At 59.9% G+C, this 56,250-nt stretch carries 57 protein-coding genes (1 of these 57 only partly in view); 25 read left to right on the plus strand and 32 right to left on the minus strand.

Annotated elements, in window-relative coordinates; all coding sequences use genetic code 11:
- The first annotated feature begins 150 nt into the window (after positions 1–150).
- The gene (locus HY795_16550) at positions 151–336 is read left to right on the plus strand and encodes a hypothetical protein (protein MBI4806827.1); all 186 of its coding nucleotides are present in this window, start codon (positions 151–153) and stop codon (positions 334–336) included.
- A 24-nt stretch (positions 337–360) separates the two neighbouring features.
- Here the strand turns inward: HY795_16550 and HY795_16555 are convergent, their stop codons facing one another.
- The 8 genes from HY795_16555 to HY795_16590 form a co-directional block, all read right to left on the minus strand.
- Positions 361–1,089, minus strand: a complete 729-nt coding sequence (locus tag HY795_16555) for an adenosylcobinamide-GDP ribazoletransferase (protein MBI4806828.1) — start codon at positions 1,087–1,089, stop codon at positions 361–363.
- Positions 1,090–1,095: 6 nt separating this feature from the next.
- Entirely contained in the window at positions 1,096–1,893 is a 798-nt protein-coding gene (locus HY795_16560) for an SAM-dependent chlorinase/fluorinase (protein MBI4806829.1), read from the minus strand.
- 83 nt (positions 1,894–1,976) lie between these two features.
- Positions 1,977–2,615 carry a redox-sensing transcriptional repressor Rex gene (locus HY795_16565; GenBank protein ID MBI4806830.1) on the minus strand — a complete coding sequence of 213 codons (639 nt, stop codon included), beginning with the start codon at positions 2,613–2,615 and terminating at the stop codon, positions 1,977–1,979.
- A gap of 89 nt (positions 2,616–2,704) precedes the next feature.
- Positions 2,705–3,028 carry an ATP synthase F0 subunit C gene (gene atpE, locus HY795_16570; protein ID MBI4806831.1) on the minus strand — a complete coding sequence of 108 codons (324 nt, stop codon included), beginning with the start codon at positions 3,026–3,028 and terminating at the stop codon, positions 2,705–2,707.
- 55 nt (positions 3,029–3,083) lie between these two features.
- The gene (gene atpB, locus HY795_16575; GenBank protein MBI4806832.1) at positions 3,084–3,770 is read right to left on the minus strand and encodes a F0F1 ATP synthase subunit A; all 687 of its coding nucleotides are present in this window, start codon (positions 3,768–3,770) and stop codon (positions 3,084–3,086) included.
- Between the two features lie 3 nt (positions 3,771–3,773).
- Positions 3,774–4,193 carry an ATP synthase subunit I gene (locus tag HY795_16580; GenBank protein MBI4806833.1) on the minus strand — a complete coding sequence of 140 codons (420 nt, stop codon included), beginning with the start codon at positions 4,191–4,193 and terminating at the stop codon, positions 3,774–3,776.
- Positions 4,186–4,437: an AtpZ/AtpI family protein gene (locus HY795_16585; protein MBI4806834.1), complete on the minus strand. Its 252-nt coding sequence runs from the start codon at positions 4,435–4,437 to the stop codon at positions 4,186–4,188. Before HY795_16585 ends, HY795_16580 begins: the two co-directional genes overlap by 8 nt.
- A gap of 279 nt (positions 4,438–4,716) precedes the next feature.
- A complete protein-coding gene (locus HY795_16590) occupies positions 4,717–5,844 on the minus strand; it encodes an ABC transporter substrate-binding protein (GenBank protein MBI4806835.1) in 1,128 nt (375 codons plus the stop codon).
- A 220-nt stretch (positions 5,845–6,064) separates the two neighbouring features.
- Between HY795_16590 and HY795_16595 the strand changes: the two genes are divergently transcribed.
- Genes HY795_16595 through tsaB form a run of 6 tightly spaced genes read left to right on the plus strand, consistent with a single transcriptional unit; the run spans position 6,065 to position 11,430 of the window.
- The gene (locus HY795_16595; GenBank protein MBI4806836.1) at positions 6,065–7,177 is read left to right on the plus strand and encodes a hypothetical protein; all 1,113 of its coding nucleotides are present in this window, start codon (positions 6,065–6,067) and stop codon (positions 7,175–7,177) included.
- 33 nt (positions 7,178–7,210) lie between these two features.
- Entirely contained in the window at positions 7,211–7,597 is a 387-nt protein-coding gene (hisI, locus tag HY795_16600; GenBank protein MBI4806837.1) for a phosphoribosyl-AMP cyclohydrolase, read from the plus strand.
- Entirely contained in the window at positions 7,597–8,376 is a 780-nt protein-coding gene (locus tag HY795_16605) for a phosphatidate cytidylyltransferase (GenBank protein MBI4806838.1), read from the plus strand. The genes hisI and HY795_16605 overlap by 1 nt, the downstream gene beginning before the upstream one ends.
- A complete protein-coding gene (locus tag HY795_16610; protein ID MBI4806839.1) occupies positions 8,373–9,584 on the plus strand; it encodes a 1-deoxy-D-xylulose-5-phosphate reductoisomerase in 1,212 nt (403 codons plus the stop codon). The genes HY795_16605 and HY795_16610 overlap by 4 nt, the downstream gene beginning before the upstream one ends.
- Positions 9,581–10,675 (plus strand): RIP metalloprotease RseP, encoded by a 1,095-nt coding sequence (gene rseP / locus HY795_16615; protein MBI4806840.1) that lies wholly within the window; start codon positions 9,581–9,583, stop codon positions 10,673–10,675. Before HY795_16610 ends, rseP begins: the two co-directional genes overlap by 4 nt.
- Entirely contained in the window at positions 10,672–11,430 is a 759-nt protein-coding gene (tsaB, locus tag HY795_16620) for a tRNA (adenosine(37)-N6)-threonylcarbamoyltransferase complex dimerization subunit type 1 TsaB (GenBank protein MBI4806841.1), read from the plus strand. Before rseP ends, tsaB begins: the two co-directional genes overlap by 4 nt.
- A gap of 89 nt (positions 11,431–11,519) precedes the next feature.
- On the opposite strand, the gene HY795_16625 is transcribed toward tsaB, so the two are convergent.
- Positions 11,520–14,171, minus strand: coding sequence for a valine--tRNA ligase (locus HY795_16625; GenBank protein ID MBI4806842.1), 2,652 nt, complete (start codon positions 14,169–14,171; stop codon positions 11,520–11,522).
- Positions 14,172–14,312: 141 nt separating this feature from the next.
- On the opposite strand from HY795_16625, the gene HY795_16630 reads away from it, so the two are divergent.
- The 4 genes from HY795_16630 to HY795_16645 all read left to right on the plus strand — a co-directional run bounded on the left by HY795_16630 (position 14,313) and on the right by HY795_16645 (position 18,676).
- Entirely contained in the window at positions 14,313–15,569 is a 1,257-nt protein-coding gene (locus HY795_16630) for a biotin--protein ligase (GenBank protein ID MBI4806843.1), read from the plus strand.
- Positions 15,557–16,372 (plus strand): alpha/beta hydrolase, encoded by an 816-nt coding sequence (locus HY795_16635; protein ID MBI4806844.1) that lies wholly within the window; start codon positions 15,557–15,559, stop codon positions 16,370–16,372. Before HY795_16630 ends, HY795_16635 begins: the two co-directional genes overlap by 13 nt.
- Positions 16,373–16,464: 92 nt before the next feature.
- Positions 16,465–18,276: a carbon starvation protein A gene (locus tag HY795_16640; GenBank protein ID MBI4806845.1), complete on the plus strand. Its 1,812-nt coding sequence runs from the start codon at positions 16,465–16,467 to the stop codon at positions 18,274–18,276.
- A gap of 52 nt (positions 18,277–18,328) precedes the next feature.
- Complete coding sequence (locus HY795_16645; protein ID MBI4806846.1) at positions 18,329–18,676, plus strand: hypothetical protein; 348 nt, start codon at positions 18,329–18,331, stop codon at positions 18,674–18,676.
- 216 nt (positions 18,677–18,892) lie between these two features.
- Here HY795_16645 and nifB read toward each other — a convergent pair whose 3' ends face one another.
- From nifB to HY795_16665, 4 genes are all read right to left on the minus strand, one after another.
- Entirely contained in the window at positions 18,893–20,158 is a 1,266-nt protein-coding gene (nifB, locus tag HY795_16650; protein MBI4806847.1) for a nitrogenase cofactor biosynthesis protein NifB, read from the minus strand.
- 16 nt (positions 20,159–20,174) lie between these two features.
- Positions 20,175–21,557, minus strand: coding sequence for a nitrogenase (locus HY795_16655; GenBank protein MBI4806848.1), 1,383 nt, complete (start codon positions 21,555–21,557; stop codon positions 20,175–20,177).
- The gene (nifE, locus tag HY795_16660) at positions 21,554–22,951 is read right to left on the minus strand and encodes a nitrogenase iron-molybdenum cofactor biosynthesis protein NifE (protein MBI4806849.1); all 1,398 of its coding nucleotides are present in this window, start codon (positions 22,949–22,951) and stop codon (positions 21,554–21,556) included. Before nifE ends, HY795_16655 begins: the two co-directional genes overlap by 4 nt.
- Before the next feature lie 761 nt (positions 22,952–23,712).
- Positions 23,713–24,456: a diguanylate cyclase gene (locus HY795_16665; protein MBI4806850.1), complete on the minus strand. Its 744-nt coding sequence runs from the start codon at positions 24,454–24,456 to the stop codon at positions 23,713–23,715.
- 202 nt (positions 24,457–24,658) lie between these two features.
- On the opposite strand from HY795_16665, the gene HY795_16670 reads away from it, so the two are divergent.
- The 4 genes from HY795_16670 (at position 24,659) to HY795_16685 (ending at position 28,287) form a co-directional block, all read left to right on the plus strand.
- Positions 24,659–25,285, plus strand: coding sequence for a hypothetical protein (locus tag HY795_16670; GenBank protein ID MBI4806851.1), 627 nt, complete (start codon positions 24,659–24,661; stop codon positions 25,283–25,285).
- A gap of 107 nt (positions 25,286–25,392) precedes the next feature.
- The gene (locus tag HY795_16675) at positions 25,393–25,656 is read left to right on the plus strand and encodes a hypothetical protein (protein ID MBI4806852.1); all 264 of its coding nucleotides are present in this window, start codon (positions 25,393–25,395) and stop codon (positions 25,654–25,656) included.
- Positions 25,657–25,721: 65 nt separating this feature from the next.
- Positions 25,722–27,878: a heavy metal translocating P-type ATPase gene (locus HY795_16680; protein MBI4806853.1), complete on the plus strand. Its 2,157-nt coding sequence runs from the start codon at positions 25,722–25,724 to the stop codon at positions 27,876–27,878.
- Between the two features lies 1 nt (position 27,879).
- Complete coding sequence (locus HY795_16685) at positions 27,880–28,287, plus strand: hypothetical protein (GenBank protein ID MBI4806854.1); 408 nt, start codon at positions 27,880–27,882, stop codon at positions 28,285–28,287.
- Between the two features lie 68 nt (positions 28,288–28,355).
- Here the strand turns inward: HY795_16685 and HY795_16690 are convergent, their stop codons facing one another.
- From HY795_16690 to nifH, 6 genes are all read right to left on the minus strand, one after another.
- A complete protein-coding gene (locus tag HY795_16690; GenBank protein MBI4806855.1) occupies positions 28,356–28,658 on the minus strand; it encodes a (2Fe-2S) ferredoxin domain-containing protein in 303 nt (100 codons plus the stop codon).
- A 175-nt stretch (positions 28,659–28,833) separates the two neighbouring features.
- On the minus strand, positions 28,834–30,222 hold the full coding sequence (nifK, locus tag HY795_16695) for a nitrogenase molybdenum-iron protein subunit beta (protein MBI4806856.1): 1,389 nt from the start codon (positions 30,220–30,222) through the stop codon (positions 28,834–28,836).
- Positions 30,223–30,234: 12 nt separating this feature from the next.
- Positions 30,235–31,887 (minus strand): nitrogenase molybdenum-iron protein alpha chain, encoded by a 1,653-nt coding sequence (gene nifD / locus HY795_16700; protein MBI4806857.1) that lies wholly within the window; start codon positions 31,885–31,887, stop codon positions 30,235–30,237.
- Between the two features lie 33 nt (positions 31,888–31,920).
- Positions 31,921–32,295 carry a P-II family nitrogen regulator gene (locus HY795_16705; protein ID MBI4806858.1) on the minus strand — a complete coding sequence of 125 codons (375 nt, stop codon included), beginning with the start codon at positions 32,293–32,295 and terminating at the stop codon, positions 31,921–31,923.
- The gene (locus tag HY795_16710; protein MBI4806859.1) at positions 32,292–32,654 is read right to left on the minus strand and encodes a P-II family nitrogen regulator; all 363 of its coding nucleotides are present in this window, start codon (positions 32,652–32,654) and stop codon (positions 32,292–32,294) included. The genes HY795_16705 and HY795_16710 overlap by 4 nt, the downstream gene beginning before the upstream one ends.
- A gap of 35 nt (positions 32,655–32,689) precedes the next feature.
- Positions 32,690–33,514, minus strand: a complete 825-nt coding sequence (nifH, locus tag HY795_16715; GenBank protein ID MBI4806860.1) for a nitrogenase iron protein — start codon at positions 33,512–33,514, stop codon at positions 32,690–32,692.
- 405 nt (positions 33,515–33,919) lie between these two features.
- Between nifH and HY795_16720 the strand changes: the two genes are divergently transcribed.
- From HY795_16720 to HY795_16765, 10 genes are all read left to right on the plus strand, one after another.
- Complete coding sequence (locus tag HY795_16720; GenBank protein ID MBI4806861.1) at positions 33,920–34,717, plus strand: sulfite exporter TauE/SafE family protein; 798 nt, start codon at positions 33,920–33,922, stop codon at positions 34,715–34,717.
- Positions 34,718–34,841: 124 nt separating this feature from the next.
- Positions 34,842–35,936, plus strand: coding sequence for a pyruvate carboxyltransferase (locus HY795_16725; protein MBI4806862.1), 1,095 nt, complete (start codon positions 34,842–34,844; stop codon positions 35,934–35,936).
- A 590-nt stretch (positions 35,937–36,526) separates the two neighbouring features.
- Positions 36,527–38,623 carry a phosphate acetyltransferase gene (gene pta / locus HY795_16730; GenBank protein ID MBI4806863.1) on the plus strand — a complete coding sequence of 699 codons (2,097 nt, stop codon included), beginning with the start codon at positions 36,527–36,529 and terminating at the stop codon, positions 38,621–38,623.
- A 22-nt stretch (positions 38,624–38,645) separates the two neighbouring features.
- On the plus strand, positions 38,646–39,857 hold the full coding sequence (locus HY795_16735) for an acetate kinase (protein ID MBI4806864.1): 1,212 nt from the start codon (positions 38,646–38,648) through the stop codon (positions 39,855–39,857).
- 225 nt (positions 39,858–40,082) lie between these two features.
- Positions 40,083–40,511 carry a hypothetical protein gene (locus tag HY795_16740; protein ID MBI4806865.1) on the plus strand — a complete coding sequence of 143 codons (429 nt, stop codon included), beginning with the start codon at positions 40,083–40,085 and terminating at the stop codon, positions 40,509–40,511.
- A 114-nt stretch (positions 40,512–40,625) separates the two neighbouring features.
- Positions 40,626–40,949, plus strand: a complete 324-nt coding sequence (locus tag HY795_16745) for a cupin domain-containing protein (GenBank protein MBI4806866.1) — start codon at positions 40,626–40,628, stop codon at positions 40,947–40,949.
- 174 nt (positions 40,950–41,123) lie between these two features.
- Positions 41,124–41,759 carry a DUF2491 family protein gene (locus tag HY795_16750; protein MBI4806867.1) on the plus strand — a complete coding sequence of 212 codons (636 nt, stop codon included), beginning with the start codon at positions 41,124–41,126 and terminating at the stop codon, positions 41,757–41,759.
- A 13-nt stretch (positions 41,760–41,772) separates the two neighbouring features.
- The gene (locus HY795_16755; GenBank protein MBI4806868.1) at positions 41,773–42,768 is read left to right on the plus strand and encodes a hypothetical protein; all 996 of its coding nucleotides are present in this window, start codon (positions 41,773–41,775) and stop codon (positions 42,766–42,768) included.
- A 19-nt stretch (positions 42,769–42,787) separates the two neighbouring features.
- Positions 42,788–43,549, plus strand: a complete 762-nt coding sequence (locus HY795_16760) for a hypothetical protein (protein ID MBI4806869.1) — start codon at positions 42,788–42,790, stop codon at positions 43,547–43,549.
- A gap of 237 nt (positions 43,550–43,786) precedes the next feature.
- On the plus strand, positions 43,787–44,557 hold the full coding sequence (locus tag HY795_16765) for a sulfite exporter TauE/SafE family protein (protein MBI4806870.1): 771 nt from the start codon (positions 43,787–43,789) through the stop codon (positions 44,555–44,557).
- A gap of 13 nt (positions 44,558–44,570) precedes the next feature.
- Here the strand turns inward: HY795_16765 and HY795_16770 are convergent, their stop codons facing one another.
- From HY795_16770 to HY795_16830, 13 genes are all read right to left on the minus strand, one after another.
- On the minus strand, positions 44,571–45,272 hold the full coding sequence (locus tag HY795_16770; GenBank protein MBI4806871.1) for an ABC transporter ATP-binding protein: 702 nt from the start codon (positions 45,270–45,272) through the stop codon (positions 44,571–44,573).
- The gene (locus HY795_16775) at positions 45,265–46,005 is read right to left on the minus strand and encodes an ABC transporter ATP-binding protein (GenBank protein MBI4806872.1); all 741 of its coding nucleotides are present in this window, start codon (positions 46,003–46,005) and stop codon (positions 45,265–45,267) included. Before HY795_16775 ends, HY795_16770 begins: the two co-directional genes overlap by 8 nt.
- Before the next feature lie 47 nt (positions 46,006–46,052).
- Complete coding sequence (locus tag HY795_16780; protein ID MBI4806873.1) at positions 46,053–46,925, minus strand: branched-chain amino acid ABC transporter permease; 873 nt, start codon at positions 46,923–46,925, stop codon at positions 46,053–46,055.
- A 19-nt stretch (positions 46,926–46,944) separates the two neighbouring features.
- Positions 46,945–47,895 carry a branched-chain amino acid ABC transporter permease gene (locus HY795_16785; GenBank protein ID MBI4806874.1) on the minus strand — a complete coding sequence of 317 codons (951 nt, stop codon included), beginning with the start codon at positions 47,893–47,895 and terminating at the stop codon, positions 46,945–46,947.
- A 125-nt stretch (positions 47,896–48,020) separates the two neighbouring features.
- Entirely contained in the window at positions 48,021–49,187 is a 1,167-nt protein-coding gene (locus HY795_16790) for an ABC transporter substrate-binding protein (GenBank protein ID MBI4806875.1), read from the minus strand.
- Between the two features lie 173 nt (positions 49,188–49,360).
- Complete coding sequence (locus tag HY795_16795) at positions 49,361–49,501, minus strand: hypothetical protein (GenBank protein ID MBI4806876.1); 141 nt, start codon at positions 49,499–49,501, stop codon at positions 49,361–49,363.
- A 15-nt stretch (positions 49,502–49,516) separates the two neighbouring features.
- Positions 49,517–50,683, minus strand: coding sequence for a hypothetical protein (locus HY795_16800; GenBank protein ID MBI4806877.1), 1,167 nt, complete (start codon positions 50,681–50,683; stop codon positions 49,517–49,519).
- Between the two features lie 86 nt (positions 50,684–50,769).
- A complete protein-coding gene (locus HY795_16805; protein MBI4806878.1) occupies positions 50,770–51,741 on the minus strand; it encodes a 4Fe-4S dicluster domain-containing protein in 972 nt (323 codons plus the stop codon).
- 10 nt (positions 51,742–51,751) lie between these two features.
- Positions 51,752–52,600 carry a hypothetical protein gene (locus HY795_16810; protein MBI4806879.1) on the minus strand — a complete coding sequence of 283 codons (849 nt, stop codon included), beginning with the start codon at positions 52,598–52,600 and terminating at the stop codon, positions 51,752–51,754.
- A 547-nt stretch (positions 52,601–53,147) separates the two neighbouring features.
- Positions 53,148–53,558: a cytochrome c3 family protein gene (locus HY795_16815; protein ID MBI4806880.1), complete on the minus strand. Its 411-nt coding sequence runs from the start codon at positions 53,556–53,558 to the stop codon at positions 53,148–53,150.
- Positions 53,558–54,853 (minus strand): (Fe-S)-binding protein, encoded by a 1,296-nt coding sequence (locus HY795_16820; protein MBI4806881.1) that lies wholly within the window; start codon positions 54,851–54,853, stop codon positions 53,558–53,560. The genes HY795_16815 and HY795_16820 overlap by 1 nt, the downstream gene beginning before the upstream one ends.
- A 10-nt stretch (positions 54,854–54,863) precedes the next feature.
- Entirely contained in the window at positions 54,864–55,514 is a 651-nt protein-coding gene (locus tag HY795_16825; protein ID MBI4806882.1) for a hypothetical protein, read from the minus strand.
- Between the two features lie 705 nt (positions 55,515–56,219).
- Positions 56,220–56,250, minus strand: partial view of an Rrf2 family transcriptional regulator gene (locus HY795_16830; protein ID MBI4806883.1) — the 3' end only. The gene runs 416 nt beyond the window's last position; only the last 31 of its 447 coding nucleotides appear in the window; its start codon lies beyond the right edge, outside the window; its stop codon occupies positions 56,220–56,222.

The raw sequence follows: 56,250 nt of genomic DNA on the forward strand, positions 1-56,250 counted from the left end.
AGCATCTTCAAAAATACCTCGATGAATTCTGCTACCGATTCAACCGCCGTTTCTGGCCTGGGCAGGGCTTCGACCGCCTCTTGAGGGCCTGCTCCAGTGCCACCCCTGTCACCTATGCGGAGTTAAGGGGATAGCCACGAAAACTTAAGCGTGAACGAATACCTGATAGGTGTGAATGTCGACCACACTTTGACCCTGGACCATGGCCTCAAGCTGGTGGTGGAAACTGGATGGGCGCATGCCGGAGGGCTCCAGAAAAGTATCTGGACCCCCAGGTTCGTCAATGCTGCCAGGGATTCCTGGAAAGTTGCCGGAGGATTTCAGTATACGTTCTAGCAGTATCTTGAGCTCGAAAACGCTTCAAACAAGTGCGCCCAGAGCGCCCGCCAGTTCTCCAAGCACCATGGCCGCTCCCAGAAAATCGCCGTTCACGCCATGCTGCCGCCTGGCCAGGCGGACCAGGAAGAACGTCACCAGACAACCCGCTGCCAACCCCCAGAACACTGCTCCGGGAGAACTTAAGGCTAAACCCAGGATCAACGATTGGACCAGGGTGACCGCAAAAACCTTCGGTCCAGCCCCGGGTGCGAACAGTGACGACAATCCCGGCCGGGCCATATTTTTGCACAGGCACAGAACAACCACACTCACGAATCGCCCCAGGACAAAACACCAGCAGATCGCGCCCAGCCGTCCCTGACCCGACAAAATTCCAAAAGCCAGTATTTGCCCAACCAAGGCCATTACCAAGCCAAGCACTCCGAATGGCCCGCACCGGCTGTCCTTCAGGATTGTCCAGAACCTGTCCCCGCACGCCCTGCTTCCCCAGGCATCGGCGATGTCGGCCAGTCCGTCCGCATGCAGCCCCCGCGTGAGCCAAAGACTCATACCCGTCACCATCCATCCCTGGACCCACGCGTATTCCGAAAAAAGACCCGCCAATGCCGGGGTTAAGGAAACAACGCCCACCACAAGCCCGACCAAGGGGAACCAGTACAGAGTCGCGGGAAAATCCTCCTGATTCACAATTTTCGGAGGACCGAAACGGGTGAGAAACGACAGGGCATTGAAAAAATCACACAGGTGCATAGTGTATCAGCGCCTCTCGATGCGTATGGATACGGCGGTTCCACAAGCCAGATCCAGGGCCTGGGCAGCGGAATCCTGGTTCATGGCCAGCTCCAGGTACCCCTGGCTTCCTTTGATGATTCCGACCTGACCAGGCTCCAGCCGTTCGTACGTCAGTACCGGAAGCAATGGAACCTCATGCGGTGAAGCCAGGGCAGGTCGTTTCCCTTTGAAAACAACTGTTTCCCAATCTTCTGAATCGAGATTCAGCAGGCAGTTCCCGAACCGGTCAACATGGAGCACCACGGCATCCACTCCATCGACCGTACGTTCGGGCTCTGCTTCGGGAAGACGGACCAAGGAATGAGGGTTTATCTCCGCGCCCAATTCGCTCGTTGCCGTGCCGCACAAGATGCGAGCGGCCAATGGGGCGAAGAGGTCACGGCCGTGGAACGTGGCGCTGGCTCGCCCCCGCCAGGCGGGAGTGACGTCACGCACCAGGCTCGCCCCCGCCTTGTGCAGCAGGAACGTAAGCAACCCGTTGTCCGGGGCCAGGAAGTATTGGCGGTACTTCTCCAAGAGCACAATCCGCCGGTTGCCGCCCACCCCAGGGTCTACCACGGAAAGAAACACCGCTCCCTCAGGAAAGTGGTTCTGGCTGGCGGCCAGAAAAAATCCCGCTTGAAGAATATTGTAGGGTTCAACCTGATGGCACAAATCAACCAGGATTGTATCGGGACAATGGCGAAGAAGCGCGCCCTTCATCTGGCCGGCATACGGGTCTGAAAGGCCGAAATCGGTGAGCAGCACTGCGTGGCGGGGCATGTGGGCTCCTGGAAGGCGGCGCCCAGGCAACTGCGAGCGGGATGCTCCCTTGGCGGGGCTGGACGGTCGTCCTGGTGCGCGGTTCAGCGTTCCTGGTTGTCCAGGGTCAAGTTGAAAGCCACGGCATAGAGATGATGGAAGAAGTCCACATATTCCAGATACACGTTGTCTGGCACGTTGATGCGGGCTGGTGCGAAGTTGATGATGCCGCGCACGCCGGAGTCAACCAGATAGTTGGCAGCGCGCTGAGCACGCTCGGGCGGAGTTGTGATGAGCCCGATGGAGATGCCCAGTTCTTCCACTTTTTCCTTCAAGCGGCGTGAGCAGATGACCTCCAGGCCGGAGACCTCCTCGCCAATCTTGAAGGGATCGCAATCGAAGGCGCCTATGATGTGGAATCCCCGGCGCTGAAAATCCTGGTGCCGCAAAAGCGCCTTGCCCAGGTTGCCAACTCCCACCAATGCCGCCTTCCAGACTCGGTCCACGCCCAGGGCCTGCTTGATGGAATTGATCAGGTCCTGCACGAAATAACCGACCCCACGCACGCCGAACTCACCAAAATAAGCGAGATCCTTACGGATCTGGGATGGATTGACGTTGCAGGCCTTGGCCAGGACTTCAGAAGACAGAACCTCTGATCCTTCCCGGCTGAAACTCTCCAGCACTTGGACATAGAGGGCCAGCCGCTGGATTGTGGCGCGTGGGATGTGCTCGCTTTTCACGGTACCGAAGCTTTTTGTTCGATGCGTTGCCGTGCCCGGAAAAAAAACCGGGAGGCCCTGTGGGGGCCTCCCGGCGGCACTTAATGCAATTAGGCGCCCAGGGGCTTAACGAACATGAGGATCAGGCAGACGACCAGGGCGTAAATGGCCAGGGACTCGATGAAGGCCAGGCCCAGAATCAGGGTGGTGGTCAGCTTGCCGCCGATCTCGGGGTTGCGGGCCATGCCTTCGCAAGCGCCCTTCACGCCGATGCCCTGACCGATGCCGCAGCCCAGAGCGGCCAGGCCCATGCCGATGGCGGAACCGATGGCGGCCATGGGGCCGACGGAGCCGGCGCCGTCAGCGGCGAAGGCAAGGGAAGCGAGGCCAAGCATGGCGATGGTGTTCACGACGGTGAGCAGAGTCTTACGCATGGATATTCTCCTCATTAGAGTATGTTGTTTGGTCAGATGACCATTTCCCCCGATTTTAGTGGGCGTGTTCGAAAGCTCCCTTCAGGTAGACAAGGGTCAGCATGAAGAACACGAAGGCCTGAATGAAGTCGGCCAGCATGAACAGGAAGTACAGCGGGAACGTGGCGGCGATGGGCGCCAGCATGAAGAGCAGGATCAGCACCAGTTCTTCACCGCGGATGTTGCCGAACAGACGAAGCGTCAGCGACAGGGGCCTGGCCAGGTGGCTCATGAATTCGAGGATGAGCATCATCGGAGCCAGGGCGGGCATGGGGCCCATGAAGTGCTTGATGTAACCGGGGCCCCAGTTCCTAATGCCCCAGTAGTTGTAATAGATGAAGACGAACAGGGCCATGGCGGCGTTGTGGTTAACGCTGTTGGTGGGCGAGTCGAAGCCCGGAATCAGCCCCATGAAGTTGCCGGTCAAGATGTAGAGGAAGATGGCCACGAGAACCGCGGTGACCTTGCGCCCGTCTTCGCCCATTGTCTCGACAATGAAGTTCTCGAGTCCCCCAATGGTGAACTCGAAGAAATTTTGCAGACCGCCCGGCACCATCTTGAGACTCGCGGACGTCATGAGCCCCAAGGTGACCAGAACGGCAATGGCCAGCCACGAGAAAAGAACTTCGTTGGGGATTTGAAGCCCCGCACCCTTGGCCGCCAACTCCAAAAACAATACTGGATGATCCAACCCGCCAGCCATGTCCTAGGCCTCCTTCGCGCTATTAGACCCAGCCCGTCTCAGGGCCCCCCACACCAAAATCGTCACCATTACCGTGGACATGCCGGTGAGTATGGCCCACACCGGCCATCCGGCTTCCACGATCATCACATACAAACCCGCGCCCGTGATGCCCAGGCGCACGAAAAACCTGAAAAACGCCCCGCCCACGGCTCCCGCGGTGCTGGAGAGCAGCCCCTGGGCGAAACGAACCATCCACCAGAAGTTGACCGTGACCAGAAAGGCTCCGCAGGAGTAGGCCACCCCCCAGGTGCCCAGCCCGGACAGCACCAGGGCCGTCAAGCTGGTCACCAGAGCCATCACGATCTGGTCTCGCAACAGGGCGCGCCCTTCGAGGTGATGGAAGCCGGCCTTGGCCAAAAGCTGGTCCAGGAGCTTACGCATCGCCCGGACCTCTCTTTTGCTCGGCCTTTCCGTCCGGCGTATCCGCCGATGCAGCCTCTGGGGCGTTACCAAGGGACTGGGTCTTGCTCATCTTCATGGCGTCCAGGTACATGACGCGAAATCCCGCTATTATGCCCATGATCAGCCAGAAGAGAAGACCCCAGGGTGACGTGTCGAACCACTTGTCGCAGTAGTATCCGAACACCAGCCCAACAATTGTGTGGGCAACGAAGTTGGTGCCCATCACGGCGGCCTTTTCGATGCCCTCCCAGGTCCCTTTGTCCCGTTTCTTAAAGATCAACCGCAACCTCCCCGGCGCCTTCCCGGCGAGCGGTCGGACAACCACGGTACTCGTGCATTGCTTCACAAGTGCGGGAGGCCTACCACAGGCGTACGCTTTCCGTCAACGCGCCATCGCCTTTAAACTGGTTTTTTTCAGGATTATTTTTCCGCGAGAAACGGGGATATGCCTGCGTTCCACAAACTCAGCGGGCAGCTTGTGCAATTTCGCCACAAACTCCCGTCAGGGAAGCACCTCGGCCTCGAATTCCCGTTTGCCGTTCTCGTAGCGCACCATGATCACGGGTTTGAGCGGCGGACTTAAGGGTTCGGAGTAACTGATATCCCCCGTTACCCCGGAGTACTTCCTGGTGGCTGAAAGGGCCCTGCGTACCTGGACCGGTTCGGACGATTTGGCCCGGCGCACCGCATCAGCGATAAGCCCCACGGTATCGTAGCCCAGGGCCGCGAAACCGCTCTCGGGCTCCGCTCCGCAAGATGCCTTCCAGTCCGCCACGAACCGCCGCACTTCCTGGCGCGGGCTGTCGTACGACACATGGGTGGAAAAGAAAATCCCTGAAGCCGCCTTGTCGCCCAGTTGGGACAAGAGAGGGGTGTCAAACCCGTCCCCAGAGAAAATAGGGCCGGCGTACCCGGCTGTACGCAAGGCAGTGACCGAAGGAACGAGATCTTCCGGGACACCCGACACGAAAACCGCCTGGCATGTGCCCGACGTCAGGCAGGCTGGCAGCGCTCCGCCAAGGGGGTTGGGGCTGGCAGCAGAGAAGTGCTGGCGAGCCGGGATGTTTCCGCCGCGGGTGACGTATCCCTTTGTGAAATACCCGGACAGGGCCGTGGTGAAGGCGAAGTCCCTGTCCGTCAGGACGAACATGGACTGGATGTTCTTGCGGCGCAGCACGAACTTGGCCACGGCCTTGCCCTGGGCGTCGTCCCCGAAACAGGTCATGAAATAGTAGGGCCCCAGCATGCGGGGCAGGGTGGGGAGAGTGGCGCCGGCCGTGATGAACGGGATGCGCGCCTGAGTGGCAACCTCGCCAGCCACCAGGGCGGAGTCCGAATCGTTCAGTCCCGCAATTGCGCAAACCCCGGCCTGCGTGAGTTCCTTGGCGGCTTCACGGCAGCGCTCCGGGTCAGAGGCTCCATCGCGCACTTCAAGGGCCAGCGGCCGCCCGAGCACCCCGCCGGAGCGGTTAACGCGCTCCACAGCGAGCTTCATCCCCTCCAGCCCGGGTGCGTCTATCGAGGCCATGGTCCCTGTGAGATTGTACACCACGCCTATGACCACAGGCTTGGCCGCAGAGGACGGAACAGCGAATGCCGCCAACATGGCGAAAACGAGCAGTGCGCGCATGAAACCACTCCTTAAGATGGTGGGACGCCATATCGTCTGGGGCGCCGTCGAGGACCTGGAAGAAGACTCCTAGCCCGGCCGGGAGTTCGTTCGCAAGACAACGCTAGAGCACACGGGCATCCGTTCATGCCTAATTTCCAAGACTCGCGCAACGCCGTTCGGCTTGCCCACCCAAGACATCAAGGCTATGGACCTCAAAACATTCTTCCCCGGACATCCCATGAAACACCTCTTTGCGCTGCTGTTTGTTCTGACCCTCATCCCGGGCTGTTCCATCGGCCCGGCCAAGCTCCCCGCCACCCGCATGGACTACAACATTGCCGTGCAGCGCTCGAGCAACGAGGAGATGCTGCTCAACCTGGTGCGCATGAAGTATTTCGAACAGCCCCTCTTTATGCAGGTGGGATCCATAGCTTCCAGCTTCAACTACAACGTCTCGGGCTCCGCCACCGGCACATTCCCTGACCAGAGAGATTTTTTGCGCGGTGTTTACTATACCTACTTGCCTTCCATCACGGCGCAGTATTCCGATACCCCCACCGTCACCTACACGCCTTTCCAGGGACAAACCTATGCCCAGCAGTTCCTGGCCGAGCTGGACTTCGAGCGCTTCGTGGTGCTCTACCGCTCGGGCTGGGACATCGAGTACCTCATGAAGGTGCTGGTCACTCGAATAGGACGCCTTGACCATAGCTTCGACACCCGCTCTGGGTTCATAAACCAAGCAGAACATCAGAACTTTCTTGAACTCACCGAGATCATCGCCCGAATGGACGACCGCGGCGAATTGGACATCGTCACGGCGTCACCCGGGAAGGACAAGCCCAACATCACGTTGATGACCATGCGGGTACGGCATCCCTCCATCATCAAGCGCATTGAGCATCTCACCGGGGTGGAACTCAAAACGCACACCAACGAGCACGGATTCCTGGTGGCCAAGGTGCAGCTTGTGCACGTCAAGGAGCGTGAGCTGGCCCAAGGCTCCAAGGAAAACGGAGGGTTTGCCACCATGGCGTTCACCCTTCGCAACTGTCTGCGGGCCATGGACGTTTTAGCCCAGGGCATCGATACCCCCAAGGAACTCGTCTCGAAAAAGGCCGCCTTCGACCTGCGATCCCAGTTCTCCGACGTGATGGACATCCGTTCTTCCCGTACACGTCCTTCCGACACGTATGTTGCCGTGAACCACGGCGGCTGGTGGTATTATATCCGCAACGAGGATGCCCGCTCCAAGGAGATCTTCCAGCTCATGCTCAACATTTTCGCTCTGCAATCCGCGGATCCTCCCAAAAACGCCCCGGTCTTGACCCTTCCCGTGGGCGGCAATTAGGGTGCGAGAGATCAACTGAGCCAAGGACGAATTATGTTCAAACCTGATTTTGAAAAAGGCGGAGGTCTCATCCCCGCCATCGCGCAGGACGCCGCCACCGGCGAAGTGCTCATGCTGGCCTACATGAACGAGCTGGCCTGGGAAAAAACCTTGGAGACCGGCGAGGTCCACTACTACAGCCGCAGCAGGAACAAGCTCTGGCACAAGGGAGGCACCTCCGGGCACGTGCAGAAGGTGAAGTCCATCCGCCTGGACTGCGACCGCGACGCCGTGGTCGTGCTCATCGAGCAGGTCGGCGGGGCCGCCTGCCACGAAGGCTATCGCTCCTGCTTCTTCAGGGAAGTTGGTGAAAACGGCCAGGCAGTGGAATGCTCGCCCAAGGTTTTCGACCCCGAAAAGGTCTACGGCCCGGGCGCTTGATGGCCATCAGTTCCCACGCCCCCCGTCTGGCCACCGCCGCCGTGGGCCTACCGGTCCTGGCTGTCTGCATCTGGCTTGGCGGGGGCTACATTTTTGCGCTTACTCTGGCTGTTGCCTTGATCGGACTCTGGGAATTCCAGGGGTTCTTTCCGGGCAGCGGCCCCTGCATTCGCGCACTGGGCCTCGGTCTGGGCGCGGCCATGGTCTGGCTTGGCTACCGCCACGGAACCGCCGCCGCGCTGGCAGTGGTCCTGGCCGCCTTCTGGCTCGAAGAACTAGCCCGCCTTTTCCATAAACAGGATACTTCGCCCCGGTGGCTGCTGGCTGTTTCACTTCTCTACATTCCCGGAAGCCTTCAGTTTCTGACCCTTTTTGGTCCAGGCGAGACCGCGCTGGTTTTGGCCTCGGTCATGGCCACGGACACAGGGGCCTACTACGCGGGTCACCTCATCGGCGGCCCCAAGATATGGCCTTCGGTCTCTCCCAAGAAAACCTGGGCCGGAAGCGTTGGCGGACTGGCTGCTGCAGTAGCCGTCTGCCTTGTGGCCGCAACCTTCTGGGGCAAGGCGTCCCTTGTCGCCTTCATGGCGCTGGGGGTCTGCCTTTCCGTGGCATCCCAAATGGGGGATTTCATGGAGTCCTCTCTCAAGCGGGCCGCCGGCATCAAGGACTCCGGCAATCTGCTGCCCGGCCACGGCGGCATTCTGGACCGCATCGACGGAGTCATCCCGGCGGTCCTGGTCTATGCCCTGGCCAGAAGCCTGGTAAACTTTTTATGATCGATTACATTTCGACTCTGCCCAAGGCCAGCGACCTCCCCTCGTTTCCCAGGCGCATCTGCGTGCTGGGATCCACCGGTTCCATCGGCGATTCCGCTCTGGCAGTGGCGGCCGATCATCCCGGCCAGTTCGAGGTCACGGCCCTGGCCGGGGCGCGCAACGTGGACCGCCTGGCGGAACAGGCCGCGCGCTTCAGGCCCCGCTATTTGGCCGTGCTGGACGAGGCCGGGGCGGCCAGGCTCAAAGAGATCCTCCCTGCCGGATACCGCCCCGAGATACTCTGGGGCCCAGGCGCTTACGTCACCCTGGCCGCTCTGCCAGAGGTGCAGGTGGTGCTTTCGGCCATCGTGGGCGCGGCGGGCCTGCCCCCGACGCTGGCAGCGGCCCAATCCGGCAAGGTGCTGGCCCTGGCCAACAAGGAATCACTGGTATTGGCCGGCCACCTGATCCGGCGAGCCTGCCGCGAGTCCGGGGCCGTGGTCCTGCCCGTGGACTCCGAGCACAACGCCCTCTTTCAATCCTTGGCCGGGCATTCTGGCGACGATGTGGACCACCTCATCCTAACTGCTTCTGGCGGCCCCTTCCGCTCCTGGCCCAGCGTTGACCTGCCCCGCGCCACCGCCGCCCAGGCTCTGAAGCACCCCAACTGGTCCATGGGCGCCAAAATAAGCATCGATTCGGCTACGTTAATGAACAAAGGGCTCGAGGTCATCGAGGCCTGCTGGCTGTATGGATTGCCCCAGGAGAGGGTGAAAGTCCTGGTGCATCCCCAGTCCATAGTGCACTCTCTGGCCGCCTACCGGGACGGCTCTCTGCTGGCCCAGATGGGCCAGCCGGACATGCGCATAGCCATCGCCTACTGCCTGTGCTACCCGAGCAGGCTGCCGCTCAAGATCGCTCCCCTGGATCTTTCGGCCCTGGGTTCGCTCACTTTCCAGGAACCCCGCACGGACGATTTTCCCTGCCTGGAACTGGCACGCCGCGCCGTGGCCGAAAGCCCGGCCCACTGCGTGGCCTTAAACGCCGCCAACGAGGTGGCCGTGGAGTGGTTCCTCAAGGACCGCATCGGTTTTTGCGACATCCCCCGGGCAGTGGCCTGGGCCCTGGACAGACAACAGGGACTGGACGATCCGGATTTTATGACCATAATGGAGGTTGACTCCGCCACGCGCCGTGCCGTGGCGAAATACCTCATGGAAGGCACATGATAGACTTTCTGGGCAAAGCCCTCTCCTTCGTCGTTGTCATTGGCGTGCTCATCTTCATCCACGAACTGGGCCACTTCCTGGTGGCCAGATTTTTCGGCATGGGAGTGCGCACCTTTTCCTTGGGTTTCGGCCCCAAACTTTTCGGTTTCACCTCCGGCCAGACCGAGTACCGCGTTTCCGCCGTCCCCCTTGGCGGATACGTGCAGCTGGTAGCTCAGGACTCCGAGGACGACGAGACCACGTCCGGGTTCCCGCCGCATACATGGTTCATCCGCCGCCCGTCCTGGCAGCGCATGCTGGTGGTGGCGGCCGGGCCGCTTTTCAACCTTGCGCTTGCCTGGGTGCTTTACGCCTCCATGTTCTACACCCACGGGCGCTTCGAGACCCCCGCGGCCATCGGCCAAGTGAACGAGAACAGCGCTGCCGCTCGCGCCGGGCTTATGGCCGGTGACGCCGTCACCGCCATCGATGGCCAGCCCATCCAGTATTTCCGTGAGCTCCAGGCCCGGGTCGAAGCCAGCAAGGGCACTCCCTTGTCTCTTTCCCTTCGCCGAGGAGCCGAAACCCTTACCCTGACCATCACTCCCGACCTCGTCGGGCAGAAGAACATCTTTGGCGAGGACATCAAGAAGCCCATCTTGGGCATCCGCTCCACCCAGGAGTCCGTCAACATTCCGCTGGGCCCGCTCCAGGCCATCCGGGAAGGCCTGGCCCAGACCTGGGAGGTCACCTCGCTTACTGGCCAGGTTTTCTGGAAACTGGTGATGGGCGTGGTGCCCATGTCCTCCATCGGCGGGCCCATCATGATCGCCGAGCTGGTGGGCAAACAGTCCGAACAGGGACTGGCGCACCTGGCCACGCTCACGGCCATGATCAGCGTGAACCTGGCCATCTTGAACCTCCTGCCCATTCCCGTGCTCGACGGCGGGCATATTCTCTTCTTCGCCCTGGAAACGGTGTTTCGCCGCCCTGTGTCCGAGAAAATCCGCGCCGCAACCACCAAGGTGGGCTTCGCCATGCTCATGGCGCTTATGGTCATGGCCACGGCCAACGACATCATCCGGATAGTGACTGGCGGCGGACCGAAGTGATCCTTGTCGTCAACACCGCCGAGGAAGCCCTGCAGCTGGTGCTGGCGCACGATGGAAGGATTCTGGAGAGCTTCGAGGAACACTGCCCCGGACGAATGAACGAGGTGATGGCCCCGGCCGTGGCGGGCATGCTTGAGCGTCACGGCGGCGGGCTTGCAAGAGTGGCCTGCGTGCGCGGTCCAGGCAGCTTCACCGGGCTCAGGCTGGGATTGGCCTTTGCCACAGGCCTTTGCCTGGCCAAACAGCTGCCAATGGCCGGGCTCGACTATCTGCCGCTCCTGGCAGCCACAGCTTTCGCCTTTTCAGAGACCGGAGAATCCGGCAATTCCGACGAGGTCCACGTTGTCACCCATTCGCGCACAGCCAGGGTGTATCACCAGGGGTTCGTGCGCGGTGGCGGAGGACTTGAAACCACCTGTGCCCCGCTTGGCCCGCCTCGTGATTTTGCCGTCCAGGATGCATGCGACGTGATCTTATCCCGGGCTCGTTCGACTCGGGTGACCGTGCTCGGCACAGGGCTTCGCCGCAACTCCGAGGCATTTACCGAACTAGCCAACGTCACCTCGCTTCCTACCGAAAACCCCGCCCCTGAAATTCTGTTGAACGCAGCCCTCGCCACCTCGTACGACGGCCCGCCTGTGGACGCCTTGTACCTTCGCGGTTCCGACGCCGAGGAGAATCTGGCCGTCATCGCCGCCAAACGGGGCCTGAGCGAAGAAGAAGCGATGACCAGGATGGAGAAGGCGCTCCGCTAGGGCGCGGTTTTTTCGCCGATCCAAGAAAGAAAGCCCGGCCCCCTTGCGGGAAACCGGGCGCATTATCGCGATTCAGAGTTCGATGTGAGTTAACCCTTCAGGCTCTCTATCCTTCCCTTCAGCTCTTCCAGCTTGGCCACCTTCTCGCGCAGCATCTCGTCCTTCTCGCGCTCCTTGGCCACCACTTCCGCCGGGGCCTTGGCCGTGAAATCCTCGTTGGCCAGCTTTCTGCCCACGATCTCGGCCTCTTTCGAGGTCTTGGCCAGCTCCTTGGAGAGCCTGGCCAATTCCGCGTCGAAGTCCACCGCCCCGGCCAGGGGCACGAACACCGCGTTGCCTCCGGCCGCAGCGCTGGCAGAAGCCTTGGGCGCGGTGACGTCCGGGCCTGCCGTGAAGTTCGCAAGTCTTGCCATGAGCACAATGAGAGCCTCGTTGGCACGCAACATGGCCAGATCGGCCCCGTCCGCCGTGCGCACCAGGCAATCGAGCTTCATGCCCGGATTGATGGACAGCTCGGAGCGGATGTTGCGCACGCTGACCACAACCTCCTGCAGGAGTCCCATCTGGGCCACGGCCTCGGGCTTCGCGTGCTGGGCCCTGGCTGCGGGGTAGGGCACCTTGGAGATGTCCTTCTCACTATGACCGGGCAGGTGGTTCCAGATCTCCTGGGTCACGAAGGGCATGATGGGGTGCATGAGCACCAGATATTCCGAGAGCACCGTCCACAGACACTTCTGGGCCAGGGCTTTTGCTTCAGGGTCCGGACCGTTGAAGTCGGCCTTGGCCATCTCCAGGTACCAGTCGCAGAATTCCAGCCACAGGAAGGAATAGAGGCCCTGGGCTGCCTCGTTGAAGTGGTAGTGTTCGATGGCTTTGGTGGTGGACGCCTTCACCTCGTCCAGGCGGTGGAGAATCCAGGCGTGGTGCAGGGCCAGTTCGCCGTCCAGGCTCACGGCTGGAATCTCCTCGGGCAGGTTCATGAGGCTGAAGCGGGCCGCGTTCCAGAGCTTGTTCACGAAGTGGCGGTAACCCTCGATGCGGTCCTCGCTGAGCTTAATGTCTCGCCCCATTGCCGCGAAGGCGGTCAGGGTGAAGCGCAGGGCGTCGGTGCCGAACTTCTCGATCATGACCAACGGATCGATGACGTTGCCCGTGGACTTGGACATCTTCTTGCCCTCGGCGTCGCGCACCAGGGCGTGGATGTACACGTGCTTGAACGGCACCTCCTCCATGAAGTGCAGGCCCATCATCATCATGCGGGCCACCCAGAAGAAGAGGATGTCGAAGGCCGTGACCAGGACAGAGGTGGGATAGAAGGCTTTCAGTTCCGGGGTCTTCTCTGGCCAGCCCAGGGTGGAGAAGGGCCACAGGGCCGAGGAGAACCAGGTGTCCAGAACGTCCGGGTCCTGGGCAAGAGTACCTCCGCAGGGGCAGGCCGTGGGGTCCTCGCGGGAGACCACCAGCTTGCCGCAGGCTTCGCAGGTCCAGGCCGGAATGCGGTGCCCCCACCATATCTGGCGGGAGATGCACCAGTCGCGGATGTTGTCCAGCCAATGGTAGTAGGTGGTGGTCCACTGGTCCGGGATTATCTGGGTCCGGCCCGATTCCACGGCGGCCCGGGCCACGGCGGCCAAAGGCCCGGCCTTGACGAACCATTGAGGGGACACATGGGGCTCGATGACGGTCTTGCAACGGTAGCACTCGCCCACGGAATGGTCATGCTCCTCGACGGCAACCAGGAAGCCCTGTTCCTTGAGATCCTCCACCACCTTCTTGCGGCAGGCCTCGCGCGAGAGCCCCTGGTAGGCGGCGCCCGCTGCGGCGTTCATGTTGCCCTCGCCGTCCATGACCTGGAGCACCTCCAGGCTGTGGCGGCGGCCGAGCTCGAAGTCGTTCATGTCGTGGGCCGGGGTCACCTTGAGAGCGCCGGTGCCGAATTCACGGTCCACATAGGCATCGGCTATCACCGGGATTTGTCGATCAGTTAGCGGCAACTTAACCATTTTTCCGATGAACGCAGTATAGCGTTCGTCTTCGGGATGCACGGCCACTGCCGTGTCGCCAAGCATGGTCTCGGGGCGGGTGGTGGCCACCACCAGTTCGCCAGTGCCGTCAGCCAGGGGATAGCGGATCTGGTACAGGGCTCCCTTTTTCGGGCCGTGCTCCACTTCCAGGTCGGCCAGGGCGGTCTGGCAGCGGGGGCACCAGTTGATAATGTAATCGCCCTTGTAGATAAGGCCTTCTTCGTAGAGGCGTACGAACACCTCGCGCACCGCCTTGGAAAGGCCTTCGTCCATGGTGAAGCGTTCGCGGGTCCAGTCCACGCTGGCGCCCATGCGCCTGATCTGGTTCAGGATGCGCCCGCCGTAGTCCTTGCGCCATTCCCAGACGCGCTCGATGAACTTCTCCCGGCCCAGTTCGTGACGGGAACCGCCCTCCGCGGCCAGGGCGCGCTCCACCACGTTTTGGGTGGCGATACCGGCGTGGTCGGTGCCGGGCACCCACAGGACCTTGCGGCCCTTCTGGCGCATATGGCGGCAGAGGATGTCCTGAATGGTTATGTTCAACGCGTGGCCCATGTGCAGAGCCCCGGTGACGTTGGGCGGCGGGATGACTATGGAGAAGGGTTCACCGTCGGCGTTCGGGTCCGCAGTGCCGGCATCGGAATCCTTCCAGTATGAAAGCCAGCGGGCTTCGACCTCTTCAGGTTCGTAGCCCTTGGCCAGGGTGGTCTCGGACATGCGTTAAGCTCCTGTTGCGATGGCGGGCGCAATACTCCTTTTTGCCGCGCTTGTCATCTTGACTGAAAAAGTAGGAAATTAAAGCCGGCCGAGCCCAATCGTGTGTATTGTCACCCTTGCCTGGATGAGGCACAAGGGCTCATGGTCTACATTCTCTGGGACGAAGCCCACTTGTGGGGCGTGCTGATGCTACGGGCATTGGGCGCCTGGGGTTTCCCCTCCCGGCTGGTCCGGGCGCACGAGCTCGCGGCGGGGCTTCTCGGGCAGTCGCCACCCAAGGCGCTTATCGTGCCTGGCGGATTCGCCAGCCGCAAGGCGGCCTGTTTGGGCCCGGCCGGAATCGAAGCCATCCGGGGATACGTGGCCTCGGGCGGGGCGTACTTGGGCATCTGCGGCGGGGCCGGCCTTGGCCTGACCGTGCCCGTGGGACTGGGACTCTGCCCCTGGACCCGTGAACCTTTCGAACACCGCCTGCAGCACTTCGCCAGCGGCAACGTCCAACTCATACCCAAGAACACGGTCTTCACTCCCAAAGGGCTCGACCGCCCCCTGGCCCCGGTCTGGTGGCCGGCCGCATTCCGGGCGCACGATCCCGGGGTGGAAGTGGTGGCCGCCTATGGTCAGCCAGGCCCGGGTTTCATGATGGCCGACATCCCCTTGTCTTTGGTACCGGGCCAAGCCCTTGAGGATTGGGAGGCACTGTACGGCGTCCGGCTGGCCCCGGCTTTCGTCGAAGGTGACCCGTGCATCGTGGCCGGACATTTCGGGCAGGGGCGTTACGTCTTGTCCCACGCGCATCTGGAAACCCCCGGGTCCTCCGATGCCAATACCTGGCTCGGGCACATCCTGTCCGAAATGATGGGCGAGCCCGCCCCAGAAGGCGCGGCCCCTCACTGGGCCATCAACGAGACGGAGAAACGCTGGAACGACCCGGTTCTCTTGCGAGCCATGGAACTCATGCTCGGCGTGGTGGACCTAGGCATCGCCCACGGGCTCTTGAGCTGGCGTGAACCTTGGCTTCTGGGCTGGCGCCAGGGGCTCCCCGGGGCGCAGCTCTCGGGCATTCTGGCCATGCTGGACCAAGCCATTCACCTGATCCCTTCCCAGGATTCCCGCCAATTTTTCGAACGCCGCAGGGATGATTTTTCCCGTTCCATGGAACTCTTGGCCACGGGGCTCTCCGGCTATCTGCTCGCGGAACGCTTGGCTCTCACCCTGTGCCGCGTGGACCCTGACGCGGTGCCGGAGCGAGGATTGAAGGAAGCGAGAATTACGCTTTTCGGCCCTCCTCCCGGCGCAGGCGGGACAAGCGGTGGGCTTTGCGGAAAGATACTTTCGGTGCTTGAAGAATGCATCTACCTCACCGCCAACAAGGAACAGCACGCATGGCAGCCCTGAAATTGATCCTCGGCATCGTGGTACTCGGCTGGCTCGGATTCGCCGCGTTCCTGTACTTCTCCCAAGCCTCGCTTCTCTACCATCCCAAGACAGCCGACGCCATGGCCGAAACCCAGCTTATGAGCACTCTGCCGGACGCCCAGCCATTTCTGGTCGCCACCAAGGACGGCCAGTCCCTGGCCGGCTGGTACCTGCCCCGCAAGCGGGGGCGCGGTGTTGCCCCTGCCCTTGTCTACTTCGGGGGCAACGCCGAGGAAGTCACGGAGTTCATGAAGCAGGCCAAGGACCTGCCCGATGTCTCCATCGTGGCGGTCAATTACCGTGGGTACGGCCGCTCCACCGGCGTGCCCACCGAGGCGGCGCTCAAGGAGGACGCCTTGGCCGTGTTCGACCAGGCCGTCAATTTGACTGGCGGAAAAGGCTTCGTCATGGGTCGCAGCTTGGGCGCGGGCATGGCCGTGCATGTGGCCGCTTACCGCGAGGTTCAGGGAGCGGTATTGGTCACTCCTTACGACTCGATACTGGCCGTGGCCAAGGGGCACTACCCCTTATTCCCCGTGTCCTGGCTCCTCAAGGAACGTTACGACGCAATGCCCGACGCGGAAAAGGCTCTGGCCCCGGCCGTGTTTCTTGTCGGAACCCAGGACGACATCATACCGGAAGTACGGGCCCGGGCACTGTTCGACAAATGGAAGGGTCCCAAGGACTTTATCCGGGTAACTTCGGCAGGCCACAACGATATCTCCACCTACCCGCGGTATTCCGATGCCATCAAAATCTTCCTGCGGGACAATTCCCGCTGATTTGCTCGAGTTGACGCAGGGTTAACAAACCAGTAGCAGAGGATATTCATTCTATAAGACGTTTGGCCAACCAGCACATAAGGAGGTTTTTAGTGAACGCCTTGACCCTGGTCTTCGCCGCACTTTGCGTCTTCGCCATCGCCTACCGGTTTTACGGACTGTTCTTCGTCCGTAAGGTTCTGGGGGTCAATCCCAACAGAACAACCCCGGCAGTCAAGATGGCCGATGGTCACGACTACGTAAAAACCAACAAATTCGTCCTGTTCGGCCACCACTTCGCTGCCATCGCGGCCGCGGGGCCGCTTTTGGGACCAGTGCTGGCCGCCCAGTTCGGCTACCTGCCCGGAGCCCTGTGGATACTGGTCGGATGCGTACTGGCCGGAGCGGTTCACGATTCGGTGGTGCTCTTCGCCTCTGTCCGGCACAAAGGCCAAAGCCTCGCTTACATCGCCACCCAGGAGATCGGTAAACTGACCGGCTCCGTGGCCTCGGTGGCCGTGCTGTTCATTCTCGTCCTTACCTTGGCCGGTCTGTCCCTGGCCGTGGTCAACGCCATGTTCGAAAGTGCCTGGGGCACCTTCACCGTGTTCGCCACCATCCCCATAGCCCTTCTCATGGGTGTGTATCTCCATGTCTGGCGCGACGGGGACGTGAAGGGAGCCTCCATCATGGGCGTGGCCCTTTTGGTGCTGGCCATCTTCGCAGGCAAATGGATCGCCGACACGCCTGAGCTTGCCAAGCTGTTCCACCTGCCCAAGGGCACCATCGCCATAGCAATACCCATTTACGGGTTCTTCGCCTCGGTGTTGCCGGTGTGGCTGCTCCTGTGCCCGCGCGACTATCTGTCCACGTATTTGAAGATCGGCACCATCGCCATGCTGGCCATCGGCATCTTCTGGGTCCGCCCTGACCTCTTGATGCCCGCCACCACCAAGTTCATTAGCGGCGGCGGCCCCATCATACCGGGTCCGGTGTTCCCGTTCCTGTTCATCACCATCGCCTGCGGCGCCCTGTCGGGATTCCACGCCATCATAGGCTCTGGCACCACACCCAAGATGATCGGCACCGAGGACGACATCCTCTTCGTGGGATACGGCGCCATGCTTACCGAAGGGTTCGTGGCAATAATGGCCTTGATCGCCGCCTGCGTTATGGTTCCCGCCGACTACTTCGCCATCAACGCGGCCCCGGCCGTATTCGAAAAGCTCGGTCTGGCCGTGGTCAACCTGCCCGACCTCTCGACCGCCGTAGGCGAGAAGCTTCAGGGCCGCCCGGGCGGCGCGGTGTCCCTGGCCGTGGGCATGGCCTACATCTTCTCCTCCATCCCCTTCATGAAGGGGCTCATGGCCTATTGGTACCACTTCGCCATCATGTTCGAGGCCGTGTTCATTCTCACGGCCGTGGACACCGGCACCCGCGTGGGCCGTTTCTTCCTGCAGGAGATGATCGGACAAGTAGTTCCCAAATTCGCCGAAAAGCGCTGGTGGCCGGGCATCATCATCACCAGCGCCCTGTTCACCGCTTCCTGGGGCTACTTGGTCTATACCGGAGACATCTCCACCATCTGGCCCCTGTTCGGCATGTCCAACCAACTGCTGGCAGCCGTGGGCCTGCTTATTGGGACCACGCTCATCATCCGCATGAACAAGGCCCGATACGCCTGGATGACCGCCGTGCCGGGGCTGGCCATGGTTTGCGTGACCATGTACGCAGGGTATTTGAATATTTTCAACAACTTCTGGCCAAAGAAGCTCTATTTGCTCACATCGCTGGCCGCCATCGTCATGGTGCTCATGGCCATCGTCATTGTGAGTGCAGTCAGAAGATGGTCACAGCTTTTGTCCGTGAAACAACCCATGAACGACCCCTACGGCGACCAGGTTCTGGAAGTGGTCCCCGAGTAAACCTTGACTTCACCCAGGGCCTGGCCTACTCGCCAGGTCCTGGGAGACTTCAATGAAAACGACCTTCCTTCTCGCCCTGGCAGTGCTTTTGAGCAGCGCAACTCTGTTGGCCCAGACCACTACGACCACGTCCTCTGGATCGACCCAAGCCACCGTCAACAACCTGTCTCCCGCGTCCAATTGCTTTATCTGCGAGTGCAACAACCAGGATTTCAGCTGCCGTACGGCCTGCGCTTCCATCACCGACTTCACCGCCCGCCAGCAGTGCGAGGCAGCCTGCGGCCAACAGCAGTCCAATTGTCTCTACAATGCCCAGGTGCAACAGCGCGCCGTGGATACCCAGCGGCTGGCCACCCAGACCACCATCGGGACCATCACCACCTCGACTTCCACAAAATAGCCTTCGCGAAACAGATTCTCGAAGGCGGTCGATTGTTCCGCCCCGCCTTGCTCGCTCTCCTGCTGTTCGCATCCCTGGGATTTTGCCCTCCCCTTTTCAGCGGACAAAAACGTTGTGAGTGCCTTATGCCAATGAAATGGGGGCGTGGAACGCTTCGTGCGTTCACCGCCCCCTTTTGAGAACTTGGTCATGCGCAGAGTATCGCGCCGCCCAAGATCAGCAGCCTTCGCCGCTGCCCCCGGAACAGCCGCCCATCTTGCATCCGCCGCCGCCCTTGGCCCGTAGCGGCGCGAAGTTTCCTGTCTTGAACACCGCATCCAACCCCTGGGCGATAAAACCCGACATGGCCACCACCTTCACGCCTTCCTCTTCCAGAATGGCCTGCGGGGTGTCACCCACCCCGGACACCAGCACCGCCCTGCAGTCCGACAGTGCCTTGGCCAGGGAATACCAGCGCTTGGGACCGCTGCCAGCCGGAGGGGCCGGACGCTCCTCTACCATTTTGTAACTGCCCGTTCCGGTCTCGGCCCAGATCTGAAAACTGGCGGCCTCGCCCAGGTGCATGTTCACAAGCATTCCCTCCATGCTGGCCACGGCCACGTTCTTGCGGGACTCGTCCATGGTCGGAACCATGGTAGAGCATGCCTGCATGAGCCCGGAGAAATCGCGCGAACAATCCTTTTCCAAGAGCCCGACGGCGTCGGCCCGGCAGCGCTGGCAATGGCGCATCTGAGGCAAATAGGTCTCGGCCATAGCCCGTATGGCTTCCACGTCGGCCTTGCTGGGCTCGGGGACCAGCTCGAACTTGGTGTCCTTGTTGGGGATGAGCGCCATGCAGTTGAGCAGATTCACGCCCATGGATTTCATCTTCTTGGCGATATCCTCGACATGGTGGTCGTTAATGCCAGGCATGATGATGGTGTTCACCTTGACGATGATGTCCTTTTCCTTCAAGCGCCGGATGGACTCCTCCTGCTTCTCCAGCAGAATGCGGGCGGCGTCCGCGCCCCGGTAGAGCACCTTGCCGACACGCGCCCAGGAGTAGATCTTGGCCGCTATTTCCGGATCAACCGCATTGACCGTGACAGTCACGTGGGACACGCCAAGTTCCGCCAGTTCGTCTATGTGCTCAGGCAGCTCCAGGCCGTTGGAGGACAGGCACAGAATCATATCCGGCCATTTTGCCTTGATGCGCCGGATGGTTTCCAGCGTTTCCTTGGCGTTGGCCATGGGATCGCCGGGCCCTGCGATGCCAACCACGGTTATGCGCGGCTCGGCCTTGAGCACCTGTTCCATATAGGCGACGGCCTGGGGCGGGGTGAGCACCGAGCTGGTGACCCCCGGACGCGACTCGTTCACGCAGTCGTACTTGCGGTTGCAGTAGTTGCATTGGATGTTGCACTTGGGCGCCACCGGCAGATGGATGCGCGCGCAGGAGCCCTTGGCGTCCTTGTTGAAACAGGGGTGCTTGGAAAGGTCCATGGCCATGGGGAGCTCCTTAGATGTAGCCGTATCCGATGTCGGAGTCGGTCTGTTTCTTTTCGATCATTGCGTTCACCACCCGGTCCAAAAGCTCCTGGGCGCCCAGGTAGCAGAGGTGGCGGACACGCTGGCCGCCGAAACGGTCATGGATGGGAAAGCCCACCCGGATGAGCGGAATGGAAAGTTCCCGGGCAAGACGGTAGCCTTTGGAGTGGCCCAGGAAGAAATCCGGGGCCAGCTCGCGGGCCCGGTCCGCGATGTCGTAGAAGTCAACACCGTCGGCCACTTCGGGCATCTCGGGAACGAGCCCCTCGCACGCGGCGTGCACTGCCTTTTCAAGCCTGCCGGATTTTCCACCGCCGGCCACCAGCACCGGGACCACACCGATTTCGGCCATGAAGCTCGTCAGGCCCACGATGAGGTCCTCCTCGCCGTAGATGACGCAGCGCTTCTGGGACACGTACTTGTGCCCGTCCACGAATGCGTCCAGAAGTCTTCCCCGCTCCAATGCATGGCGGCGCGGGGTGGGCATGCAGGAGACCGCCTCCAATGACTTGAAGAATTCATCTGATTGGCGAAGCCCAATGGGCAAGCCCAGACGGTGGAGCGCCACGCCGAAGCGCGACTGCAGAAGTCCCCCGGCTGTGGCCGCTTCACCGGGGTCGGAAAGGGTGGCGCCGAACTCGAAGGAGGCCGGCGCTCCCCCCATGGCCTTTATGTCGGCCACGGGAGTGCCACCGGAGGTGATCTTCTCGTATTCATCCACTGCCGGGCCATCCAGGGTTTCGGAATAGTCCGGCAGGATGGTTGCCGAAAGCCCGAAGCCATCGAACACATCCTTCAAATGCCGGATGTCCTCGCAGGACACGAACCCTGGAAAGCAGTTCACGGCCTTCGTTGCGGCATGGCCTGTGGCCAACTGGTCCACCACGGCCCGGACTGCGGCGGTGAAGCCCTCCATGTGTGTACCCGAAAAGCTCGGGGTGGCCACGTTCACCACCGGGGCCATGTCCAGATCGGAGAATTCCTTGCGGAACTCCTTCAAAATGCCTGGCACGTCGTCGCCGATGGTTTCGGTGAGGCAGGTGGTGGCCACGCCGATCATGCCCGCTTCGTATTTGTCCATTACCGTGAGCAAGCCCTTTTTCAGGTTGGGGCCGCCGCCGTATATGGCCTGCTTCTCGCCTAATGAGCTGGAGGCGATGTCCATGGGCTCGCGAAAATGGCTGATGATGTAGCGGCGCATGTAGGTTGCGCAGCCCTGGGAGCCGTGCAGATAGGGCACGCCTCCCTCTATTCCCTTGAACACCAGGGTCGCACCCAATGGCTTGCACAGCTTGCAGGCATTGGTGGTGGACACGAAGGATTCTGTCTTGGGCTTTACTGCTGTGGCGCTCATATGCTGCACTCCTTGGGCAGGTCGGAAATACCCGCGGCCAGGGTCTTTCCCGCGCGGCGGGGAACAAAGCGCCAAACGGGGCTCATCACCGTGCGGTGGACCTCCAGGGCGAAGTTGTACATGCCGACGAACCCTTCCAGGGCTTCCTTACGCTCGTGGTTGTGGTCGCAGAATCCCACGCCAAGCTTGTAGGCGATGGGGCGCTCCTTCACGCCGCCCACAAAGATGTCCACATCCTTTTCCTTGAGGAAGGCCGAGAGCTCGAGGGGGTTGGCATCGTCCACTATGATGGTGCCCGGGTCGCAGATGGAGGCCAGCTCCTCATAGTCCTCGGGAGTGCCGGTCTGCGATCCCGCGATGACCACTGACATGCCCAGGTGGCGAAAGGCCTTGATGAGCGAGAAGGCCTTGAAGGCTCCGCCCACGTAAATGGCGGCCTTCTTGCCCTCCAGGTCTTGGCGGAAGCGGGCCAGCTTTGGGTACAGCACGGCCAGCTCTTCCTTCACCAGGGCCTGGGTCCTGGCGAGCATGTCCGGGTCGAGCCCCTTGAAAAATCTGGCCACGGTGTAAAGGGCCTCGGCCATGTCTTCGATGCCGAAGTAGGACACCTTCACGGAGGGCGTGCCGTATGTCTCGCGCATCATCTTGGCCAGATCCATGGTAGAACCGGAACACTGCACCACGTTGAGCGCCGCGCCGTGGGCTTTGGCTATGTCGCCCACCCGGCCGTCGCCCGTGATATTGGCCACCACCCTGATGCCCATGCGCTCGAAATACTCACGGATGATCCAGATTTCGCCAGCCAGGTTGAAATCTCCCAGGATGTTGAGCGAAATTGGCGGAATATCAGAAGTGTCACCAGTGCCCATGAGAGTGAACATGGCCTTGCACGCGGCCAGGTAGCCCTCGCGCTTGTTGCCTTTGAAGCCCTCGGACTGGACCGGAATCACCGGGATGCCCTTTTGCGCCGAGACCTTCTTGCACACCGCCGCCAGATCATCGCCGATGATTCCCACGATGCAGGTGGAATAGACGAAGGCGGCCTTGGGCTCATGCCGGTCGATAAGCTCGGTGAGAGCAGCCTCAAGCTTCTTCTCACCACCAAAGATCACGTCCTTTTCCTGAAGGTCGGTGGAAAAGGAGAGACGGTGGAGTTCAGGCCCGGAAGACAGCGCCCCCCGAATGTCCCAGGTGTAGGCGGCGCAGCCGATTGGACCGTGCACCAGATGCAGTGCGTCCGCGATGGGGTAGAGCACCACCCGCGAGCCGCAGAACACGCAAGCCCTCTGACTGACGGCCCCGGCCAGCGAGTCCCGGTTGCAGGCCAGCTTGAAAGGGCCTTCTCCGGTAACATGGATCTGGTCTTTGCGTTCCTCGAAGATTATGTCGGACACGGTGCGCCTCTCTTCTGCGGGTTACCGGCACAAGCCATCTTGAGGCGGTCTCAGGTCCGCCACATGAACCCTAGAATCAATTCCCGTGCCACAAGCTAACCAACTGTATTTAAATAACTAAACAAACATGTGGCTGTCTGTGTGCACTTCTTAAGGGCACAAAAACGCAAAGCCTTGAGACAAAAATGTAAGGTTTGACCATGCTGCATTTTCCAGGCTGCTTATTTCTGGGGAATCCAACCATTTCGAGGCGTCAGTGACGTGTGAATGCGACGAAATGGTCCTGCTTAAAGGAATCAAGGAGAGTCCGGCTCGGGAAGCTAAACAAAGATATGGCCCGGAACCGTCTAGTGCGGTTCCAGGCCATTATAAGAGGGAGGGGACGCAGCGTGTCAGCTGGCGAGGGTTTCCAGACAGTAGAGGTAGAAGCCTCCTTGAATAAGAAGACTTACGGCAAGAGCAAACACCGTATACAGACGCTCGGACGAATACATACTTCTCTCCTGCGAATTTTTACTACCAGCCGGGGCGGATACTAAGCCCCCCGACGTCTTGAAAGTCTCGTATCTCAGTTTTTTGCGGCGAACAGGTGAAGCTTTCGCAACAACTTTGGGAGCCAAGGCGATCCTGTCTCAATCGATTTTGAAACTCAGTATCAATATAATCTGCAAATGCAACATTGAAGCCACTAAAAGCGTACTTGCCGAGAACTGCGCGAAGCCTGCCCGAAAAATGGAAGAGAAAACGAGATACGAGACGCCCTAGGAAATCCGCGGGGTATCTCCCCCGGAGTTCTGAAAAACCGCGTTGCGCCCAGAGTCCTTGGCTTCCCCGAGAGCGGCCTGGGCCTGGCGGACCAAAAGCATGGGAGCGTCTTTTGGTGCGGGTATCACGGTGGCAACCCCCACGCTGACAGTCACCAACCCTCCATGGGGGGATTCCAGGTGCGGAATCTCCAGCGCTGCAACCTCTTTCACGATGCGCTCTGCGACCACTCGTGCGCCGTCTGGCTCAGTGGCGGGCAGAAGAACCACAAAGGTATTGCCTTCCATGCGGGCCACCACATCCACCTCCCGGAAGAGACAGCGCATCAGGGCATGGGCCACGGACTTGAGACAGTCGTCGCCGGCGAGCGAACCGTAGATGTCGTTGTAGGCCCGGAAGTTGTCGATATCCACCACCAGCATGGAAAGTGTCGCCTTCTCCCGCTGGGCTTGGGCCCAGTCGCGTGACAAAAGCTTTTCAAAGGCGCGTCTGTTCATGGCCCCGGTGAGTCCATCCACCTGGGAGAGCTGGGCCACCTGAGCCACAGCGGCTTCCAAATCCAGCTGAACGGAAAGGGCCAGTTCCGCGACGCGGCGGGATCTCTCCAGCAGGGCCTGGTATTCGTCCAGAAGTTCGAGATATGGTTTGGAGAGTGCGCCATCGACATGGCCAGTCAAAATCAGCCGGGCATTCTCGATGACCTGCTGCTCCTTGTCGAAAAGGGGGACCGGATGATCCATGCGGGCGGCTCCTGAAGGGTCTTGACTGCTTGCGACGTCATATCCCGCCGGGCAGTTCCAGTCCAGAACCAAAGCCGTGGCAGGCGTCTTCATTCAGGGAATATTCCAACCTCTTCTCATCTAGTGCCCCGCGGTGAATCATCATGTTTACTCCTGACGAGGCACTTGATAATGAGTATCAAAATCTACAAGGGGTCGTGTCATGTTTCTTCCTGCGTCTTTTTCATCCTCCCCGGTTACCCGCAAGAACCGCTACGCGTCCAACGCCAAGCTCGACGAAGGCCGCCTTCTTGAGCTGGCTGCATGCTTCACCTCTGGAGTTACGGCTGGCGTGGCCGCAAAATCCGCTGATTTGAACCGCAATACCGTGAACAGATACTACCAAATGTTTCGCGATTGCCTCACCAGGGAGATTCCAGGGGACAGGCGCATTGCCACCATCCGCCCCCCCCTGGTCGGCCTGTTCCTTTCGTCCAGGGGAGTCGACCCGAGGATCATACCAGAAGAACACCGGGACACCGCTCTGGGGTGCCTTCGCCGCCCAGACGGGGCCATGGAAGCCTGCATTTCGGCAGCCTGGTCAGGGTACGACGCCGTAGGGGACCCCGGAACGGACTGCTTTCTCATCATGCCAGGGTGTCTGATCGGGGCCTACGGGCAGAACCTTCTGCGAACCTACTGGGAGAAGCTCAGGGCCACTCTGTGCCGCAGCAGGGGAATCCCACGCGAGGTTTACTGGCAACACCTAGCCGTTTTCGAACTTGCCGAGAGAATGGGCGAGGAAAAAATTCAGCAGCATCTTTTGCATTGCCTGGAAACAATGGAGTGACCTCGTGGCTGACTGGAGAACGCAAGAAGAGGCGCTCGTTCTTTTTATTGACTTCAAAGTGACGCTTTCGTAGCAAAATAATGATAACCCCGAATAGGAGGTATTGAATGAATTCCAATTCAAAAGGCGCATTGCTTTTCGTCGGCGGCGCCGCTCTGGGCGCATTGGCCGTCTACGCCCTGACCAAGGGTTCCCCCAGCTTCAAACCCCTTCTGGCTGATGTGATGGCCGGAGGGCTCAACCTGAAGGACAAGCTCCTGGGGGTGGTGGATCAGGCCAAGGAAAACATCGAGGACATCATGGCCGAAGCCGAGCATGCCCGTAAATCCAAGGAAGGAGCTGCACCCGAGCCTGCCGGGGAGAAAAAATAGTCGTGACTCCTTTGGCTCATGTCAGTCCCGGCAAACTCCGCCCACTGAGGGGTCGCGGTAAGAACCTGTCGCCGAAACGGCAGAGGCCCTTTGAAGCTGCGACGTTCGAATCAGGCAGTCCGAACGTCGCGCACTCACTGCCCGGCAGGATCAGGTTCCGCTACAAACGGCCCAGCCATGACGCTCTTTTCAAAGCCGCGGATAGAATTCGCGGAATCGAAGGGGTTTACTCTGTTTCCACCAATCCCCGCTCCGGCTCGCTTCTGGTTGTATTCGATCCGGACACGGCCGTGCATGCAGCCGTGCTTTCTTGCGTAACAGGGACCGAGGTCCGGGAGATCCCTCCTGAAAGGGGCAGGCATGCCTCGGCAACGCAACATGATCCGGAGACCGCGCCGAGCCTTTTTGGCCTGCTCGCTCCGGTGATCATGCGCCCCATGCTTCCCAGGGGTTTCCAACTGGCCTTTGCGCTTAAGGGCGCATTGCCCAGGCTTTGGCGGGGTGTTGTGTCGCTTCTTTCAGGAAAACTCTCGGTAGACGTGCTGGATGCGACAGCCCTGGCCATATGCTTTCTGCGCCGAGACTTCAGGTCGCTGGGAACCATCACCCTTCTTCTTTCCGCCGGGGAATTCCTGGAGAACTGGACGCGCAAGCGTTCGGAGGAAAGCCTGGCCGCCACCCTCGCCTCGCAGACCGTCTGGGCCTGGGTGCGCAAGGGCAGCGACGAGCAACAGGTGGACGCCCGCACCGTGAAGCCCGGGGACTTGGTGGTCATCCGCCAGGGAGCGGTGGCGCCTGTGGATGGCGTGGTGGAGGAAGGCGAAGCCCTGGTGAATCAGAGTTCCATGACCGGGGAGGTTCGCGGAGTTCCCAAGCGTCCTGGTACCGCTGTCTTCGCGGGAACCGTGGTGGAAGAGGGCGAGGTAGTGGTCAAGGCCACAGGCTCAGCCGACTCCACCCGTTGGCGCCGGATGCTGGCCCTGGTGGAACAGGCGGAACGCAGCAAGGCTGGCGTTCAAAGCCAGGCCGAAAAGTTGGCCGGAAACCTGGTTCCCTTTTCTCTCGGGCTTTCCGGAGCGGTCTACGCTGCCACTCGCGATCCGCGCCGGGCCGCCTCTGTCCTTCTGGTGGACTACTCCTGCGCCATCAAGCTTGCCACACCGCTAGCCGTGCTGGCCGCAATGCGCCAGATGGCCACGGAAGGCGTTGTGGTCAAAGGCGGTCTTCCTTTGGAAAACCTGGCCAAAGCCGACGTGTTCGTCTTTGACAAGACCGGCACCTTGACCATGGCCGAACCGAAGGTTCACAGCGTCATCGGCTACTCGGGCCATTCCCGGGAGGACGTGCTCCGCCTTGCGGCCTGCCTTGAGGAACACTTCCCCCACCCTGTTGCCCGGGCCGTTGTGCGCCAAGCCGCGGCCGAAGGCATTACCCACCAGGAGGAGCACGCACGAGTGGAGTATGTGGCCGCTCATGGCGTGGCCAGCTGGCTCAAGGGCAAGCGCATCATGCTGGGCAGCAGGCATTTCATCCACGATGATGAAAAAATACCGTTGGGCGAGGCTGGCGAAACCGCCAGGAATCTTGCCGAGCAAGGGCATTCACTGCTGTATCTGGCCATCGGAGACGAATTGGCCGGTCTCATCAGCTTGGATGACCCGCTTCGCCCCGAGGCGGCCGAAGCCATCCAGGCGCTTCGGGACTCCGGAATCAAGCGCATCATCATGCTCACCGGCGATCTGGACGGCATGGCCGCCAGGACCGCGAAGGAGCTCGGCATAACCGAGTGGGTGTCCCAGGTGCTGCCCGATGAAAAGCATCAAGTTATTGAGAAGCTTATCGCCGAAGGCAGAACTGTGGCCATGGTCGGCGATGGGTTAAACGACGCCCCGGCCCTTGCCCGGGCATCGGTTGGCATCTCCATGCACCAGGGTGCGGACGTCACCCGCGAGGTGGCCGACGTGGTGCTCACCACGGGCGACCTGCTGGCCCTGGCCCGGGCCAGAGCCTTGGCCCAGGCGGCTTTCAAGCGTGTGAAAAACAACTATTGGCTTATCGTGGGCGTGAACACCCTGCTCCTGGCCGGCGGTCTGTTCGGGCGCTTGACTCCACAGCTCTCTGCTCTCATGCACAACGGGGCCACCATCGCCGCTGCTGTGAACGCCCTGCGGCCCCTGCGGCCAGGACGATCAGGAATGGTTCCAGTGTTCAAGGAGGCCTGATATGTTGCGAAGCGTTCTTCCTGGTAGAATTCGGGCGCATCTGGGCGCAGGCATGCCCATGGAAGAGATCGATTCCCTGCAAGCGTCCCTGGAGAAGGCCGCGCCCGGGGCCCAGATTCACTACAATCCGCGAAGCGGCGGGCTCCTGGTAACCTGGAAGCCCGGAGTGAAACGGGATGCGGCCGTGCTCAAGGCTGTCGAGGCTCACTTCAAATCCGCCCCCTCCTGTTCCCCGAAACTCACCTGGCCAACCATGAAGACCGTGAAGCAAGGCATGGCCTTAAGTTTAGGCGTGGCTCTCACCTCTCTGGCTTTCAGGAGCGAACGAGTCCACATGTGGGCCGGTGGCGCCTTCGCGGCCCTGCTTTCCCGCCATCTCTACGTCTACCGCAAGCGCATCTTCAAATAACCCAGAACGGCCGCCCGGGAATGCACCCGGGCGGCCGCCCTCAAGTCGCGTCTCTGGCAGGAGACAACCTATATCAAAAGATCCTCGCAAGCCTCGCCGTTTTCCAGCGCGTCGAGGATCTCGTCCACCTTCTCCTCGGAATCCACGTGCCCGTACCACCAGGCTTCGGGATAAACCACCATCACCGGGCCGTCCTCGCACTGCTTGAGGCATCCTGAACCGGTGATCAGGATGTCCAGGCCGCGGTCCAATATTTCTGTTTCCATGTACTGCAGGAGGCTTCCGCCCTGTTTGAAGCAGACGCCCTTGGGCTCGCCCTTGGCTCGGAAGCTGTTGCAGACCAGTATATGATGCTTGGGTTTGTTGACCATGTCTCGAACTCCCTTCGGATTAGTGAGATGGGGCACTGCCTTAAACCCCGGCTGGGGGGAATGATTCCCCCCAGACCCCCTCAATTATTTCCGCCTACAGTCTGCAATAATGCCGGGTCCAGGGAGAGGCTTCTCTCCCTGGCGCGGGGTCCGGGGGCGCGCAGCCCCCGGCTTCCTAATATACCAACTCAAACTTGGTTTCGGTCGAATCCCGGTCACGGCGGGTCAGCAATGCGTCGAGTATCTTCTCGATCATCCTGAGCGCGCCCTTGTATCCCACCGTGGGGAAGTAGGTGTGGCCCATGCGGTCAACAATTGGGAACCCGTGGCGGATCAAGGGGATGTCCTCGTCGCGGGCCACGTACTTCAGGTACGTGTTGCCAATGAGCAGATCCACGGGCTCCTGCTTGATCCACTGGTGCATGAGGAACATGTCGCCCGGGCACTTCACCTTGGTGACGTTCTCGGCCGGGGTTCCCTTGATGATCTCCCGGATGGCGGGCTCGAACTTGTTGCCGGGCGTACCCGTGACAACATAGGCCGGGATCATGTCCAGCTCGATCAAGAGCTTGGTCAAGCCGATCAGCTGATCAGGGTCGCCGGCAAGGGCCACGCGCTTGCCGTAGAGGTACTGGTTGTAGTCGCTGATGACGTCCACCACCTGCCCGCGTTCGAAGTCGATGGAGGCGGGCACGGCCTTTCCGGCCATCTTGGACAGGGCGTAGATGTAGGCGTCCGTTGCTTCCAGGCCAAAGGGCAAGCCCATGATCTGGCAGGGAACCTTGTGCTCCGAGTCCAGATACTTGGCGGCCTGGGCCGTGGCCCACTGGCCAAGGCCGATGGTGCCCACCGCGTCGCCCGAGGACGTGATGTCCGCGACCTTGGCTCCGCCAGCGGGGTACATCTCGTACTTTCCGGTCAACGGGGCATTGAGCACCCCGGAGGTATCCGGGAACATGTTGGCGTCCACATCCATGGCCAGGGCCAGGCGCTTGATTTCCGCCATGTCCGCAGGCTCGCAGAATCCGGGGATGATGTTCACCTTGCCGTTTTTGGCTCCCGTGGACTTGGCCAGGTTCTTCACCATGCCGCTTACCATGTTGGAGTAGCCCGTGACGTGCGACCCGACGTAAGACGGGGTGTTACAGTAGATCACGTGCTTGCCCTCGGGGACCTTGCCCTCGGCGCGGGCCTTCTCCACGATCTGGGTCATGTCGTCGCCGATGGTCTCGGAGAGACAGGTGGTGTGCACCGCAATGATCTCAGGCTCGTAAACCGAGAAGATGTTCTGGATCGCGGTGAGCAGGTTGGCCTGGCCGCCGAACACGGAGGATCCTTCGGTAAAGGAGCTGGTGGCCGCGCTGATGGGCTCCTTGGTGTGCCTGGTCAGAGCGGAGCGATGGTAGGCGCAGCAGCCCTGGGAACCGTGGGAGTGCGGCAGGCAGCCGTGAATGCCTAGCGCCGCGTACATCGCGCCCACGGGCTGACAGGTCTTGGCCGGGTTGATGGACAGGGCCGTCCTGTCGACTGTTATTTCAGCGGGTGTGTGCCGTAAGAGTGCCATGTGCGTATCCTCCTAGCCAGCCACGAAGCAGGCGGTGAGTTCGGGTCCGTCGGCGTGCCAGGGGGCCTTCACCTTCGACCAGACCTTGGAGTTCACCATCCTGTCGATATCCTTGTAATAGTTTACCGCGCCCACAAACCCGGCGTAGGGGCCGCCATAATCGTAGGAATGCAGCTGCTTGAGCGGCACACCCATCTTCTGCACGGAATACTTTTCCTTGATGCCGGCGCAGAAGATGTCGGGCTTGTACATCTCGATGAGCTTCTCGGACTCGAACTGGTTCAAGTCGTCGATGATCATGGTCTTTTTGGGCATGTCGGTGATCAGCCCGTCGTATTCCTTGAACTTCAAGCCTGCATCCTCGCGGGCCTTGATTTCAGCCTCGGTCAAACGCGGGGAATACTTTTCTGGGTCGGCCTCCACATGGAGCTCCTCGATGTTGCGCGAGTCGGCGTCCACCTTGATGGAGGGTATGACCTGGCGGCCTTCGTAGTCGTCGCGGTGGCCGAACTCGTAGCCAGCGGCCAGAGTGGTCATGCCAAGCTCGTGGAAGAGCTCCTGGTAGTGGTGGGCCCGGGAGCCCCCCACGAACAGCATGGCTGTCTTGCCGGTGGTGCGGGGTTTGATTTCCGCCAGAGCGGCCTCCACTATGGGCATTTCCTCAGCGATGACCTCTTCCACGCGCTTGATGAGCGCCTCGTCGCCGAAGTGCTGGGCAATGCGCCGAAGGGACTTGGCTGTGGCGTGCGCACCGATGAAGTTCACCTTGATCCAGGGGATGCCGTATTTGGTCTCAAGCATGTCGGCCACGTAGTTGATGGACCGGTGGCACATGACGCAGCTTAGGTCGGCCATCTGAGCCGAAGCGAAGTCGTTATAGGTGGAGTTGCCCGAGAAGGTGGCGTTCACGGTGATGCCGCACTTCTCCAGGATGCGGTCGATCTCGAAGGCATCGCCGCCGATGTTGTATTCACCCAGCATGTTGATGGTGAACTTGCCGGTGCGCTCAGGCGTCTCGGAAGTGCCCACAACTTCGGTGAAGATCTTGTTGTTGGCTATGTGGTGGCCAGCGGACTGGGACACGCCCTTGTAGCCTTCACAAGAGAAGCCAAAGATGTTGATGCCGAGCAAAGCCTTCATCTCCCTGGCCACGGCATGCACGTCGTCGCCGATGAGCCCCACCGGACAGGTGGAGAAGATGGCGATGGCCTTGGGCTTGAACAGGTCGTAGGCTTCCTGGATGGCCTGCTTGAGCTTCTTTTCCCCACCGAAGATAATGTCCTGATCCTGCATGTCCGTGGAAAAGGCATAGGGAATGAAGTTCTCTGCGCCGGGCGCTGAGGCGTCGGTCTGGTTGCGCCTGGTCAGCCAGGAGTAGAAGCCGCAGCCGATGGGACCGTGAGTAATGTTCACGATGTCGCGGGTGGGACCCAGGATAACGCCCTTGCAGCCCGCGTAGGTGCAGCCGCGCTGGGTGATGATGCCGGGAACCGTGCGAACGTTGGCCAGGATTTCCCGTTCCTCCGGGCCCTCGGTTTCCTTAATGAATATCTGCTGGGAGCGCTTGCGGCCGACCTTCGGGGGGTACTTGGCCAAAAGCTCCTTCTTGGCCTCTTCCGGATCGATATCCGGGACTGCCAGGTGGTCTACTATTGGGGCGTCCATGATGCTTCCCTCTTTGAATTCGCTAAAAGCCGGTTAAACGATGGCGCAGGAGCCGGATTCGCCGGTGCGCACCCGCACGGAGTCGGACATGGGCAGCACGAAGATCTTGCCGTCGCCGGCATTGCCGGTCTGGTTGGCTTCCATGATGGTTTTCACGACTGTATCGACCTCTTCGTCTGGAACCACCACAGTGATCATGCGCTTGGCGAAAAGCTTGCCCTTGTTTCCCAGGACCTCGGCGGCCTCCTGGTAGCCCTGGGCGGCTCCTGCCGCCACGGCCATGTTCACCAGACCCTTGCCACGGCCCCAAGCCTCGTGGGCGAAGAAGGCGGCTACACCGGCGTCAGTCAAAGCCTTCTTGGTCTGGTTCATCTTGTTCATGCGAACTACGGCGATTACTTCCTTCATGGCCTGGCCTCCCCAACGGACGACAGATCGGTTTCCTTTACGCCGGAGCTGATGGTGTACATTTCTTCCACCGGGGAAACGAAGATCTTGCCGTCGCCGAAGTTTCCCTTGCCGCCTGTGCGGGCGGCGTCCACGATGGTCTTGACCACGAAATCCTTGTCCTTCTCGGACACCACGGTCATGATCTGGATCTTGGGAATTTCGTCATAGGTCACTTCGCCGATTTTAATGCCGCGCTGTTTGCCGCGACCAGCCACGGCCAGTTTGGTGGCGGCCGGGAAGCCAGATTCCATGAGAGCGGCCATGACGTCGTCGGCCTTCTCGGGGCGGACGATGGAACGGATCATAATGAGGGACATTTTCTTATCTCCTGCCTTTTTTGTTTGCCGTCCGCCTAGTTGGCGATGCCGTACTTCACGAGCAGGGATTCCAGCTCGTCGATGGGCAGCGGGGTCGGAATGACGAACTTCTGGTTGTCCTGAATCTTCGAGGCCAGGTTCAGGTACTCGTTGGCCTGGGGGTGTTCAGGGGAGAAGTCGATAACCGTCTTGCGGTTGAGTTCGGCGCGCTGCACCTGGTTTTCGCGAGGCACGAAGTGGATCATCTGGGTGCCGAGACGTTCAGCCAGGGCATTGATCAGGTCCTCCTCGCGATCCACCTTGCGGGAGTTGCAGATAAGCCCGCCAAGGCGCACGCCGCCGCCTTCCGCGAATTTCACAATGCCCTTGCAGATGTTGTTGGCCGCGTACATGGCCATCATCTCGCCTGAGACCACGATGTAGATCTCCTGGGCCTTGCCCTCGCGGATAGGCATGGCGAAGCCGCCGCAGACAACGTCGCCCAGAACGTCGTAGAACACGTAGTCGAGCTTCTTGTCGTCAGTGTAGGCACCCAGCTGTTCGAGCAGGTTGATGGACGTGATGATGCCGCGTCCTGCGCAACCCACGCCGGGCTCGGGGCCGCCGGACTCGGTGCACATGGTGCCCTTGAAACCGGGCTTCAGGATGTCTTCGAGTTCGACGTCCTCGCCTTCCTCGCGCAGGGTGTCCAGAACGGTCTTCTGCTGCAGTCCTCCGAGAAGCAAACGGGTGGAGTCGGCCTTGGGGTCGCACCCGACGACCATGACCTTCTTGCCCAGAGTGGCCAGACCAGCCACGGTGTTTTGGGTCGTGGTGGATTTGCCGATGCCGCCTTTGCCGTAGATAGCGATCTTTCTCATAATATTCCTCCGAAGGGGGATGGGGTTCGCCTGATACGGAGGCACTCAGGCAAAGGGCATGCCAAAACTGTTATTTTTTGCCAAATTTGATAATTTCCTAGGATTGGCGCAGATGACAGAATCCCTTATGACCCACTAAATTACTGGATGAAAATAATGAGACAGATGAAACTTACATTTTTGTTGTCATTTTTGTAAGGTTCATGAAGGTGCGGATGTAACCCTCCGCCTGTCGACAACAGTTTGGAAAGATTATAAGGCGCGGCCTTTGGCAGTCCCGGACAACAGGCATGCCGGTTCAGCGCGGTACAGACCGCCCCGAACGCCCTCCCACGGTCAGTACCGCACGCCCGGGCCGAATCTCACTCGTCTCACGATGAGAACGACAAGGAGTATCCCCTCATGATGGTCATGTATCTTCTTCTGTATGCCTTAGCCGGCGCAGTTGCCGGAGTGCTGGCGGGGCTTTTGGGAGTGGGCGGAGGAATCGTCATCGTGCCAGTTCTGTCCATCCTGTTCGCCATGCAGGGACTACCTGCCGAGTACATGATGCAGATGGCGCTCGGCACATCGCTGGCCTCCATCATGTTCACCAGCATTTCCAGCATGCGCGCCCACCACAAGCACGGAGCGGTGCGGTGGCACGTGGTCAAGCTCATCACTCCCGGCATTGTCCTGGGGACCCTTGCCGGCTCCAAGCTCGCGGCATGGCTGTCGTCGGGCTTTCTCAAGGGTTTTTTCGTCTGCTTCCTCTATTATGTCTCCGTACAGATGTTCTTGAACCTCAAGCCCAAACCCAGTCGCGAAATCCCCGGATGGGGCCCCATGACTGGCGTGGGCGGGTTCATAGGCGTCATCTCTGCCCTGGTTGGAATCGGCGGCGGCACACTGACAGTGCCCTTCATGACCTGGTGCAACATTCCCATGCACCAGGCGGTTGGCACTGGAGCGGCCATTGGTTTCCCCATCGCGGTGGCCGGTACAATAGGTTTCATCCTCGGGGGATTGGGCAAGGCAGGGATGCCAGAGTATTCCCTGGGCTTTATCTACCTTCCAGCCATGCTCGGGTTGGTGGTGTGCAGCATGCTCACAGCCCCCACCGGGGCCAAGATCGCCCACAAGCTGCCTGTGGCCAAGCTTAAGAAGGTGTTCGCGGCCTTTTTGCTCATTATGGCCACCAGGATGCTTTTCCAAATTCTGTAATTTTGTTACCGGGGGGACAGAGGTATTATCCCCGAATGAACTCCCTGTCCCCCCGTCTCTCCTCTCATGATTTCGCCAAGCCGCTCTCTCTAAGCGGCATGATCCCGCCCATGGCGGTAAAGCCATGAAGATCATCGACTCCACGTTGCGCGAAGGCGAACAGTGCTTCGGAGTGTATCTCTCCACCCAGGCCAAGAAAGACATCCTGAGCCGTTTGGCCAGGCTCGGTGTGGACGAGGTTGAACTTGGCATCGCCGGCAGGGATGAGTCCGTGTCCGAACTCTCCGCCATGGCCCAAGCAATAGACAATGGACCGGAAACATCCGTCTGGGCGGCCTGCCGGGAGGACACAATCCGAACTGGCGCGGCCCTGAACACCGACTGGCTGCACCTTGGGCTGCCTGTTTCCGCCGCTCATATGGAGAAACGCCTGGGGCTTACCCCTGAAGGTCTCATAGAGCACCTTGAACGCCATGTGGAGCTGGCCCGCGCAGCTGGGAAAGCTCGTATTTCCGTAGGCCTGGAAGATGCCTCCCGCGCGGACCCGGAATTTTTGACCCGCGCCACCAAAGCGGCCAGGGACTCAGGCGCGGCCAGGGTTCGGCTTTCCGACACCGTGGGCTTGTGGCATCCCTTTGAAGTGGGCGAAGTGGTCCGTGAGTTGAAGGCTCTTGGGGGAGTGGCCATCGGCGTGCACTGCCACAACGATTTCGGCCTGGGTACGGCCAACGCTTTGGCTGGGCTTCTGGCCGGCGCCGACTATGCGGACGCCTCTGTCCTCGGGCTGGGTGAGCGGGCCGGCCTGGCCGCGCTGGAGGAGCTGGTCGCATACCTGCATTTGCGGTTGGCCGCTCCCTATCGGGTGGAGGAACTGCCCGGCCTCTGCCGTGCGGTTGCTCAGGCCGCAGGGATAGAGATCCCCCCTAGGAAGCCTGTGGCCGGGGCAGGCCAGTTCGCATGCGAAACAGGACTCCACGTGCATGGCCTTGCCCGGGATCCTGCCCTGTTCGAACCCTACGACCCCGCCCTGCTCGGGCTTTCGCGCTCAACCGCCCTGGGTAAGAAAAGCGGCCGCGCAGCAGTGGCAGCAAAACTCGCCGAGCTGAAAATTGAAGCGTCAACTCGCGACCTTGAAGCTCTGGTGCGCTCAGTAAGAACGGAATCAGAGCGCCTGGGAAGACCTCTAACGGACCAGGAGGCCATGCGCCTCCTCTCTTGACACGCGCCAATTCTCTCATATCTCACCCTCTCCAAGCGTCCCGCAATTCAGACTCGTCCGATTTTCCGGACAAGTTGCCGCCTTGCTTCCTTGACCACGGACCGACTGGGCTGATAATTTGCAAGCACGTTGACGTACCGCGAGTCCTGCCTGATTCTTTACATCCTCCCAATACCATGTTTTTTGGTATTGTTTGGTCTCACAGCTGGTTTTGTCTGGAAAACCGGGCTATGCTCCCAAACAATACCCTGTTCAACATATTGAAATAACAGGACATTGACAACATGGACCATCTGGCACGTTCCTTGTTATTAAGGATACTCTGTCTGTACAGGGTCTTAAGCCCTGGCAGAAGCGAATACGTGTGCGGACGAACATGACCAACCCCGCTCGACTGGGAGGCCCCTGGCCCTCCGGTCATCCTTCCCCATCTGTCTCCCCGCAAGTCCGGGACGCTTTTCCGCGCCTGGACCGCTCCACTGTTTCCTCCGGCCGATTCGCGGCCGGCGTGCTGGCTCCCATGCTTATCCGGCGGCATCCTTCCCTTCCCGCCGGCACCTTCCACCTCATACCCGACCGAGGAGACTCGCATGGCTAAAAACCTCTACATCATCGCCACCGAGGCCCGCAGCGGCAAATCCGCCATCTGCCTGGGCGTGATGCAGCAGTTGCTCAAGGACTTCCAGCGCGTGGCCTTTTTCCGTCCCATCATCTCCGGTTCAGCCGAAGGCAAGAAGGACCACGACATCAACCTGATCCTCTCCCAGTTCTACCTGAACATGCGCTACGAGGACACGTACGCCTACACGCTGGACCAGGCCCGGGACATGATCAACCAGGGCAAGCACACCGTGATGCTTGAAAATATCCTCATCAAATTCAAAGATCTGGAATCACATTACGATTTCGTGCTCTGCGAAGGCACGGACTTCGTGGGTGGCGACTCGGCCTTCGAGTTCGACATAAACGCCGAGATCGCGTCCAACCTTGGCTGCCCGGTCATTCTGGTGGCCAACGGCCACGACAAACCAGCGGACAAACTCGTGGCCGCCACCCAGATCGCCATCGACACTTTCGCGGAAAAAAATCTGGATATTTTCGCCACTATAGTGAACCGCGTGGACCCCGGTTTCGAGCAAAAGATACTCGACGGCCTGACCTGCAAATACATCGGCGGGCAGGACTGCCTGACCTACGCCATCCCGGAGGAGCCAACCCTGGGAAAGCCCACCGTGGGCGATGTGACCAAGTGGCTTGGAGCCCAGGTCCTCTATGGCCAGGATCAGCTGGACACCCCCATTGACGACTACATCGTGGCCGCCATGCAGGTGGGCAACTTCCTGGACTACATCAAGAAAGGCGCACTGGTCATAACTCCGGGCGACAGGGCCGATGTGGTGCTCGGCTGCTACGCCTCGCGTCTTTCCACTGCCTACCAGGACGTGGCCGGCATCGTGCTTACCGGCGGGCTCGACCCCCACATAAACATCAAGAAGCTCATCGAGGGATGGACCGGCGTTCCTCTTCCCGTTCTCCTGGCCGAAGGGCACACCTACAAGGTCGCCCGCATCCTCATGGACCTCTATGGGCGCATCGAATCAGACGATCAGAAAAAGATCGCCACGGCCCTGGGCACCTTTGAGAAGTACGTCAAGGGGGACGACTTCAGAGCCCGTCTTGAGGCCAAACGCTCCTCCAAGATCACCCCCAAGATGTTCGAGTACAGCCTCATCGACAAAGCCAAGCACCAGAAGCAGCACATCGTGCTGCCCGAGGGCACGTCCGGACGCATCTTAAAGGCCGCGGACATTCTGCTGCGCCGCGGCGTGGCGGACCTGACCATCCTGGGCAAGGAAAAAGACGTGCAGCCGCTCATCTCCCAGCTGGGCCTGGATCTTTCGGCTGCCCAGCTCATCGACCCGGCCGCCTCCCCCCACTTCGAGGAATACTGGAAGACCTACTACGAGATGCGCAAGGCCAAGGGCGTCACCGAGGAGATGGCCCGCGACCAGATGCTCTCCCCCACCTACTTCGGCACCATGATGGTACAGATGGGCCATGCCAACGGCATGGTCTCAGGTTCCATCACCACAACCCAGGAGACCATCCGCCCGGCGCTCCAGATCATCAAGACCAAGCCCGGAATGTCCATCGTGAGCTCCGTGTTCCTCATGTGCCTGGCCGACAGGGTGCTGGTGTTCGGCGACTGCGCCGTGAACCCGAACCCCAACGCCCAGCAGCTGGCGGAAATAGCCATCCAGTCCGCACACACGGCCACCGCCTTCCACGTTGAACCCCGCATTGCCATGCTTTCGTATTCAACCGGTACGTCGGGCGGAGGCGCGGAAGTGGACAAGGTGCGCGAAGCAACAAAGATCGCGCACGAAATGGCGCCGGAACTCATGCTCGAGGGTCCGCTCCAGTACGACGCGGCCATCGATCCGGAAGTGGCGGCACTCAAAATGCCTGGCTCTCAAGTCGCTGGGAAGGCCACCGTCTTTATTTTCCCGGATTTGAACACCGGAAACAACACCTACAAGGCCGTCCAGAGGGCCGCCCAGGCCGTGGCCATAGGCCCGGTGCTTCAGGGCCTCAACAAGCCGGTCAACGATCTCTCCCGCGGCTGCAGCGTGGAGGATATCGTCAACACCGTGGCTATCACCGCCATTCAGGCGCAACACGAATAGAGTTCTAAGGAGACGGTTTCATATGAAAATCCTGGTTCTCAACTGCGGCAGCTCGTCGCTCAAATACCAGCTTATCGACATGACCACCCAGGCCGTCATGTGTTCTGGCTTGGCCGAACGCATCGGCGATAACATGGGGCAGATCACCCACAAGGCCTACCCCGGCATGGACAACCAGAAGGTGATCTCTGTTGAAAAGCCTTTCAAGGACCACACCGCCGCTCTGGGCAGCTGCGCCGAGTTGATCACCGGCGGCGAAGCCCCTGTGGCCAAGCCCTCCGAAATCGGTGCTATCGGGCATCGCGTGGTGCACGGCGGCGAGGCATTCCGCCAGCCAACCATCATAACACCTGAAGTAGTGGAGACCATCAAGCAGTTCTGCGCCTTGGCTCCCCTGCACAACCCCGCAGGACTCATGGGTATCGAGGCCGCCACGGCGCTCTATCCCGGCGTAAGCCAGGTTGCGATATTCGACACGGCCTTCCACGGCACTATTCCCGACTACGCCTTTCTTTTCGCCATTCCCTACGAGCTTTACGAAGAATTGGGGATACGACGCTACGGCTTCCACGGCACATCTCACGGCTATGTGGCCAAGAAGTTGGCCCAGGTTGTGGGCAAGCCTTTCGAAAAGACCAGCTGCATAACGGTGCACCTGGGCAACGGCTGCTCCATGGCAGCGGTCAAGAACGGGCAGTGCGTGGACACCTCCATGGGCTTGACCCCGCTCATGGGCCTGATGATGGGCACCCGTTCCGGCGACGTCGACCCTTCCCTGCATGCTTTCCTGTCCACCAACAAAGGGCTCTCCATCGACCAGGTGGACACTCTTCTCAACAAAAAAAGCGGTCTCAAGGGCATCTGCGGCCTCAACGACATGCGTGACATCCACGCCGCACGCGAGAAAGGCGACAAGAAGGCCGAGTTGGCCCTCAAGATGTTCTGCTACCGGGTGAAGCACTACATCGGCGCTTACCTGGCCGCTCTGGATGGCTGCGACGCCGTGGTATTCACTGCGGGCATCGGCGAGAACGACGCCGACGTGCGCCAGGGTTGCTGCGATACCCTGGGAGCGGTTGGGGTGAAGATCGACCGCGACCGCAACTATGGCTTCAAGCGCGGGCAAATCACCAAGATATCCACCGATGATTCGCCGGTGGCCATATACATCATCCCCACCAACGAGGAACTGGAGATCGCAACGCAGACCAACTCGCTGGTGAACGGGAAATAAGAGGCTTTACAGCCGGATTGCTTCGTGATGATTGACGGGGGGCGGCGTGTCCGGCCCCCCGTTGTTTTTTCGCCACAAACAGTTAAAGGGCAAATACGTTAGGCACATACAATGGCTCCCATTCCGTTAATCACAGGGGCCGCCATGGCGGTTACGGGTTACGATGCCCAAGACGCTCCCGTCTGGGATGAGCAACTGCGACTTGCATACCTGAGGAGGATCAACATGTCGGAGTCCGAACAGCTGCGTACCCATCTGCAAAACTCTTTCAAAAAACTCTCCACTGCGGATGTGGAAGACCTGGGCGCCAAGATCGAGGTTGTCCGGGAAAACTACAAGTTCCGCTACGGCAAGCTCCTGGACTATGCCGAGTTCTTTGCCGGCGTATCCATCAGCGTGGAGTTGGAAAACCACAGCTCCTTTCCACGGGCTGTGGAAATCGAGGACCTCGGTGGCGGCAAATCCCTGGGCCGAATCTTCTTCAATCCCTGGCAACGAAAGACCATCAACATAATCACTTTGAGCGGCGGATTCGGCCGCATCCGCTACAAGACTCCAAAAATGGACTCTTTTGTGGAAACCCCCTTCCTGCAGGAAGGCGATGTCTACCGTTTTACCCATGCCCGGGCGCCCATCGCCGGACCAGCCGCGTAACAAACAGAAGCTTACCGCCGGGGAATCCTCCCACCCCGGCGGTTGTCCGCCGCGCCACGGCTTTGTCCCGGCAAGCCGGGCGCAGCCGCTTCCAATTCGTCAAGGAGGCTTCACATGGCTGAATCAAGGCCCGCCTACACCATTGCAAACAAGCAAAGCATCGCGCAATCCGCTGATGTCCGGGTCACCCTCATGACCTTCGACCCCGGGCAGGAAATCCCCTGGCACACCCACTCCAACGTCACGGACACCTCCTTCTGCCTCAAAGGGGACGTGGAACTCACCATGAGCGGTCCAGACGAAACCGTGCGGCTTACACCCGGGCAATGGAAACAGGTGCCTGTCGGCAGGGCGCACCGGGTGCGTTGCACCGGGCCAGGGCAATGTGAAGTTCTTCTGGTGCAGGGCGTGGGCGAATACGATTTCATGCCCGCCTGAACGCGGACCCAGCACTTGTTCCACACTTCATTTCCGGACGAATTCTGGTCTGGTCTTAAGTATCGCCCTGAAAACATGGACATGATTTCATAAAAATCTTGCCGTGTTGCCCCTTGCAAAACCCACCTCCCGTCCCTACATGCTATGAGCACTTCGCTTCCAAAAGGAGCCACCATGTTTTGGAATTCGAGCAAGGAGCCAAAGACCTACCCGGGTTTTCCCCAACTGCCCGAGCCGCTGCGCATCGGAGCCATCCTGGCCATCGAACCGGGAGAGGCGTTGCGCTATGAAGGTCTGGACCTTACCCTGCCGCTTCCAGCCGGAGAAATCGTGGTCGAAGCCGTTTCCGGAATGGAACTCTTCGGCCTCAAGGTCAGCCGCGCGTACGTCAAGACGGGTGAACGGCAGGCCATGTTCCAGTTCCAGCAGCAGAAGGACGGAACGCTCGTCGACGTGAATTGCTTCCAGGTCTACCAGGAGATTTATCCCGGCACACCCGACGATTGGGACACATGGCTTGGAGAGGGCGGTCTTATCGGAGGCCAGGACCTCAATTCTCCCTCCGGGGCCACTTTCGTTCGTGAATGGGGTGACGGTCAGTACGCCCAACCGGTGGAGGTGGCGGAGAATATTTTCACCGCCGCGGACCAGGCACCCATCGTGGTGAACCACAAGATGATGTTGTATGCTCGCGATATTGGCGGCGCCCAGGAGTACATGCTCGTCTCCGCCGACGAGGAACCCGGGCAGGCTTTGATACGGTGCCTGGCGGGCGTGGTCATGACGCCCCTGGCGCTCAAGATTTATTAAGGAGACGGTGGACATGCGACCCAGATCGATTCTGGCCTTGGCCGTGGCATTCATCCTTGTTTTCGGCCCTGCTGGCGCGGCCCTTGCCAAGAGCAGCGGGGGCGGTTCCCGCTCTTCTTCAAGCAGCAGCCGGTCCAGCTCTTCAAGTTCATCCGGTTGGTCCAGCTCGTCCAAGCCCAGCACGCCGACCCCATCGACTCCATCCGGAAGTACCTCCAGTTCGTCCGGCTGGTCCAGCAGCAGCAAGCCCGCCCAGCCCGGTCAATCGACGCAGCCTTCGGCCACCGCTCCGGCCCAAACCTCCTCCACACCGGGCGGATGGTCCAACACTGGCGGAGCGTCTTCGGCGCCGTCGGCCAAGTCGTCCGGCACTTCGGCTTTCTCGTCGGCCGGTTCCGACGCCGTGAAAAAGCAGGCCGCCACCTCTTCGTACCAGGGCTACCAGGGGCTGTACTCAAAATCGGGCAATGCGGTTCCCGGACAGGTCAGCACTGGCAAACCCATCCTCAACCAGAACAGGAGCTTCGGCTCCTACCAGGAGTACAACGGATACCGGGACAACTACTACGCCGGACGCGGCTGGTCCGCCCCCGGTTACGCCTTCAACAGCTTCTCCAGCTTCGGCATGTGGGACGCCATGTTCATGTGGTTCATGCTCTCCAACCTCACCTCAGGGGCTAGCTTCTTCCACAACAACCATAACGACCCTGGCGTCCAGGCCTTCCGCCAGGAAGCGCAAAAGCTTTCTGAATCCAATGCCGACCTGAAAAAGCAAGTGGCCGAGCTTAATGCCAAGCTCGACCAGATGAACAAGGACGGCGTTCCCGTGGACCCCAACGCCGTTCCCAAGGACGTCGACCCCAACGTCATGCTGGCCCAGCCAAAGATTGTCGAAGCCAAGGCCCAGGATTCCAAAAATTCATCAGGCAGTTTGTTCTGGCCGATCGTCACGCTGGTCGCGGTGGGTGGCATCGGCTATTTGATCTTTTCCAGAAGAAAAACCGCCTAACACTCCAAGGAGATAGTGAATGATCAGCTTTCTGAAACATTTTTTTGTTAAAAAAGCCGAAGATGTGCAGGCCGGCTTTGTGCAGATGCTTGTGGAGTTCAATCCGGAAACCGCTTCCGAAGCGGAAATCGCCACTCTGGATGAAGCCCTCACCAAGCTCACCCAGCAGATGGTTGCCGCGAAGCACGGATGGGAAAAGGAAGATCGCGAGGCCAAGGAGATTCAGAAGAACTATGATCTTCGGATGGCTGCTGCCGAACGCCTCCAGGCCAAGGCGGAAGCGGCTGCCGCTGATGAAAAAGCGCAGATCGAGGCCAGCCTTGCCAACCTGCTCTCAGAGCTCGAAAAGATGGCCCCGGAGATCGACCGGGAAATCAAGGAAGCCGCTGAAGCCAAAGGCTACTATGACGAGTTGGCCCAGGCCGTGAAGGCGGCCTCGGAACGGCTGAAAACCGCCCGCGACCGTTTGTCCGACGCCAAGCGTCGCATGGACGTGGCCAAGGTGCGCATGGAGCGTGCCCAGGAGCAGGAGGAGCGCGCCAAGGTGGTGGCTGGAATAAAAAAGCAGGCGGACTCCCTCGGCACGGCCTTTGACGCCATGTCCAAAAAGGCTGCCGAGATGGAGGCCAAAACCGAGGTCCACACCGAGAAGACCCAGCTGCTTACCCCCCCAAAGACCGAAGACCCCTATATCGCCCAGGCCCTCAAGGAAGCGGCCGGCGAGCAGGCAAAACCCGAACAGAGCCTGTCTGAGAGGCTGGCAGCCCTGAAGAAGAAATAAATCGAAAAGGGGCGGCCTCCGTACGGAGGCCGCCCCTTTTTCTTTTTCAACTCTCTTTTCGCTTCGTTGGCCTGGGCCATCTGGAAAAGAACAAATAATCCCCAATCCCAAACAACAGTATTAGACGCACCTTGAAGGCCCTGAGGTGCACATGAAGCTCCCTGATATATTGCGTCGGGCAATTTTCTCAGGTTGCACCGCAACCAGATCGACCAGCCTTTGTCTGGAGTGTTTCCAATGGACTACCTCCTCGTCTGTCTCATCGCCCTGGCCGCATCTGCCCTCACCCTGTTTTCCGGCTTCGGCCTGGGAACCATCCTTTTTCCCGCCTTCGCCTTGTTCTTTCCCGTGGATGTAGCCATCGCCCAAACCGCGCTGGTGCATCTGGCCAACAACCTTTTCAAGCTGTCCCTCTTCTGGCGAAATGCTGATCGTGGGACCATTATCCGCTTCGGCGTTCCAGCCATCTTCGCCTCCATGGCTGGCGCAAAACTGCTCACGTATTTGGCGGACGTGCCAGCTGTGTTCACGTATGTGCTCCTTGGCACTGTCCATGCGATTTCCGTGGTGAAGATCGCCCTGGCAGGCCTTATGGCCTTTTTCGCTTGGGCGGAATTGAAAGGCTCGATCAAGAAGCAGCCCGCTAAAGGCGGACTCGTGCTTGGAGGTCTCTTGAGCGGCTTTTTTGGGGGACTTTCCGGAAACCAGGGTGCCTTCCGCAGCGCCTACCTGCTCAAGGCCGGCCTTTCAAAGGAGGGATTTATAGCAACCGGGGTCGTGCTGGCGTGCGCAGTGGATACCACCCGCCTGTCTGTCTATGCCGGACACCTGCTCCGGCCGGATGTTACAGACGAGATGGGACTCGTGGTCAGCGCAGCTCTCGCCGCTTTCGTAGGGGCTTTTTTCGGCAAGAGACTGGTCAGCAAGGTGACCATCGAGACCGTGCGCCGGGTTGTCGCCTGGATGATGATCGCCATTGCGGCAGGCTTGGCCACGGGGTTGGTGTGAAACTCAGGTATTTCTATCCCAGATACGCCTTCTTCACCCGCTCGTCCCCTGCGAGCTTCTTGGCGTCGCCTTCGGCCACGATTGCCCCGGCTTCCAGCACATAGGCGCGGTGGGCGGTTCTCATGGCCATATTGGCGTTCTGCTCCACGAGGAGGATCGTGACGCCGCTGGCGTTAAGGTCAGCAATGATGTCGAAGATCTCGTGGACGATGATGGGTGCTAGCCCCAGGCTCGGCTCATCCAGGAGCAAGAGTTTCGGGCGGCACATAAGGGCCCTGGCGATGGCAAGCATCTGCTGCTCCCCCCCCGAAAGCGTCCCCGCCAGCTGGCCTGCCCGCTCCTTCAGCCTGGGAAACCGCTCGAAAATCCTGTCCATATCCTTTTTGATCACAGACGTGTCCGAGCGGATGTATGCCCCCAGCTCCAGGTTGTCCTGCACCGATTGCCTGGCCAGCACTTGGCGGCCTTCCGGGCAGTGAGCCACTCCAAGGCGCACGACCTTGTCCGGACTGAGCCCCGCCAAGTCGCGTCCTTCGAAGCGTATACTCCCTGACCTTAGCGGGACCAGGCGCGATATGGCACGCAAAATGGTGGTCTTGCCCGCCCCGTTGGCGCCAATCAGGGTGACTATCTCGCCTTTACCCACCCGGACAGTGGCATTGCGAACAGCCACCACAGGGCCATAGGCCAGGGTGACGTCCAAGAGCTCAAGCACCGGCCGTCACTCCTTCCTTTTCACCTTCCCCAAGATAGGCCTCGATCACGACAGGATCAGCCTGTACCTCTTCCGGCTTCCCCTTGGCGATGAGTTCCCCAAAGTTGAGCACGGCCACGGACCTGCACAATCCCATGACCATGGGCACGTTGTGCTCGATAAGGAGCACTGTATGGCCGAAGAGATCGCGTATCTCCAGAATAGAGCGCGAAAGTTCCTGCTTTTCCACAGGATTCATTCCCGCAGCTGGTTCATCCAGGAGTACTATCTTGGGCGACAACGCCAAGGCCCGGGCGATTTCCAGGCGGCGCCTCGCTCCATAGGGCAGGCTCGCGGCCTGTTCACCCATATGGTCGGCAAGTCCCACCAGTTTAACGAGACGTGCCGCTTGCTCCAGGGTTTCGCGTTCATGTTCCTTCGACGCCCTAGAACCGAAAACTCCTCCCCATAAACCTGTATGCGCTTTGGCGTGCAGGGGCACGCGAACGTTGTCCAGGACGCTCATGCCTCCGAAGAGGCGGATGTTCTGAAAGGTTCGGGCCAGGCCGGCCCGGGCGATTGTGGCCGGATCTTTCCCGGTAATGTCTTCGCCCAGAAAGCGAACCGTTCCAGCGCTAGGCTTGGTCAGCCCTGTGAGCATGTTGAAAAGGGTGGTTTTTCCCGCGCCATTGGGACCGATGAGCCCGAAGATTTCACCTTCCTCCACTACAAAGCTCACGCCAGCCACGGCCATAAGGCCGCCGAACGACTTGGAGAGTTCGTCGACCGCCAGGATGACGCTCACTTTCCGCTCCGGGCCAAAAGGCCAGCGATACCCCTGGGCATATACACACAGGCCACCACCAGCATGAGTCCGTTAAGGATCATGCGGGAGTCCTTCAGGGGCCGCAACAGCTCCGGCAGGCTCACCAGCAGGGCGGCACCCAAAAGCGCTCCCCACTTGGAACGCGCCCCTCCTATGAGCACATACGCCAAACAGGCCACAGCCGCGTCGAAGGTTCCTTGCCTGGCGTTCCAGGTGTTCAGGAAGGGGGCGCTCATGGCGCCCGTGACGCCCGCCAGGCAGCACCCGATGACGAATGCCTGCACCTTGCGCCATGTGACGTTGACCCCCATGGACCGTGCTGCCAATTCGTCCTCGCGGATGGAGAAGAACATGCGCCCCGTTCCCGAGCGCTCAAGCTTCCATATGAAGAAAAGTGTCAAGGCCAAGAGCGGCCCAAAGAACCAGACATAGGCAAGTCTACTCTCAAATGGCTGCGGGATGCCGAAAATGCCCACCGCACCTCCCGCGATGGGCATATTCAAGACAACCACCCCAAGCACCTGAACGAAGGCGATGGTTGCCAGGGCCAGGTAAATTCCCCGCAGCCTGAGCGCCGGGAACCCCAACACCAACGCCAAAACGAAAGAGAGTGCCAAGGCAACCATCCACTCTAAAGGATAGAGAAAGCCCCCTGCAAAAGCGCGAAACGCCGCGAGCTCCGGGTGCGTTCCCATTATGGCCGCCACGTAGCCGCCTAAAGCGTAAAACCCGATGCTGGCCAGGGACAGTTGCCCAGCCATGAGAGGAAAATACAAGCTGAGCCCAAGCAAGGCTTGCTGGATAATTGTCACAAAAAGGAAGCCGTAGCGGGCTATGAAATCATCCATTATGAGTCATCCGCCTACTTTACACCTTCTGTTCGGCATCGTTGCCCAAGAGCCCCTGTGGCCGCACCAGAAGGACCACGAACAACAATACGTACGCCACCGCCTCCTTGTATGAGGACATCTCCGGAGGCAGAAATGCTTCAGCCAAGCCGATGACCAGCCCCCCGACCACCGCTCCCGGAATGGACCCCAACCCGCCCAGCACAATCACAGCCAGGGCCTTCAACCCGTAGGCCACTCCGAAATAAGGGCCGGCAAGGCCGAAACTCACGCCTATAAGAGTCCCAGAGAGTCCTCCCAATATTCCCGAAATAAAGAACGTCCCCAGAATAAAGGAGTCCACGCTGATTCCCAGCAGGCTGGCCGTGTCAGTGTTTTCGGCCGTAGCGCGAAGGGCTTTGCCCTGCTTGGTGAAGTGGATGAACCAGACCAAGAGCGCCAGCATGCTCATGCTTACCCCGAAAAGTATGACCTGCACGCTCCTAACAGCCACAAGCTTGCCACTTACCGTGAAGATGATGGCCGGGGGCAGCGAGCCGAACACGTCGGCCGGAAAAGAATAAATCTCCGCGCCAAATAGATACTGGATGAGGTTGACCAGTATAAGCGCCACTCCAAGGCTGGACACGAGAGCAAGCAGGGCGTCCGCGCCCCGCTTGCGCAATGGCCTGAAGGCCAGCCTTTCCACCGCCATGCCGGCAAGACCGGAAAGCGCCCCGCCCACGACAAGCGCCAGGACGAAGGGCAATTTAAAGGGAAGACTTACACCGGCCAGCAATCCGTTCAAACCGAACTGTCCAACAGCCAAAGAATAGGTGAGATAGGCTCCCAGGGTGAACACAGCCCCATGGGCAAAGTTTATGATTCCCAAGATGGAAAACACCAGTGTGTAGCCCAGGGCGAACACGGCATAGACACTGCCGATGGAGAGGCCATTGAGAAGATTTTGCAGAAACCAGGCTGAAGACATAGCACCCATGCCGCAGGGTAAAACCGTTGCCAGCCTCAAAAATACGGATCTATTCCGTAAACGACGCAATCGGCCGTTGGAACAAGAACTCCAATGCAGGAGGCCAAGGCCCTCCTGCGCACATGTTATTTCGACAGTTCGAAAGCCCCGGCCTTACCGTCAGGGCTCATTTTAATGACCGAGACGTAGAACTGTTTCTGATGCACCTCTCCCTCGGCGTCGAGGCTGACCTCACCAAGAGGAGTCATGTAGGAACCCGTCCGCAGAGCCTTGTTGAGCGCGGTCCGAACGTCTGCCAGTTCCATCTCAGTGATTTTTTTACCCGACTCCTTCTCCACCTTGGCCAGGGCTTCCACCAGTATCTGCACCCCTGCAAAAGCCTGGGCTGAAAACTGCGCCGGGCCCTTTTTATAGGCCTCGGTAAACTTTGCCACGAACTCCTTGTTTACAGGAATGTCCGCCTGAGGGCTGTAAGCCTGAGCCACGAGAATGCCTTCACACAAAGAACCGCAGACAGGGAACATATTCGAGGAATTGAGCCCGTTGCCGCCTACGATCAATCCCTTGTATCCCAGCTGCCTCAGCTGCTTTACCAGGTTGCCGGAATCGGCTGCCAGTCCCGATATCACCACCAGGTCGGCGTTCGATCCGAGTACGGCCGTAACATGGGTGGTGAAGTCGGTGTCCGTGGTCTGGAACTTCTGCAGGGTGACGATCTCCAGGTTCAAGGCCTTGATGGCTTCCTGAAATACGCCGGTCTCGGACGTGGAAAAGGCGTCGTTCTGGGCGAACAGCACGGCTGTTTTCTTGATCTGCGGGTTGAGGGCCAGAGCTTTTTTCAGGGAATTCGGCGCGACCACGGTCATGGGAGCTGAGATGCGGCCAATATATTCGCCGATCTGTGGGATTCCCTTGGCGGTGTTGGAAGGGCCTATCACGGGTACCTTGGCCCGGTCGGCCAGTGGATCGGCCGCGAAAGCCTGCTGGGACAAGGTAGGGCCTATAATCGCCGTCACCTTGGCGGTAATCAGGGTTTGAAAGGCATTTATCGCGCCTGCCTCGTCACCACCGGTATCCTGGAACACGAGTTTCACCGGAGTGCCGTTCACCCCTCCCCTGGCGTTCAAATAGGCCTCGGCGATCTTGGCGCCGTTGACCTGTTCCTCGCCAAAGAGAGCAACGTTGCTGGTTGTGGCCACCGCAATGCCAAGCGGAATGGGTGCTCCCACCGGTTCCGCCATGGCTGGCGAAACGAACGCAACAAGAATCACGAACAGCAAGGCCCTGCCCATGCGCTCCTCCTCAGGTGTTCTCATTTCGAAAAATGATACGTCTTCCTAATTATCCTTCCTTGTCAAGCCGCACCGCTGCTCCGTCCTTTGATCAACGCTTATTGGAAAGGCGGATGAAAAAAGCCGCGAAACATTCGCTTCGCGGCTTTTTATTCAGTCAAAAGTAACAGGGTCTAATGATGGTTCTTTTCCTTGGGCTCTTTGCCGGTGAGGAACATCCACCAGCCCACAAACGCCCCGAGGAAGACGGCCATGAGGATATAGGCCACACCTTTGGTGTAGACCATGAAGTCGTGATAGACGTGGAATTCCATGTCCTTGCTCCTCGATTAATGGTGGTCCTTGTAGGCCGGGTGGTCCGAGAAGATGGCCATGTACTTCGAGATGAACCTGAAGCACAGGATGATCAGGGTGACCACGAACACGGACACGATGACTTCCTGGACCGAGGGGAAGTACTTCTGGTCAGGAGCCAGGTGGACGTTGAAGCCGAACCAGGACACGTTGAAACGGTTGAACACGATGCCCAGCACCGCAAGGGCCGAGGCCACCTTGATGGTGCCGGTGTTCTTCGAGCGGTAGCCCACTGCATAGAGGAAGCAGGGCAGGGCCACGAAGCCGAACATCTCGATGAGCCACATCATGCCGTACTTGCCGTCGAAGATGTACGCCCACTTGTTCTCACCGGCGATGGGAACCAGCTTCATGAAGAAGTAGCCCAGCATGATGATGGAACAGGCCTTGGCGAACATGAACAACACACCGTCGTGATCCCGGTTGTACTCGGGGCTCATGCGGCTGTGCAGGTAGTGGTGCGAGATGGTGCCCTCGAAGATGACCATGGACATGCCCGCGAACATCGAGGAGACGAAGAACTGCAGCGGCAGCTGGTAGGTATACCAGAGCGGGTGCATCTTGCCTGGCGCGATGAGGTAGAGCATGCCCAGCGAGGACTGGTGCATGGTGGAGAGCACGATGCCCATGATGGTCAGGGGGATGGTGCACTTGTGGATAATGTGGCTGATCTTCTGGAAGCCCACCCAGTCAGTGAAGTTGGGCAGCCATTCGATGGCCAGCACCGTGACGTAGAGCATGACGCACAAGCCCACCTCGAAGAGAACGGAGCTGGTGCCGGGCGACCAGAACACCGGATAAGGCAGACGCCATGGCTGGCCCACGTCGTAGAGCAGGGCGTACACGACGAAGGCGTAGCCCAGAAACGCCGTGAGAATGGCGGGTTTAACCGCGGTGCGGAAGCCCTTGATGTTGAAGATCAGCGCGGCGGCCGTGGTGGTGTAGCCACCGGCGGCCAGGGCGACACCGCAGAGCAGGTCGAAGCTGATCCAGATACCCCAGGGGTTGTTGTTGTCCAGGTTGGTAGTTCCTGCCAGACCGCCAATAAAGAAGCGGTTGACGGTGACGACCACGCCGGCCACGAAGATCGCGGAAAGGATCGGGTGTTCCTTGACGAACTTCAGGTAGGTTATGGGATTCATCAAACTCTTGATGACCCCCCAAGCCTCCGTGGGAGGCAAAATGACCGGCTGAGCGCCGTGATCGTGATGGCTCATGGTCTGCCCCCTTATTTCCCGGCCTTGGCCCGCTCTTGAGCGACGGCTTCGGCAACGGCTTGTGTTTTCTCGTCCTCAGCCTTCTTGTCCTTCCACTTGGTGATCTGCCAGATGCCGCCCAAGAGGACCGGCCAGAGGCAGGCCACCAGGGGCACCAGGCCCAAGGCGGAAGAGGTCAGCTGGGGAGCGGGGGTGGTGCCCAGGTCTTCGCGCAGGCCGATCTGGGCAAAAGGCACATTGGAGATATACATCCAGTTAGTCCCGCCCATCTCCTGCTCGCCATAGACGTGCGGCAGGTACTTGCCGGGCACCGCCTTGATGCGGCTCCAGGCTTCCTTCACCAGGTCTTCGCGTTTGCCCCAGACCAGGGCCTCCATGGGGCAGGCGGACACGCAGCCGGGCACCTTGGCCTTGCCGGCTTTAATGTGCGGGTGGCACATGTGGCACTTCTGCACGTAGGGGATCAGCTTGTCGTAGTCGTACGCCGGGACGTCCCACGGGCAGGCGACCATGCAGTAGCGGCAGCCCACGCAGACGGAGCCGTCATATGTAACCGCGCCTTCTGGGTTCTTCTTGAAGGCGTTGACGAAGCACGCCGAGGCGCAAGCAGGCTCCTTGCAGTGCATGCACTGGGCCTTCTTGAACACCGGAGTCTTGCCGCCCAGGGCCTTGGGCTCGAACTTGTTCACAACCGTGTAGGCAGTGTTGTCCGTGCGGGCCTTGGCGTTCATGCCCTTCAAGTCCTCGAACACCTTCGGATCTTTCTTGGGAAGGGTATTCCAGGGCTTGGTGACGTTTTCGGAGTTAATTTTGTTGCAACCGATCTCGCACTGGCGGCAGCCAATGCAGCGGCTGGCGTCAAAAAGGACGCCATAGGAGTTGGGATATCCCTCGAAGGAGTGCCCGCCGGCCGCGTTGGCCTTCCCAGCCAAAGCTGTGGCCGTGGCCGCGCCTGCGAGTCCCAGGAAGTGTCTGCGCTTCATAGGTACCTCGTTATTTCTTGGGCGCGTGGCAGCCCTTGCAGTCGGTGGCCTGGACGGGTTCAACGCCCATGGCCTTGTGGCACTGGATGCACTGGATATGGTACGCGGCCATCAGACCCGGACGGTTCGGCTCGTCCTTGGAGAAAGGCTTGCCGTGGCAGGTGCCGCACTTGGGCGGAGCCATGTCGGCCGGGGTGTGATGGTGGCAGCCCTGGCACAGGGTACCAGGCTGGTCATGGAAGGCCTTGGCCAAGTCGCCCTTGGCGGCGTCCTTCAGATAGTCCACATGGGCCGAGTGGTTGAAAGCAACCGGCACGTACTGCTTGGACAGCACTCCGATATCAACCGTGTCGGGCTGGGCCAGCTTGGCGGCCGGGGCCGGGGAGGCCTTCGGATCCTTGTGGCAGGTGTTGCAGGAAGCATCCTTGGGGCCTGGAGCAATGTTCTGATGGCACCCGGCGCACTGCTTCTTCTGGGTTTCCTTGTAATGGCAGCCCACGCAGGTCAGCTTGGACTGGGCGGAATGCATGGCCGTGGAAAGCTGGACGTTGCCGCCGTCAGGGGACCCCTGACTGGTATGGCAGCTCGAACAGGGTTCCTGGGAGCCGGTATGGTGGCAGGAATCGCAGTTGGACACCGCGGCTTCATGCTTTTTGTGGTTGAACACCGCCTTGGACAGAGGGCCCTGTCCCGGCTTTCCGCCGATGGCGGTACCGCTCATAATGATTTGCGGCGACTGAGCCTTGGCCTGATCCCCTATCCCCACTCCCAGTCCGGCCAGCAGCGCCGAAGCCAGGGAGAGTGACAGAGTCAAAAAACAGACCCTGGCCCATCGTGACCTGGAAACACGTTTCACCATACGCATCCCGTCCTTGCCTCTAAGGTTGAACGCCTGAAACCACGCGACCGGGGAGACCCCACCCCTCCAAGCAGCGTGGCGCTGCAATAAACAGCTGGCCTGTAACGATTTTGACCACGGGACTAGACCACATTCAAGAGATTCGTCAAGCGGTTCGTGAAAGTAGGAACATGCTTGCCCCCTAGCCCCTCGTTGGCAGTTTTCCCGCTGCACCGCAGAGGGCCTCGGCTTTGCGCTTTTCAATGCCGTCCACGCATGGGTGAATTTGAATTTTCCCCCCATGAATACCATACTATTATAGTAGCTTATCCGCACGGGCTCACGGAGAATCTCGTACCGCCTGCGGCTGCCTCCCGGAACTACGCCTGATGCTCATACGATCGGGAAGGTGTGCAACCTAGTTCATCCCCTGTTCGGTTCAACACCGCACGCCCTGCCGGAACCCGAGCTTGTGTCACTTAGGAACAAAAAGGCCCCGCCTCGGTAAGTCCTAAGACTTTCCGAAGCGGGGCGGCGGGGGTGGGGACTCCCCGGCCTTTACGGGATGCTATTTCACTTGATGGCAACCTGCGCAGGAGCGAGGGCCAAAGCTCAGCTTCTTGCTGGCAGGCATCTTTTCATGACACCCCCAGCAGTTCTTGTGGAAGGCCTGCTGCAAGCCGACCTTGCTCTTGGGCTTGGCTCCGGCGTGGCAGGCCGCGCAGGAGGTCTCGTCACCCTCTGTCCAAAGGTTCTTGCCGGGTTGCTTGGGATCATACTTGTGGTGGCAATCGGTGCATGCGTAGCCATCGGCCACATGCTTTTCGTGGGTAAAGGTCACGGCACCGCGCTGCTTGCCGCCCGCGTAGGCCTTGACGTTGTTCAAGTTCATTTTCGCATCCTGGGCCTGGCCGGTCAGCGCGAAGGCGCACAGGACAAGGGCCGCGAACACGGCGGCGAGAAGTTTTGTGCGGCGCATTACTCGTCCTCCTCTCCTTCGGGCTTCATGTGGGGCGGAAGGTCCATCAGTTCGCAGATGAGTTCCTTGAACGACATCACCTTGATACCCAGATCGTATTCCTTGTTCAGGTCGTTAATCTGGTCGGTGCAGTTGTGGCAGGGCACCAGCACGAACTTGGCGCCGGTCTTCTGGATCTGCTCGGCCTTGACCTTGCCCGCGACCATGCGAGTCTTCTTGTAGTCGGCTCCCATGGGGATGAAACCGCCGCCGCCGCAGCAACAGTGGCTCCATTCGGCGTGGGGTTCCATGGGAATGTAGTTCTCGCAGAGCATGTCCATGAGCGCCTCGCCCGCCGGCCCCAGATCGCCCGAGCGCGACAGATTGCAGGGGTGCTGGTAGGTGATGGCCTCCTTGAACTTGTGCTTGAGCTTGATGCGGCCGTCCTTCATGTAGTCGTGGAAAAGCTGCACGGCGTGGGTGACCTCCACCGGTGCCTTGCCGCCGGGCTGCTTGGTCCAGTAGGGGCCCTCGTACTTGGCGGCGCGGTAAGCGTGACCGCACTCGGTGATGCAGATCTTCTTGGCCCTGAGCTTCTGGGCCGCGTCGTACACTGACTGGGTCACCATGCCGGCAACCCTAAGGTTACCCGAGAACATGGAGAGGTTGGTGGCTTCCCAGCCGTGGCTTGGCAGGGTCCAGTTTTCACCGGCCGCATGCATGACCATGGCCGCTTCCTGAATGTCTTGCGGGTAGTACTTGGGTTCGCGGGAGTTCACCACGAACATGATCTCCGCATCTTCCTTGTCGATAGGAATTTCCAGGTCCTTCAGGCGGTCCTGACCTTCCTCCGCCATCCATTCGCAGGTCTCCACGAACTCCTCGTCCGGGATGGACATCTGGTTGCCGAACTCCTCATAGCTCTGGTCGATGGTCATCAGGCGATCCGGGCAGACCTCCTGAGTGCGCATGCACTGACGCGCCACGTTGATCATCACCGCAATCTCGATGCCGAAGGGGCAGTACTGGGAGCACCGGCGGCACATTGTGCAGCGGGCCCAAGCTATTTCCTTCATCTCCTCGAGTTGGGCGCGGGTCACGTTGCCTTTGTTCTTTATGAGTTCTCCAAGGGTCTTGCGAGCCTTGTACTGGGGCATGAACTCGGGGGCATTCTCATTGGCGAGGTAAAAGAAGCAGGATTCGGAACACAAACCGCACGAGGTGCAGGTCTTCAGCCATGCGCGCAGACGAGCGGTGTCGTTGCGCTCGATGACCGCCATGATCTCTTCGGCATTGACGGGCTTTTGATCGGACATATGGTGCCTCCTACCAGGTCTTGGTGCCGCGGCGGGCAAACTCGCTGCCGATGAAGGCGCGCGTCATGAAGAAGAGGAACACGTGGGCCAGCTTGGTGAAAGGGATGCAGATAAGCATCAAACATCCCGAGAACACATGCAAGAGGAGCATGGTGTCTGGGTCGAGCAGCATCTTATGGGCGCTCAAGTACCCCGTGAGAAACGGGAGCACAGTGATGCACCAGACAACGATATCCTTGGGCTCGGTGACAATGCGTACCTGGGGCACCACGAACCGGCGGATCAGCAGGAACAGAGCGGCGGCCAGAAACACCAGGGTCATTTTGTCCGCAACGCCGTCCGGCAGACTCGGCCAGCCGATGCCTCTGTTGAATTCGAGCGTGACCGCATGGCCGAGCGCGAAAAGCGGCACGATAATCAGGCAGATGTGGAAGGCAAAGGTCCCCAGGGTCAAACCGGGGTGCTCCCGCCAGCTCCGCGAGCCAAAGGGCATGAGCCACGCCCAGATCGAGCCGGCAGCCGCCCCGGGGTTGTAGTGGTCGTAGAAGACCTTGTCCGTCCTGCGCGACATTTTGTAGAGTGATACAATCTGCCAAAGGCTGCCGAAGACCAGGACGGCAAAGGCTATCCATACCAATGGACCGTTCACGAATGCGTACATGGCGTCTCCTTTAGAAGTGATGGTCCCACGTCACCTGCCGGACGCCACTCGGCAGCCGGCCGCCAACAAGCCTCCGCCCGATCCCGGGCGGCTTAGTCACGTCTTCGATGAGTTTAGGAGCGAGGTCCCGGCAAGCAAGAGAAAGCCCTTGCCGCAGGCGGAAACGATCACGCAGGCCGTTCACGCAGCAGCTTTGGCGCTTGCGCAAGGCCGCGTAGCAAAACCATAAGTCCGACCGGTTCTGGAATCGGCACAGACTTACGCCCCCACCCCTCTCATCATCCACATCAGCAAACTTTTCACAAAGTGCTCGTCGCCGATGCACACACCCTGAGCAGTGGAAAAGCCGGGTTGTAAACGATTTGCGTCTACTCAACACCGGACAACGCATAGTCTTTTTAACTCAGGTATATGCGAACTAAACCTACCGGGTACAACTGTCAAGCGTGTACTTCTCTACCATTTGGGGCTGATTGCCGCAGTGATTCTGCATGAGAATATACCAAAACAGGAGGAATTAACCTGCCACTACAGTGCCTCAGCTAGGCTTGTGATGGAATTAACAAGAAAGACATCACCTTTCCAAACGGGCTTGACAGGAGCTCCTCCTTTTAAGGACGAGCTCCTGTTTTCACGGAAATGATGAATCAATGATTGGAAAAGGCAGGCGGGAAGAAAAAACTGGGAAGACCGGCTCTCTCGAACCTACTCGGGTTTGCCGTTCTCGCAGGCACCC

Origin of the sequence: Desulfovibrio sp., from assembly GCA_016208105.1 — a bacterium.
Taxonomy (GTDB): Bacteria; Desulfobacterota; Desulfovibrionia; order Desulfovibrionales; family Desulfovibrionaceae; genus Fundidesulfovibrio.

What these genes read in the sequence shown, in the direction of transcription:
- HY795_16555 (MBI4806828.1), bottom strand. Translation starts at nt 1,089, where the DNA reads ATGCACCTGTGTGATTTTTTCAATGCCCTGTCGTTTCTCACCCGTTTC.
- HY795_16560 (MBI4806829.1), bottom strand. Translation starts at nt 1,893, where the DNA reads ATGCCCCGCCACGCAGTGCTGCTCACCGATTTCGGCCTTTCAGACCCG.
- atpE (MBI4806831.1), bottom strand. Translation starts at nt 3,028, where the DNA reads ATGCGTAAGACTCTGCTCACCGTCGTGAACACCATCGCCATGCTTGGC.
- atpB (MBI4806832.1), bottom strand. Translation starts at nt 3,770, where the DNA reads ATGGCTGGCGGGTTGGATCATCCAGTATTGTTTTTGGAGTTGGCGGCC.
- HY795_16580 (MBI4806833.1), bottom strand. Translation starts at nt 4,193, where the DNA reads ATGCGTAAGCTCCTGGACCAGCTTTTGGCCAAGGCCGGCTTCCATCAC.
- HY795_16585 (MBI4806834.1), bottom strand. Translation starts at nt 4,437, where the DNA reads ATGGGCACCAACTTCGTTGCCCACACAATTGTTGGGCTGGTGTTCGGA.
- HY795_16590 (MBI4806835.1), bottom strand. Translation starts at nt 5,844, where the DNA reads ATGCGCGCACTGCTCGTTTTCGCCATGTTGGCGGCATTCGCTGTTCCG.
- HY795_16595 (MBI4806836.1), top strand. Translation starts at nt 6,065, where the DNA reads ATGAAACACCTCTTTGCGCTGCTGTTTGTTCTGACCCTCATCCCGGGC.
- hisI (MBI4806837.1), top strand. Translation starts at nt 7,211, where the DNA reads ATGTTCAAACCTGATTTTGAAAAAGGCGGAGGTCTCATCCCCGCCATC.
- HY795_16605 (MBI4806838.1), top strand. Translation starts at nt 7,597, where the DNA reads ATGGCCATCAGTTCCCACGCCCCCCGTCTGGCCACCGCCGCCGTGGGC.
- HY795_16610 (MBI4806839.1), top strand. Translation starts at nt 8,373, where the DNA reads ATGATCGATTACATTTCGACTCTGCCCAAGGCCAGCGACCTCCCCTCG.
- rseP (MBI4806840.1), top strand. Translation starts at nt 9,581, where the DNA reads ATGATAGACTTTCTGGGCAAAGCCCTCTCCTTCGTCGTTGTCATTGGC.
- HY795_16625 (MBI4806842.1), bottom strand. Translation starts at nt 14,171, where the DNA reads ATGTCCGAGACCACCCTGGCCAAGGGCTACGAACCTGAAGAGGTCGAA.
- HY795_16630 (MBI4806843.1), top strand. Translation starts at nt 14,313, where the DNA reads ATGGTCTACATTCTCTGGGACGAAGCCCACTTGTGGGGCGTGCTGATG.
- HY795_16635 (MBI4806844.1), top strand. Translation starts at nt 15,557, where the DNA reads ATGGCAGCCCTGAAATTGATCCTCGGCATCGTGGTACTCGGCTGGCTC.
- HY795_16645 (MBI4806846.1), top strand. Translation starts at nt 18,329, where the DNA reads ATGAAAACGACCTTCCTTCTCGCCCTGGCAGTGCTTTTGAGCAGCGCA.
- nifB (MBI4806847.1), bottom strand. Translation starts at nt 20,158, where the DNA reads ATGGACCTTTCCAAGCACCCCTGTTTCAACAAGGACGCCAAGGGCTCC.
- HY795_16655 (MBI4806848.1), bottom strand. Translation starts at nt 21,557, where the DNA reads ATGAGCGCCACAGCAGTAAAGCCCAAGACAGAATCCTTCGTGTCCACC.
- HY795_16665 (MBI4806850.1), bottom strand. Translation starts at nt 24,456, where the DNA reads ATGGATCATCCGGTCCCCCTTTTCGACAAGGAGCAGCAGGTCATCGAG.
- HY795_16670 (MBI4806851.1), top strand. Translation starts at nt 24,659, where the DNA reads ATGTTTCTTCCTGCGTCTTTTTCATCCTCCCCGGTTACCCGCAAGAAC.
- HY795_16675 (MBI4806852.1), top strand. Translation starts at nt 25,393, where the DNA reads ATGAATTCCAATTCAAAAGGCGCATTGCTTTTCGTCGGCGGCGCCGCT.
- HY795_16685 (MBI4806854.1), top strand. Translation starts at nt 27,880, where the DNA reads ATGTTGCGAAGCGTTCTTCCTGGTAGAATTCGGGCGCATCTGGGCGCA.
- HY795_16690 (MBI4806855.1), bottom strand. Translation starts at nt 28,658, where the DNA reads ATGGTCAACAAACCCAAGCATCATATACTGGTCTGCAACAGCTTCCGA.
- nifK (MBI4806856.1), bottom strand. Translation starts at nt 30,222, where the DNA reads ATGGCACTCTTACGGCACACACCCGCTGAAATAACAGTCGACAGGACG.
- nifD (MBI4806857.1), bottom strand. Translation starts at nt 31,887, where the DNA reads ATGGACGCCCCAATAGTAGACCACCTGGCAGTCCCGGATATCGATCCG.
- HY795_16705 (MBI4806858.1), bottom strand. Translation starts at nt 32,295, where the DNA reads ATGAAGGAAGTAATCGCCGTAGTTCGCATGAACAAGATGAACCAGACC.
- HY795_16710 (MBI4806859.1), bottom strand. Translation starts at nt 32,654, where the DNA reads ATGTCCCTCATTATGATCCGTTCCATCGTCCGCCCCGAGAAGGCCGAC.
- nifH (MBI4806860.1), bottom strand. Translation starts at nt 33,514, where the DNA reads ATGAGAAAGATCGCTATCTACGGCAAAGGCGGCATCGGCAAATCCACC.
- HY795_16720 (MBI4806861.1), top strand. Translation starts at nt 33,920, where the DNA reads ATGGTCATGTATCTTCTTCTGTATGCCTTAGCCGGCGCAGTTGCCGGA.
- HY795_16725 (MBI4806862.1), top strand. Translation starts at nt 34,842, where the DNA reads ATGAAGATCATCGACTCCACGTTGCGCGAAGGCGAACAGTGCTTCGGA.
- pta (MBI4806863.1), top strand. Translation starts at nt 36,527, where the DNA reads ATGGCTAAAAACCTCTACATCATCGCCACCGAGGCCCGCAGCGGCAAA.
- HY795_16735 (MBI4806864.1), top strand. Translation starts at nt 38,646, where the DNA reads ATGAAAATCCTGGTTCTCAACTGCGGCAGCTCGTCGCTCAAATACCAG.
- HY795_16740 (MBI4806865.1), top strand. Translation starts at nt 40,083, where the DNA reads ATGTCGGAGTCCGAACAGCTGCGTACCCATCTGCAAAACTCTTTCAAA.
- HY795_16745 (MBI4806866.1), top strand. Translation starts at nt 40,626, where the DNA reads ATGGCTGAATCAAGGCCCGCCTACACCATTGCAAACAAGCAAAGCATC.
- HY795_16750 (MBI4806867.1), top strand. Translation starts at nt 41,124, where the DNA reads ATGTTTTGGAATTCGAGCAAGGAGCCAAAGACCTACCCGGGTTTTCCC.
- HY795_16755 (MBI4806868.1), top strand. Translation starts at nt 41,773, where the DNA reads ATGCGACCCAGATCGATTCTGGCCTTGGCCGTGGCATTCATCCTTGTT.
- HY795_16760 (MBI4806869.1), top strand. Translation starts at nt 42,788, where the DNA reads ATGATCAGCTTTCTGAAACATTTTTTTGTTAAAAAAGCCGAAGATGTG.
- HY795_16765 (MBI4806870.1), top strand. Translation starts at nt 43,787, where the DNA reads ATGGACTACCTCCTCGTCTGTCTCATCGCCCTGGCCGCATCTGCCCTC.
- HY795_16775 (MBI4806872.1), bottom strand. Translation starts at nt 46,005, where the DNA reads ATGGCCGTGGCTGGCGTGAGCTTTGTAGTGGAGGAAGGTGAAATCTTC.
- HY795_16780 (MBI4806873.1), bottom strand. Translation starts at nt 46,925, where the DNA reads ATGGATGATTTCATAGCCCGCTACGGCTTCCTTTTTGTGACAATTATC.
- HY795_16785 (MBI4806874.1), bottom strand. Translation starts at nt 47,895, where the DNA reads ATGTCTTCAGCCTGGTTTCTGCAAAATCTTCTCAATGGCCTCTCCATC.
- HY795_16790 (MBI4806875.1), bottom strand. Translation starts at nt 49,187, where the DNA reads ATGGGCAGGGCCTTGCTGTTCGTGATTCTTGTTGCGTTCGTTTCGCCA.
- HY795_16795 (MBI4806876.1), bottom strand. Translation starts at nt 49,501, where the DNA reads ATGGAATTCCACGTCTATCACGACTTCATGGTCTACACCAAAGGTGTG.
- HY795_16800 (MBI4806877.1), bottom strand. Translation starts at nt 50,683, where the DNA reads ATGAATCCCATAACCTACCTGAAGTTCGTCAAGGAACACCCGATCCTT.
- HY795_16805 (MBI4806878.1), bottom strand. Translation starts at nt 51,741, where the DNA reads ATGAAGCGCAGACACTTCCTGGGACTCGCAGGCGCGGCCACGGCCACA.
- HY795_16810 (MBI4806879.1), bottom strand. Translation starts at nt 52,600, where the DNA reads ATGGTGAAACGTGTTTCCAGGTCACGATGGGCCAGGGTCTGTTTTTTG.
- HY795_16815 (MBI4806880.1), bottom strand. Translation starts at nt 53,558, where the DNA reads ATGCGCCGCACAAAACTTCTCGCCGCCGTGTTCGCGGCCCTTGTCCTG.
- HY795_16820 (MBI4806881.1), bottom strand. Translation starts at nt 54,853, where the DNA reads ATGTCCGATCAAAAGCCCGTCAATGCCGAAGAGATCATGGCGGTCATC.
- HY795_16825 (MBI4806882.1), bottom strand. Translation starts at nt 55,514, where the DNA reads ATGTACGCATTCGTGAACGGTCCATTGGTATGGATAGCCTTTGCCGTC.